We start from the raw sequence: 56,327 nt of genomic DNA, 5'->3' as shown, positions 1-56,327 counted from the left end.
ATACAACATTCCAGGCGAGATCCATGAGTTCATGGATGGCTGCCTCAACCGTTGGAGCTGTCATAGTTCCATGGTCCTCCCGGGCAGGGACAGGCTCCCGGAGCACTGCAGGTGTGTCTCCACCCTCGAGGTGTCAGTCGTCCCGCGGGTTCCATCAGCAGCCCTAAACGCAGGCCTTCAAAATGCCAATGATTGCGTCGTGTTCGGCCTGGGTCACCCAGAGACTGTACTTGTCTTTAACGGCAGTTTGACGGGTAACGTACTCGCAACGGAATGCCCTGTTTGGTGGCAGCCATGTGGCCGCATCCTTGTCGCCCTTGGCGCTGTTGGTGGGCCCGTCGGCGGCCATGAGGTTGACCGGATCGTTGGCCAGTTCCTCGCGCTGTTCCGCGCTGAGCTGCTGGGCGCCCTTCTGCCAGGCGTCACTGAGCGGGACTATGTGGTCGATTTGGACTGCGTTGCTTGTGTCCTGGCCCCGGATGAATTCAATGGTTGTTCCGGTGTACTTGTCGGCAAGGGTGCCGGTAGTGACCACGCAGTTGTTGGTCCCCGGTTTGAAAGTTTCGTCTGTCAGATCGCGTGCGAGGACGTCATTGCGGGTGTCGCAGCCGTTGTGGTCCGTGTCCGCCCATGCCGGGCCAAATTCGTCGCGGGTATAGCCCGTCTTCGGCGCCCTGCCCTTTACTGGAATACGGTCCAGCTGCTCGAGTGCGGTGGCCGCGTCAACTACGGCCCGTCCCGCGCTCGGGACGCTTGGAATAGGCTTCGCGGCTTCAAAAGCGCTGGCTGCAGCGTCACAACCGGCGAGGGAACCTGCCAGAAACAGGGCAGTTATTGCGACAAAAGTCCTGTCGGCGATTCGAGTGAGCTTCATGGTCCTTCACAGTGCTGCGCAGTCTCTACGCTAGCTTTCAGAGTCGCTTAGATCGTGCATTCCGTGGCGTGGTGCTCCTCACTCGCCTAAGCGTCCTCTAATCGGTCAAAAGAGGAATGGTTGGCTCAATTAGCTGGTGCAAGCCTGACTCTTGCCCGAGTGCCGATGAGCCGTTCCTTGACCGCAGACCCTCCGCTGACTGGAAGAGGCCTAGCCGCACTGCCGGGAAGGATCTCGCTCAGCTTCGCAATTTCGAGGATGTGTTCGGAAGTGAAAATGATCTTTCCCTTCCCCCAACAGACATGGGGGAAGCGTCCACTGGTGGCGCCATCGCGGAGCCAGGACTCGGTGCAGCGCATGAGGGCTGCTGCTTCGGCTGGCTCGAAAAATTCGATGTCCACGGAAACCTCCATCGGGAAGAGTTGGTTTCCACTTCCATGCAGGTACGAAGACCCACCGACATGACCGGTTCCTATCACCGCTGGAAAGCTGTCACCGAGCGCTCAGTTGCGTCAGCACCGACCTGCAATGCCTCCGGCATCAAGTGTCCGTATACCTGCTCGGTGGTCTTCGTCGAGGCGTGCCCCAGCCGACGCGAGATGGTGAACAAGGGCACGCCATCCTGGATAAGCCAGGAAGCGTGCGTATGGCGGAGATCGTGGATCCTTGGGTTTTTCGTCAGGCCCAAGGCCTGGGCTGTGCGAACTGCAGGGATCCAGTAATCGTCCCAGTAGAGCTTGTGAACAATTCGGCCGCCCTTGGGCGTCGTGAACACTAGGTCCTTGCCAGGCCTGCTCGCCACCAGCGGGATCAGCAGCTCAACCAGCGCCGGGTTCAGACCGATAGTCCTCTTGCCAGCCCCGGTCTTGGTTGGGCCAACGTAGAACTGGTTCTGCCCATCCCGCTTCCACGCCTTGTTGATCCGTGCAGTAGGCGGTTTGGAAAGCAGATCCACGTCCGCCACGGTCAATGCGGTGGCTTCTCCAAAGCGGGTGCCGGTCATGACCAGGAAGTCCGTAAAGGACTTGTAACGCTCCCCCATCCCCTCCATGATGAGCCTGTACTCGGCATGCGTGAGGAACATGGCCTCATCCTCAGCCTTCTCAATGTTTGGGAGCTGCACGCCACGACAGGGATTGCGGGTGATGTAGCCGAGCATCTCGGCGGTATTCATTGAAGCTGATATGAGGCCGTGGATGTTGTGGATCGTTTTGGGCGCCTTGCCCTTGGCCATCATCGACTTCACCCAGTGGGCAATGACGCGGTAGTCGAGCTTGTCCACAGGAACGTGGCCGATGACCGGCCGGATGTGGAGTTCAAGCATAGTCTGGTACGTCTTGACTGTTCCGCTCGACGGGCGGACCAACAGATCGATATGTTCCTGGATGACTTCCGCCACAGTAGGAGGGCGCTTCTCGTTTGTCAGGATGGCGTGCTGCGCGATCTCAAACGACTGGCCGTTAGCGTCCAGCAGCCTCTTCAGGGTTTCAGCCTCGACGAGGCTAGCGACTGTCAGTCCCTGCTGCTCGCGGCTCTTTGGGTCCCGCCACAGCACCATGTAGGACGAGGAACCGTCCTTCTTAGTGCGTTTACGGATGCTGGCCACACACAAAACGGTACGCCGCTGTCAACACTTTGGGCGTTTTTGTCAACACACAAAGTGGCAAGTGCCGCTCGACCTGCGGAAACACTGTGCCCGAGGTGGGACTCGAACCCACACACCTTTCGATACCGCATTTTGAGTGCGGCGCGTCTGCCAATTCCGCCACTCGGGCGCGGAATACGTGAAGCCGAAGTACGCCCACAGCTGACTGTGAGCAACGCGATCGCTTCACGTACGCGGAATTACTCTACATGCAGATAGGCTGAATTCCAGAATCGCGCCGCCGTCGCCGCAAACGAACCCTGCAAGCCAAGTACAGCAGCGGTGGCACCTAAGATAGTGATGTCCCGCCGTACCTTTTCAAGGAGATCCCGTGACTGAACAGACGGAGTCCAAGCCCACGTCCCAGCCGGCGCGCCGCGTCATTGTGGCAGAGGATGAAACCCTCATCCGCCTCGACATCATCGAGATCCTTCGCGGCGAAGGCTATGACGTGGTGGGTGAGGCGGACAACGGTGAGAAGGCCGTCCAGCTCGCCGAGGAACTCAAGCCGGACCTGGTGCTCATGGACGTCAAGATGCCCGTCATGGACGGCATCTCCGCGGCCGAGAAGATCGTCAAGGCCCGCATCGCCCCCGTGGTGCTGCTGACCGCCTTCAGCCAGAAGGAACTGGTGGAGCGCGCCCGCGACGCCGGTGCCATGGCCTACGTGGTGAAGCCGTTCACCCCCGCGGACCTCATTCCCGCACTGGAGATCGCGCTCTCCCGCCACGAGGAAATCAAGGCCCTCGAGAGCGAGGTGTCCGACCTTCAGGAACAGTTCGCCACCCGCAAGCTGGTCGAACGCGCCAAGAGCCTGCTGACCACCAAGATGGGCCTGACGGAGCCGGAAGCCTTCCGTTGGATCCAGAAGACCTCCATGGACCGCCGCCTCAGCATGCGCGAGGTCGCCGAAACCATCATCAACCAGGTCAACTAAGCCACAGCGCAATAAACAAAGGGAGGATCCCCACCAAGCGGTGGGGATCCTCCCTTTGTTGTCCTGAAGGCTAGTCCTGGGCCTTCTTCTTCTTTTCCGGCCAGGGGCCGAGCTTCTCGCGGTTGCTGCCAATCTCGCCGGCGCGGGTGGAGTCGGCGAGGTCGCCCACCTTGTGCACCTTCAGCGAGTTGGTGGATCCGGCTTTTCCGGGAGGCGAACCCGCGGCGATGACCACCAGGTCACCGTCCTGCACCAGGCCCATTTCCTCCAGGCTGCGGTCCACCTGTGCGGTCATGGCGTCGGTGTGGTCCACCATCTGCACCAGAACCGGCTGGATGCCCCAGGTCAGTGCCATCTGGTTCCAGACCTGCTCCACGGGGGTGAAGGCGAAGACCGGCTTGATGGGACGCAGGCGGGAAAGCCGGCGCGCGGAGTCACCGGACTGGGTGAACGCACAGATGTACTTGGCGTCCAGCTGGTCGGCGATTTCGACGGCGGCACGGGTGATGGCGCCGCCACGGGTCTTGGGCTTGGTGCCCAGCGGGGGGACGCGCTCCAGGCCGTGGACCTCGGTGGATTCGATGATCCGGGCCATGGTCTTGACGGTTTCGATCGGGTACTTGCCCACGCTGGTTTCGCCGGAGAGCATGACCGCGTCCGCACCGTCCAGGACGGCGTTGGCGCAGTCGGATGCCTCTGCACGGGTGGGGCGCGGGTTGTCGATCATGGACTCGAGGACCTGGGTGGCCACGATCACCGGTTTGGCCCAGCGGCGTGCCAGTTCCACAGCACGCTTCTGGACGATCGGCACTTCCTCCAGCGGCAGTTCCACACCAAGGTCGCCACGGGCCACCATGATGGCGTCGAACGCGTCGATGATCTCGGGCAGCTGTTCAACGGCCTGCGGCTTTTCGATCTTGGCGATGACCGGCACGCGGCGGCCTTCCTCGTCCATGATCTCGTGCACGCGGGTGATGTCGGAGGCATCGCGGACGAAGGACAGTGCCACCAGGTCAACACCGCGGCGCATGGCCCAGCGGAGGTCGTCCTCGTCTTTTTCGCTCAGCGCGGGAACGTTGACGGCCACGCCGGGAAGGTTGATGCCCTTGTTGTTGGACACCATGCCGCCGACGGTAACTTCGGCCACCACCTTGACGTCGTCGACCTCGATGGCGCGCAGTGCCACCTTGCCGTCGTCGATCAGCAGGGCGTCGCCCACCTTGACGTCCTCGGTGAGGCTCTTCAGGGTGGTGGAGCAGATTTCCTGGGTACCGGGAACGTCCTCGGTGGTGATGGTGAAGATGTCACCCACGGCCAGCGCGTGCGGGCCGTCCACGAAGCGGCCCAGGCGGATCTTGGGACCCTGGAGGTCGGCCATGATGGCGACGGCCTTGCCAAGGTCGGCTGCTGCCTTGCGGACGTTCTCATAGGTGTTGTCATGCACGGTGTAGTCGCCGTGGCTCATGTTCATGCGGGCGACGTCAACGCCGGCCTCCAGCACAGCCAGGGTGTTCTCGTAGCTGGCAATTGCCGGGCCAAACGTAGCCACAATTTTTGCGCGTCTCATATACCTACCCTATTGGTCTCTTGCATTGGTTAAGTTGTCGGCGAGGTGAACCCTCGATGCACCCCTAGAGGACGGCGATGGCCCGGTCCGTCGGCGCTACGGGAGCGGGAAGGATGGTGCTTCCCATCAGGTACTTGTCCACGGCGGCAGCGGCGGCGCGGCCTTCGGCGATGGCCCACACGATCAGGGACTGCCCGCGGCCGGCGTCACCGGCAACGAACACACCTTCGGTGTTGGTCATGTAGTAGCCGTCGCGGGCGACGTTCCCGCGGCCGTCGAACTCGGCGTGCACCTGCTCGGTGATCCCGGCAGGTTCAGCGCCGGTAAAGCCGAGGGACAGGAACACCAGGTCCGCGGGAATGATCCGCTCGGTGCCGGCCTTGGGGAGGCGCTTGCCGTCGACGAACTCGGTCTCGGCCACCTTGACGCCGGTGAGCTTGCCGTTCTCGCCAACGAATTCGACCGTGGAGGCGAGGTAGGTGCGTTCGCCGCCCTCCTCGTGGGCGCTGGCCATCTCAAAGAGGGTGGGGAACGTGGGCCACGGCTGGTGGCCGGCACGCTCCGACGGCGGCTGCTTGCCGATGGCCAAGGTGGTGACCGAGGCGGCGCCGTGGCGGTGCGCGGTGCCCAGGCAGTCGGCACCGGTATCGCCACCGCCCAGGATCACCACATGCTTGCCGTGGGCGTTGATCTGGTTCTCGATGGTCTCCCCCGCAACCGCGCGGTTGGCCGGCACCAGGTAGTCCATGGCGAAGTGGACGCCGTCCAGGTCGCGGCCGGGGATGGGCAGGTCACGCGGAACGGTGGCACCCGTGCAGACCACGGCGGCGTCGTAGCGCCTGCGCAGCTGCTCCCAGGTGACGTCGATGCCCACGGAGACGCCGGTCCGGAAGCGGGTGCCTTCGGCCTTCATCTGCTCGACGCGGCGGTCCACCTGCTCCTTTTCCATCTTGAAGTCGGGGATGCCGTAGCGCAGCAGGCCGCCGATCTTGTCGTCCCGTTCGTAAACGGCAACGGTGTGGCCCACGCGGGTGAGCTGCTGGGCGACGGCCAGGCCGGCAGGGCCGGAGCCGACGACGGCAACGGTCTTGCCGGTCAGGCGTGCGGGCGGCAGCGGGCTGACCCAGCCGTTGTCCCACGCCTCGTCGATGATCGAGACCTCCACCTGCTTGATGGTGACGGCGGGCTGGTTGATGCCCAGCACGCAGGACGCCTCGCAGGGTGCCGGGCAGAGCCGGCCGGTGAACTCGGGGAAGTTGTTCGTGGCGTGCAGCCGCTCGATCGCTTCCTCGCCCTTGTCCCGCCACATGAGGTCGTTCCACTCGGGAATGAGGTTGCCCAGCGGGCAGCCCTGGTGGCAGAACGGGACGCCGCAGTCCATGCAGCGTCCGGCCTGCGCCTTCAGCGTGCCCTTTTCCTGCGCCTCATAAACCTCTTTCCAGTCCATGATGCGGACGGGAACGGGGCGGCGTGGCTGGGTTTCACGCTGGCGTACTTTCAGAAATCCGCGTGGATCAGCCACCGGTTACCTCCAGGATTCGAGACCACACTTCTTCGCCGTCGGGGTCCAGGCCCTCTTCAATGGCGTCGAGGCGGGTTTGCAGCACGGCCGCGTAGTCCCGCGGCAGCACCTTGGTGATGCGGGCAGCGGTGTCATCGAAGTTCTCGAGGAGGCGCGCCGCCAGCTGGGAGTCAGTTTCTTCAACGTGCTTGACCAGCAGGCCGTGCACAATGTCGCGGTCCTCGGCGTCCAGCTCACGAAGCTGGAGTTCACCGGACTGCAGGGCGTCCTTGTTGACCTTGGCAGTGTCCAGGTCCAGGACGTAGGCGGTGCCGCCGGACATGCCGGCGCCGAAGTTGCGGCCGGTGCGCCCGATGATCAGCGTCTGGCCGCCGGTCATGTACTCGCAGCCATGGTCGCCAATGCCCTCGACGACGGCGGTGGCACCGGAGTTGCGGACCAGGAAGCGTTCGCCCACCTGGCCGCGCAGGAACAGCTCGCCGCTGGTGGCGCCGTACCCGATGACGTTGCCGGCGATGACGTTGGTCTCCGCCTTGAAGACGTTGGTCCGGTCCGGGCGGACGATGATCCGGCCGCCCGAAAGGCCCTTGCCCACGTAGTCGTTTGAGTCGCCGTAGAGCCGCAGGGTGATGCCGGCGGGCAGGAAGGCGCCCAGGGACTGCCCGGCGGTGCCGTTCAGCGTGATGTCGATCGTGTCGGTGGCCAGCACGTCCGTGCCGAAGGTCTTGGTCACCACGTGGCCCAGCATGGTGCCCACGGAACGGTCCGTGTTGATGACGTCCACCGCGATCTTCACCGGGCTGCGGTCCGTGAGCGCTTCGGTGGCCATGGTGATCAGGCGCTGGTCGAAGTGCTTGTCCAGCTCGTGGTTCTGGCCGGTCATGTTGCGCAGCGGCGCGTCGTCGTCGAACTCCAGGCCGTGCAGGATCGGGTCCAGGTCCAGGCCGTCGGCCTTCCAGTGGTTAATCGCTTCGCGGGTATCCAGGACCTCGGCGTGGCCGATGGCCTCCTCGAGGCTGCGGAAGCCAAGCTCGGCCAGGATCTCGCGGACTTCTTCGGCGAGGAACTCGAAGAAGTTGACCACGAACTCAGGCTTGCCGCTGAAGCGGGCCCGCAGTTCCGGGTTCTGGGTGGCCACGCCCACGGGGCAGGTGTCCAGGTGGCAGACGCGCATCATGATGCAGCCTTCCACCACCAGCGGTGCGGTGGCGAAGCCAAACTCTTCGCCGCCCAGCAGCGCGGCGATCACCACGTCGCGGCCGGTCTTGAGCTGCCCGTCCACCTGCACCACCACGCGGTCGCGCAGGCCGTTGAGCATCAGCGTCTGCTGGGTCTCGGCCAGGCCGAGCTCCCACGGGACACCGGCGTGCTTGAGCGAGTTCAGCGGCGAGGCGCCGGTGCCGCCGTCATGCCCGGAGACCAGTACGACGTCGGCCTTGGCCTTGGTCACGCCGGACGCCACGGTGCCGATCCCGACTTCCGAGACAAGCTTCACGTGGACCCTCGCCGAGGGGTTGGCGCGCTTGGCATCGTAGATGAGCTGCGCCAGGTCCTCGATCGAGTAGATGTCGTGGTGCGGGGGCGGGGAGATGAGTCCGACGCCGGGCGTCGAGTGCCGCGTCCGGGCCACCCACGGGTAGACCTTCTGCGCCATCAGCTGGCCGCCTTCGCCGGGCTTGGCGCCCTGGGCCATCTTGATCTGGATGTCGTCAGCGTTCGTCAGGTAGAGGCTGGTGACGCCGAACCGGCCGGATGCGATCTGCTTGACCGCGGAGCGGCGCTTGGGATCGAGGAGGCGGTCCACGTCCTCGCCGCCTTCACCGGTGTTGGACTTGCCGCCCAGCTGGTTCATGGCAATGGCCAGCGTCTCGTGCGCCTCCTGCGAGATGGAGCCGTAGCTCATCGCACCGGTGGAGAACCGCTTGACGATACTGGAGACGGGCTCCACTTCCTCAAGGGGAACAGACGGACGGTCGTTCTTGAACTTGAGCAGGCCGCGGAGGGTCATCAGGTTGGTGGACTGGTCGTCCACTCCCCTGGTGTAGGCCTTGAAGATGTCGTAGCGGCGTTCACGCGTGGCGTGCTGCAGCCGGAAGACGGTCTCCGGGTTGAACAGGTGGGGTTCGCCGTCGCGGCGCCACTGGTACTCGCCGCCGCCCAGCAGGGGGCGGTGCGGCTGCTCGATGCCGCCCTCGGGGTAGGCCATCTGGTGCCGGGCCGAAACCTCGGCCGCGATCACGTCCAGGCCCACGCCGCCCAGCTGCGAATGCGTGCCTGCGAAGAATTCGTCCACCAGGTCCTGGCCCAGGCCCAGTGCCTCGAAGGTCTGCGCGCCGGTGTAGGACGCCACGGTGGAGATGCCCATCTTGGACATGATCTTCAGGACGCCCTTGCCCAGGCCCTTGATCAGGTTGTAGACGCCGTCCTGCGGGGTGACGCCGGTGACGTCGCCGGCAGCGATCAGCTGCTCAACGGATTCCATGGCCAGGTACGGGTTGACGGCGGAGGCGCCGTAGCCGATGAGGACGGCCACGTGGTGGGTCTCGCGGACGTCGCCGGCCTCGACCACCAGGGCGGTCTTGGTGCGGTTAGCGCTGCGCAGCAGGTGGTGGTGCACGGCGCTGACCAGCAGCAGCGACGGGATGGGTGCCCACTGGGCGTTGGAGTCGCGGTCGGACAGCACGATGTACTGCACGCCACGGTTGATGGCGCCGGAAACCTGCTCGCAGATTTCGGTGAGCCGGGCACGGAGCGCGTTTTCGCCGCCTTCGGGGCGGTACAGGCCGCGGACCTTCATGGCCACGCGGTTGCCGTCGGCGTCCTCGATGTTGGCGATCTTGGCGAGCTGGTCGTTGTTGATCACCGGGAAGGGCAGCTGGACCTGGGGCTGGCGGACCTGCTTGGTGTCCAGCAGGTTGCCGTTGGGGCCGATGGCACAGGTCAGCGACGTGACCAGTTCTTCACGGATGGCGTCCAGCGGCGGGTTGGTGACCTGCGCGAAGGACTGGACGAAGTAGTCGAACAGCAGCCGGGGGCGCTTCGACAGCACGGCCACCGGCGTGTCCGAGCCCATGGCGCCCAGCGGCTCGGCGCCGGTGCGGGCCATGGGGCCCAGCAGGATCTTCAGTTCCTCCGTGGTGTAGCCGAAGGTGCGCTGGCGGATGTTCACCGACGCGGCGGTGTGGACCACGTGCTCGCGCTCCGGCAGCTCGTTGAGGTCGATCAGGTTGTCCTTGACCCATTCCGCCCACGGGTTGGCGGCGGCGACTTCGGCCTTGACCTCTTCGTCGTCGATGATGCGGCCGGCTTCGGTGTCCACCAGGAACATCTTGCCCGGGGACACGCGGCCCTTCTTGACCACCTTGGAGGGTTCGACGTCGATCACGCCCACCTCGGAGGCGAAGACGATCAGGCCGTCCTCGGTGATCCAGAAGCGGCCGGGGCGCAGGCCGTTGCGGTCCAGGGTGGCGCCCACCAGGTTGCCGTCGGTGAAGGAGACGGCGGCGGGGCCATCCCACGGTTCCATCAGCAGGGAGTGGTACTCGTAGAAGGCGCGGCGGGCCGGATCCATGGTGGCGTGGTTTTCCCAGGCCTCCGGGATCATCATCATGATCGAGTGGGTGATGGGGCGGCCGGAGAGCCACAGCAGCTCCGCTACCTCATCGAAGGACGCGGAGTCCGAGGCTCCCGGGGTGCAGATGGGGTACAGCTCTTCCGGGGAGTCGCCCAGCAGCGGGTTGGCCAGCTGGGACTGGCGGGCCCGCATCCAGTTCCGGTTGCCCTTGACGGTGTTGATTTCACCGTTGTGGGCGATGGTCCGGAACGGCTGAGCGAGCGGCCAGGACGGGAAGGTGTTGGTGGAGAAGCGCGAGTGGACGATCGCGAGCTTGGTCTTGAACCGCTTGTCCGAGAGGTCCGGGTAGAACGGCTCCAGCTGGGCAGTGGTGAGCATGCCCTTGTAGACGATGGTGCGGGAGGACAGCGAGGGGAAGTACACGCCGAACTTGTTCTGCGCGCGCTTGCGGATACGCCAGGCGCGGGAGTCGAGCTCGTTGCGGTCCAGTTCCTCGCCCGTGGCGGATGCCAGGAAGGGCTGGGAGAAGTAAGGCATGCAGGCGCGGGCCATGGCGCCCACGAGGTCGGCGACCACCGGCACCTCACGCCAGCCGAGGACCGTCAGGCCCTCATCGGCGGCCAGGCCCTCAATACCTGCCTTGGCGGCGTCGGCTTCGCGCTGCTCGGCAGGCAGGAAGGCTGTACCGGCAACGTACTGGCCGGGAGCGGGCAGCTCGAACTCGGTGACTGCACGGAAGAACTCGTCCGGGATCTGCATGAGCAGGCCCGCGCCGTCGCCCGTACCCTCGTCGGCACCCACGGCACCGCGGTGCTCCAGGTTGCGCAGGGCGGTCAGGGCGGCGTCGACAATGTCGTACCCGGGTTCGCCGCGCAGGGTTGCGATAATCGCGAGTCCGCAGGCGTCCTTCTCCTGTTCCGGGTTGTAGAGCCCGGCGGCCTCCGGCATGGCTGCGAAGCGCTTGAACGGCGACATTGCAGTCTCAGGCTGGTCCGGTTCGGACCAGCTGGGAGTGTTAAGAGTTTGGGTCATGGGAGACGTCCTTCCTCCTGATCGTGCGTATGGAAGGGACACCGTTGGCCCCACTCGTCGGGCGCCGCTGCGGTGGGCACAACAAAGTGTTGATTACTGGAAATTGTAGGTCAGCGCAGCCTGCTGAACTAACGGTTACGCAGGCCCCTGCCCGAGGCATCACCGGCCAGCAAATTGATGCTGGACGGATGGTGCCCCATGCCACGACATTGTGGTTTGCGGGCGCTTCGAGCGGTGGCTCTGCTGCCCTGACTGGCCTGCGCCCTACTTGCCGGCGCCGGCCTCCGGTGCGGATCCTGTGGCTGTGCTGCCGGAATGTCCGGCAGCCGTTGCATCCGTTCCGGGCTTTGAGCCGGCCGGTGCCGCCGCGGCTTCTTCCGTGGGGTCGGAAGCATGCCTGGAACCGCTGTGGTTATCAGGGAGATTACCACGCGAATCACTATCTGAGACAACATTGTCCGGATCACGGACTTCATGACTGTGCCCCGCATCAATCCCCGGCTCTGCAGTCTTCTCCGGTTCGCGGCCCGGGAGGTACACAGTGTCCGGGTCCGGCCGGCCCTTGAGTCCCAGGAGGATGAAGGCGGTCAGGGCCGCCAGGAACACGAAGATGCTGGTCCACACGTTGAGCCTGGTGGTGATGCCCAGGATGCCGATCTGTTCGGCATCGTCGATGCGCATTGCCTCGATCCAGACCCGGCCCAGGGTGTAGTACATGGCGTACAGCCAGAAGAGCCGGCTCCGGCGGAAGTTGAAGCGCCGGTCCAGGGCGAGCAGGATCACGACGCCGGCCAGGTTCCACAGCGATTCGTAGAGGAACGTGGGGTGGAACAGGGTCTCCGCGGGCATGCCCGCAGGAAAGTTGGGGTTTTCGGCATCGACCTGGAGGCCCCACGGCAGGGTGGTGGGACCGCCGAAGAGTTCCTGGTTGAAGTAGTTGCCCCACCGGCCGACGGCCTGGGCCAGGAGCAGGCCCGGCGCCGCGGCGTCGACGAATGCGCTCAGCTTCACGCCACTGCGGCGGCAGCCGATCCAGGCACCCACGGCACCAAGGACGACGGCGCCCCAGATGCCCAGCCCGCCGCGCTGGATCTGCGGAATCAGCGAGAGGTCCCCGGTGCCGTCGAAGCCAGGGCCGAAGTAGGCATCCGGTGACGAGACCACGTGGTACAGCCGGCCCCCGATGATGCCGAAGGGGATGGCCCAGATGACGATGTCCCAGACACTGCCTTCAGGGGCACCGCGCTTGGCCCAGCGAACGGACGTCAGCCACAGGCCCACGACGATTCCGGCGAGGATGCACAGCGCGTAGGCGTGGATCCGCAGGCTGCCCCATGGCAGGGGAATGTCGAAGCCGGACCAGTCCGGGCTGGGGATGCTGGCGGGCACCAGCGCGGCTGCCTGAAGGAGTGACTGCATGCTTTAGGCCCCGGTTTCCTGCGTCAGGCCCGGTTCCCGCGTCAGGCCCGTGCTCAGGTCTTTGGTAAGGGCGCCGACGGCGTCCACTCCCCCGTCGCGGAGGGCTGCCACCAGGGCGGTGCCCACGATGACGCCTTCGGCGTAGGCAGCGATCTCCCGGACCTGGTCGGCCGTGGAGACGCCCAATCCGACGCAGACGCGTTCGGCGCCGGCGCCGTGCGCGGCGGCGACAACATCCTTGGCTGCGGTGCTGACAGATGTCCGGGCTCCGGTGACGCCCATGATGGACACGGCGTAGACGAAGCCGCGGCTTGCATCCACGGTCCGCTGCATGCGTTCCGCGGTGGAGGACGGTGCCACGAGGAACACCCGGTCCAGGCCGTACTTGTCCGAGGCTGCCATCCATTCGGCGGCCTCGTCCGGAATCAAGTCCGGGGTGATGAGCCCGGCTCCCCCGGCTTCGGCCAGCCGGCGCGAGAACTCGTCCACGCCCATCCGGACCACAGGGTTCCAGTAGGTCATGACCAGGACAGCGGCGTCGGTCCTGCTGGTGATGCCGGCAACGACGTCGAACACCTGGCTGACGTGGAAGCCCTTGGCGAGTGCCTCGGTGGTGGCGGCCTGGATGACCTGACCGTCCATGACGGGATCCGAGTAGGGAATGCCGATCTCGATCAGGTCCGCACCGTTCTCCGCCAGGGCAATGCCTGCGGCGATGGTGTCCTCCACGCTGGGGTAGCCGGCGGGGAGGTATCCGATGAGGGCGGAGCGCCCCTGGGACCGTGCCCGGTCAATGGCTGCTGCCGACTTGCTGGTGGCCTCTGCCTGGTTGGCCATGTCTGCGCTGCTCACAGCTGTTCCCCCTCTTTGCCGATTTCGGATTCGGCGGAATTCTTGTCCAACAGGTCAAACCATTCGGCGGCGGTGGCCACGTCCTTGTCACCGCGTCCGGACAGGTTGACGATGACGATCTTTTCAGCCGCAGAGGCCGGGTCTTCGGCGGCAAGCCGCTGGCCCACCTTCATGGCCCCGGCCAGCGCGTGCGAGGACTCGATGGCGGGAATGATGCCCTCGGTGCGGCACAGGAGGCGGAAGGCTTCCATGGCTTCGCTGTCCGTGATGGGCTCGTAGCTGACCCGTCCGATATCGGACAGGTAGGAGTGCTCGGGGCCGACACCCGGGTAGTCCAGGCCCGCGGAAATGGAGTGCGACTCGATGGTCTGTCCGTCATCGTCCTGCATCAGGTAGGACCGTGCGCCGTGGAGGACGCCAGGCTTGCCAAGCGTGATGGTGGCAGCGTGCCGGCCGGTTTCGACGCCGTCGCCGCCAGCCTCGAAGCCGTAGATCTTGACGGAGGGATCGTCCAGGAACCCGTGGAAGATGCCGATGGCATTGGAGCCGCCGCCGATGCAGGCGCAGACGGCGTCCGGGAGCCGGCCTTCCTGCTCCAGGATCTGGGCGCGGGCTTCCTCGCCGATGACCTCGTGGAAGTAGCGGACCATGGCGGGGAACGGGTGTGCGCCCGCCGCGGTGCCCAGGAGGTAGTGCGTGTTGTCAACGTTGGCCACCCAGTCCCGCAGGGCGTCGTTGATGGCGTCCTTGAGGGTCTGGGATCCGCTGGTGACGGGGATGACCTTGGCGCCCAGGAGTTCCATCCGGGCCACGTTCAGCGCCTGGCGGCGGCAGTCCTCGGCGCCCATGTAGACCACGCATTCGAGCCCCATGAGGGCCGCGGCGGTGGCGCTGGCCACGCCGTGCTGGCCGGCGCCGGTCTCGGCGATGACGCGGGTCTTGCCCATCCGCTTGGCGAGCAGGGCCTGGCCAAGGACGTTGTTGATCTTGTGCGAGCCCGTGTGGTTGAGGTCTTCGCGCTTGAGGAAAATGCGGACTCCGCCGGCGTGCTGGGAGAACCGCTTGGCTTCTGTCAGCAGCGAGGGCCGGCCGGAGTAGTTCTTATTCAGGTCCGCGATCTGCGCCCGGAATTCGGGATCGTCCTTGGCTTTGTTGAAGGTCTCTTCAAGTTCGTCCAGGGCAGCGATGAGGGACTCGGGCATCCATCGCCCGCCGTAGTTGCCGAAGTACGGCCCCGGGGCGTGGCGGAGGGATCCGCCCTGCAGGAATGCTTCCGCGGTGTTGTTGTCAGCGTTTCCTGAGGGTGCGTCAGCCATCAGTCCTGTCCTGTTCGGTGGTGGTTGGTCAAAAGTCTGCGGGTCCGGTGTGCCCGGAACCGGATGTCTATCCTGCGGGGCCGGCATGCTGCAGGCCCCGCAGGAAGCCGGAGGGTGTGGTGCGTGCCTCAGCCGCGGGCGGCAATGGCGGCGGCACCCGCGGCGGTGAACTCGGCGATGCGTTCCCGGGGCGTGGCATGGCTTACCAGTGCCTCACCCACGAGTATGGCGTTGGCACCGCTGGCGGCGTAGTCCGTGACGTCGCCGGCGTCACGGACGCCGGATTCGGCAACCACGACAGCCTCCGCCGGAATCAGCCCTGCCAGTGAGGCAAAGACGGAACGGTCGACGTCGAGCGTTTTGAGGTTGCGCACGTTGACGCCGATGATGCGGGCGTTGGCCGCGACGGCACGCTCGATTTCCTCTTCCGTGTGGGTCTCGACGAGCACGTTCATTCCGAGGTCCCGGCTGAGGGCGCTGAATTCGGCGAGCTGGGCGTCGGAAAGGGCGGCCACGATGAGCAGGATGAGGTCGGCGCCATGGGCACGGGCCTCCCAGATCTGGTACTCGTCGAGCGTGAAGTCCTTGCGCAGCAGCGGAGTGTCGACGGCGGCGCGCACGGCGTCGAGGTCGGCCAGGGATCCGTTAAAGCGGCGCTGTTCGGTGAGGACGCTGATGACGGAGGCACCGCCGTCGGCGTACTGCCTGGCGAGCGACGCCGGATCCCCGATGCTGGCGAGATCTCCCTTGGAGGGGCTGCGGCGCTTGATTTCGGCAATGACTTTCAGCTGTTCCCGGGTAGGGGAGGTCCCGCCGAGGGCCGCCCAGGCGTCACGGGCTGGTGCCGCGGCCTGGGCCAGGTCCTTCAGCTCGGCCAGGGAAACCAGCCGCTTCCTGGCCTCCATATCCTCCCTGACACCGGCGTTGATGTCGTCGAGAACAGTCGCCATCAGTGGCCGGAGTTCTTCAGCTTGCTGCCTTCGACGCCGTAGCCTGCCTTGCGCATGACGTAACCGAGGATCAGGCCGATGACCATGACAACAGCGCCGCCGATGAAGATGGGCGTGCTGGCGATGACGAAGGCGATGGCGGCGATGAGCGCGCCTACCAGCATGACGATGACGCAGGTCCAGGCGGCCGGGCTGTTGCCATGGCCCAGTTCCTGGCTGTGGTCAATGGCGCCGGGGGCCACCGTGCGGGTGCCTGACTTGGAAACGGACGCAGGTGCTTTGCTCATGGAAATCTCCTCAGGATGGATACTGCTTACATTCTGCCATTTTTTGGCTGCCGCCCGTGTACCGCAGGGCTTGCCGCCACTGCCGGTCCAGGCGCCCGCCGGGGTTAGGTGGGGTCCTCGCCGCGGGAAAGCCGGTCCCAGCTGTCGATTTCGTCCACGGGCCCGGCCGGTGGCGTTGCGCCCGCAGCTGCGGTCCCCGCGGCGCCGGCGGCGTCATATTTGGTGCGCGCCTTCCAGTAGCGGGAGGCGGGCAGGATCAGCAGGGCTGCCAGGGCGAGAAGGCAGCCGGCGACGACGGCGAGTACCGGGAACGGGGTCAGCTCCACGTGCGCCTGGCTGCCGGAGACTCCGGTGGCCGCTGCAATGGACCCCTGCGCCGCCGTGAGCGGGTCGGCCAGGACGGTGGCCGCGGCGGCCACCACGCCGGCCGCGGCAAGGGCAATAATGGCAGTGATGACCCACCGGGCGATCCTGCCCGCAATGGCCGCTGCGAGCCCGCCGGCGAGGGCCACCAGGGCCAGGGCCGTCACGGTGGTGGCGGCCTTGCTGCCCTGTACCTGGATGACGCTTTGGGCAGCTCCGGACTGTCCCACCTGGTTGGGGTCCAGGGTGGCAGTCATCCAGGTCTGGGTGGTGGTGCCGAACGCGGCCAGCGCCAGGACGGCGATCAGCAGCACCAGCGTGGACTTGCGCGCCCAGGCCGGTACGGCCCGGTTCTTCGCAGGCTTGCCCGCCTTGGCCGCCGTATCCGCTGCTCCTGCCCTGGCCGCGTCGCCAGGCCGGTTTGGCGCCATGTCAGAGTCCGGCATCAGGACGCTGTCCCGCCGGGAAGGGATTCCGCGGAAATGTTGTGCAGCGATCCGGCCGTGTGCACAGCGCGCAGCGGGGCGGCGGCCTTGTTAACGGTTTCCAGCGCCTCGGTGGGGTTCACCGAGTCAGCCACGATGCCGCCGCCGGCCTGGACGTAGGCCCGTCCTTCACGGATCAAGGCGGACCGGATGGCGATGGCCATGTCCATGTCGCCGGCAAAGTCGAGGTAGCCCACCACGCCGCCGTAAATGCCCCGGCGGTGCGGTTCCAGTTCATCGAGGAGGCGAAGCGCCCTGGGCTTGGGGGCACCCGAGAGGGTGCCGGCCGGGAACGTCGCTTTCAGGACGTCGTACGCTTTGGCCTGCGGGGCCAGCCGGCCCACCACGGTGGATACCAGATGCATGATGTGGCTGAACCGCTCCACCTCCATGAATTGGGTGACATCCACCGTGCCGGCCACGCAGACCTTGGAGAGGTCGTTCCGGGAGAGGTCCACGAGCATCAGGTGCTCGGCGCGTTCCTTCTGGTCCGCCAGGAGCTCCTCGGCGAGGGCCTTGTCCGCTTCGACCGTCTTTCCGCGCGGACGCGAGCCGGCGATGGGGTGGGTGATGACTTCCTCGCCCGTGACCGTCACCAGCGCTTCCGGCGAGGACCCGACAATCGAGTACTGGCGGCCGTCGGCGTCGGCCAGGCTGAAGATGTACATGTAGGGGCTGGGGTTGGTGTTCCGGAGGACGCGGTAGACGTCCAGCGCGGAGGCTTTGCACTCCATCTCGAACCGGCGCGAGATCACCACCTGGAAGACCTCGCCGTCCACGATGGCTTCCTTGCCGCGGTCCAGCGCGGCAAGGTATTCAGCCTCGTCCCAGCGTTCCTGGACGCTGGACGCAAAGTCCAAGGCTGCCGGTGCCAGCACGGAGACCGGCTGCACCACGGGCGCGCTGATCTTGGCCAGAAGTTCCTTGACCCGGGCGACGGCGTCGTGCCAGGCCTCGTCCACGCGCTCGGAACTGTTGTCGAAGTTGATGGCGTTGGCAATCAGCAGGACCGTGCCGTCCACGTTGTCGTGCACGGCCATGTCGGTGACCAGGTTCAGGGCCATTTCCGGCAGCTGCAGGTCATCCTCGGGCGGGCTGACCAGCCGTTCCCAGTGGCGGACCGTCTCCCAGCCGAGGAAGCCCACCAGGCCGGAGGTAAACGGCGGCAACCCCTCGAAGCGGTCGGTGCGCAGCGCCTCGATGGTGTCGCGGATGGCGTCCACGGGACTGCCGCTGACCGGGACGCCTGCGGGCGGTTCGCCCAGCCAGTGTGCCTGGCCGTCCCTGGTGGTCAGGGTGGCGCGCGACCTGGCGCCGATGAAGGAGTACCGCGACCAGGCTCCGCCCACGGCTGCCGATTCCATGAGGAAGGTGCCTGGCTGCCCCTGCGCCAGCTTCCGGTACAGCCCGATGGGGGTTTCGGCGTCGGCGAGGACCTTGAGCCTGACGGGAATGACGCGGCTGTGGCCGGCAAGTTCCCGGAATTCCTCGAGGCTCGGGCTGATGGTTCCAAGGTCCTGCATGGTTATGCTTGTCCGCCTGTTCTTCATAAGGGCCGGCAGTGCCGGGCACCTTGGTGTTCTTGCTGGGGTGGCCGTGGAGGGAGGCCGGCCGGGCAGCGTATCCGCTTAACCTGCCTGGCTTGCCACCACGTCGAGGGCCCGGCCGTCGAAGCAGGTGCGGGTACCCGTGTGGCAGGCCGCGCCCACCTGGTCCACGCGCACCAGCAGTGCGTCGCCGTCGCAGTCCAGGGCCACGGACTTGACCCACTGGACGTGCCCTGAAGTATCGCCCTTGCGCCAGTACTCCTGCCGTGAGCGGGAGTAGAAGGTGACGCGGCCGGTGGTCATGGTGCGGTGCAGCGCTTCGTCGTCCATCCAGCCAAGCATCAGGACTTCGTTGGTGTCGTACTGCTGCACCACTGCGGCCACCAGGCCGGCGCCGTCGCGCTTGAGCGCAGCGGCCACTTCCCGGGGCAGTGGGCCGGCCGGCGGCACAGCTTCTTCAGGCGACGGCGGCACGGATTCCACGGGCGGTGGCACGGCGGATCCTGCGCTTGGGACGGGGGTTGGCTGCTCAGACATCGGGTCAAGTCTAGTGCCAACACGCGCCCGTACTCCTGTTGTGAACAACGGCACGCCACCGGCCGCTGAAGTGCTGCCCAACTCCGCGCCTCTCGTGCTAGTTTCACAAGTGATGCATTTCGTCGAACCGTCCCGAGAAGTCCTGGCCGAAACCCTGCTTGCGGCCGGCCCTGATGCGCCCACTCTCTGCAAGGGCTGGCGTACCAGGGACCTTGCCGCGCACCTCTACCTGCGCGAGCGGAAGGCCGCCGTCGGACTTGGTTTGATCATCAAGCGCCTGGCCAAGGCCTCAGACCAGGCGACCGCCAGGCTGGCGGCAAAACTGACCAGCAACGACGACTATGCCCGGCTGGTCAACACCTTCCGCGCCGGTCCCCCGGCGCTTTCGCCGATGAGCATCAAGGCCCTGGACGAAAGTGCCAACCTCATTGAGTACTTCGTGCACACGGAGGACGTCCGGCGGGCCGTGGACCGGTGGGCGCCCCGGGCACTTGATGAGGCATACTCGGACGCCCTGTGGGATGAACTGGTCAAGCGCGCCGCCATTTTGTACCGCGGCGTGGACCTGGGCATTGTCCTGGTCCGTCCGTCCGGTCCGCGCCACGTCGCCAAACGGGCACCCGTTTCGGTGGCGATCGTCGGTGAGCCGGGCGAACTGCTGATGCACGCGCACGGCCGCACCCGCCATGCCCTGGTCACCTTCGAAGGCCAGCCGGACGCCGTCGCCCTCCTCCAGTCAGCCGAAGTAGGTTTGTAGTCCCCACCCGCTCCCTAACCTCGCAAGCTCGGTCAGGGAACCCTGCGGGCGTGGGCCCACCCGCACGCTCGCGGGCGGGAATTACCGGACTTCGAAGCCGGCTTCCCGGATGGCTTCCTTGACCTGGGACATCATGTCGTCCGGTCCCCAGTGGAAAATCGAGGCGGCCAGGACTGCGTCCGCACCGGCTGCAACGGCCGGCGGGAAGTGCGCAGGCTCCCCCGCGCCGCCGGAGGCGATGATGGGAACCTTGACAGCGGCCCGGACCAGCTTGATGAGTTCGAGGTCGAAGCCGTCCTTGGTGCCGTCGGCGTCGATGGAGTTCAGCAGGATCTCCCCCACCCCGCGGTCCGCTGCTTCCCTGGCCCATTCGATGGCGTCGATCCCGGTGCCGGTGCGGCCGCCATGGGTGGTCACTTCGAATCCCGACGGCGTGGGCTGCGAGCCCGGGCGGGTGCGGCGGGCGTCAACGGACAGGACCAGCACCTGGGAACCGAAGTGGCGGGTGATTTCGTCTATGACATCGGGCCGGGCCACGGCCGCGGTGTTGATGGAGGCCTTGTCCGCGCCGTAGCGCAGGAGCTTGTCCACCTCGGCCACGCCGCGGACGCCGCCGCCCACCGTCAGCGGGATGAAGACTTCCTCCGCGGTGCGGCGCACCACGTCGAACGTGGTCTCGCGGTTGCCGGAGGACGCCGTCACGTCAAGGAACGTCAGTTCGTCGGCACCGGCGTTGTCGTAGCGGTGGGCGAGTTCCACGGGGTCGCCGGCATCGCGCAGGCCCTCGAAGTTGACGCCCTTGACGACGCGTCCGGCGTCGACGTCAAGGCAGGGAATGACGCGTACTGCTACTGCCATGGGAACTCCTGGATATTCGGTGGTGCTGGGGTGCCGGTTGTCAGATGCGGCAGGCGTGGATGCTGCTGACCAGGATGGCACGGGCGCCGAGGTCGTACAGTTCATCCATGATCCGGTTGGTTTCCTTCTTGGGCACCATGGACCGGACGGCCACCCAGTCGGAATCACGCAGCGGGGAAACCGTGGGCGATTCGAGGCCGGGGGTCAGGCCGGCAGCCTTTTCCACGAGCTCCTTGCGGATGTCGTAGTCCATCAGCACGTACTGGCGCGCCACCAGGACACCCTGGAGGCGGCGGATGAGGACGTCGATTTCCCTGGCGGTGCCGTTGGCTGCTCCCCCGTTGCCGGTGCGGCGGATCAGGACGGCCTCGGATTTGAGGATGGGATCACCGAAGATTTCCATGCCGGCGGCCTTGAGCGTGTTGCCGGTTTCCACGACGTCGGCGATGGCGTCCGCGACGCCGAGGCGGACAGAGGATTCGACCGCCCCGTCCAGGCGGACCACCTTGGCGTTGATGCCGCGTTCGGCCAGGTAGCTGCGCAGCAGGCCATCGTAGCTGGTGGCCAGGCGCTTGCCTTCAAGTTCGGCGGCAGAGGCGAAGTCGCCCACGGGGCCGGCAAAGCGGAAGGTGGAGGCGGCGAATCCCAGCGGGAGCAGCTCTTCGGCTTCCACCCCGGCGTCCAGCAGCAGGTCGCGTCCGGTGATGCCGACGTCGAGCGTTCCCTGGCCGACGTAGACCGCAATGTCGCGGGGGCGGAGGAAGAAGAACTCGATGTCGTTGTCGGGGTCCACCATGACCAGTTCGCGGCTGTCGCGGCGCTGGCGGTATCCGGCTTCGGAGAGCATGGCGGAGGCGGCTTCGGACAGGGAGCCCTTGTTGGGGACGGCTACTCGCAGCATTGGGGAATTCTTTCTGGGGTGGAAGGTCTGGGTTTCAGGCAGTGCAGGCCACAGCGGGCCCGGCGTCAGCGCGCCGGACCCGTGGCTACAGATGCTTGTAGACGTCTTCCAGGGTCAGGCCTTTGGCGAGCATCAGAACCTGCAGGTGGTACAGCAGCTGGGAAATTTCCTCGGCCGCGGCTTCATCGGATTCATATTCGGCAGCCATCCATACTTCGGCTGCTTCCTCAACGACTTTTTTGCCGATGCCGTGAACACCGGACTCCAATTCAGCGACGGTGCGGGAGCCTTCCGGGCGGGTGGCTGCCTTCTCGCTGAGCTCAGCGAACAGCGTCTCGAAATTCTTCACGCCCTCCAGCCTACTTGCTGCGGCCGCGCCGGCGCTTCCCGGGCCATTGCATGACGGGCGCGATGTGAGCGAATACACATCGCGCCCGCACAGCGGGCTGCCTCTTAGCCCTGGTACTGCTTGAGCACAACGGCGGTGGCCAGCGCCGCCGTGACGGCCTCGTGGCCCTTGTCTTCCTTGGAGCCGGGCAGGCCGGCGCGGTCCAGTCCCTGCTGTTCGTTGTCGCAGGTGAGCACGCCGAAGCCCACCGGCACGCCGGTGGAGACGCTGACGTCGGTCAGGCCCGACGTCGCGGCCTGGCAGACGTAGTCAAAGTGCGGGGTTCCGCCGCGGATGACGACGCCGAGGGCAACGACGGCGTCAAAGTGCGGTGCCAGGCGTGCTGCAGCAACCGGCAGCTCAAAGCTGCCGGGAACACGCAGCACGGTGGGCTCGGCAATGCCGGCATCCTTGGCGGCCCGGAGCGCGCCGTCCAGGAGCCCGTCCATGATCTGCGTGTGCCAGCTGGCTGCGACGATCGCGAGCTTCAGCTGCGAGGTCTCGGCCGGGTTAAGGGTGCTGAGGTCGATGTCGGGGGCGCCGTGTCCACTCATGGGTTCTTCTGTTCCGTTCAGTCTTGTTCGTGGTCGAAAGGGGTTTCGGGGGCCGGCACAGGCACCGGGGCCACCTGGGTATCCAGCAGCAGCCGGTGTTCCATGCGGTCCTTCTTGGTGCGCAGGTAGCGGATGTTCTGTTCGCGGGAAGGCACCTCCGTGGGCACCATCTCCACGACGTTCACGCCCGCCTTGGCAAGCCGGTTCTGCTTGTCCGGGTTGTTGCTGAGCAGCCGCACCTCGTGCAGGCCCATTTCGGCAAGGATCTGGGCTGCGGCCTTGTAGCACCGGGCATCAACGGGCAGGCCCAGTTGTTCATTGGCCTCCACCGTGTCAAAGCCGGCCTCCTGCAGGGCGTAGGCCTTGATCTTGTTGGCCAGGCCGATGCCTCGTCCTTCCTGGCCGCGCAGGTAGAGCAGGGTGCCGCCGTTGTCCCGGATCAGTTCCAGTGCGTAGGCAAGCTGTTCGCCGCAGTCGCAGCGGTAGGAGCCAAAGACATCGCCGGTGAGGCACTCGGAGTGCAGGCGCACCAGGGGCGCTTTACCATCGGTGGGGGCGTTGGGGGAACTGACGGCCAGGTGTTCCACACCGGTCACCAGGTCAGTCCATGCCTGGGCCACGAAATCGCCGAAGGCGGTGGGCAGCTGCACAACGGGCCCTCCGCTGACGGGATGGGGTGCCTCGCCGGATACTGCGTGGTGCTTCCGGTGGCCGTTCTGCTGGCTGTCGTCGCTGGCTGCCGCTGCCGTCATCGTTTCTCCTTCTGTACGCCCGGCGTTACCCGGACATCCTCACGCTGGGTTCCCCCGGCCCCGGCTTCAAGATACGCCACCAGGTCCTCGATGGAGATCAGGGGACATCCATGTTCCGCTGCGAACGAACGCAGGCCGTCCAGGCGCATCATTTCACCGTCGTCGTACACCACTTCCGCGATCACCCCGACGGGCTCCAGGCCCGCAAGGCGGCACAGGTCCACGGCGGCCTCGGTGTGGCCCTGGCGTTCCCGCACACCACCGTCAACCGCACGGAGCGGGAAAATATGCCCCGGGCGGGTCACGGAGGCCGGGGTGGCCTGCGGGTCGGCCAGGATGCGGGCGGTGAGGGCGCGGTCCGTCGCGGAGATTCCCGTGCTGACGCCGATCGCGGCGTCGCAGGACACTGTGTAGGCCGTACCTTTGGCGTCCTCGTTGACGGCCGTCATGGGAGGCAGCGCCAAGGCGTCGGCGCGTTCGCCGGTCAGCGGCACGCAAATCACGCCGGAGCTGTACCGGATGGTCCAGCCCATCAGTGCGGGCGTGGCGTGCTGGGCGGCGAAGATGATGTCGCCTTCGTTTTCGCGGTCCTCGTTGTCGACCACGAGCACGGGCCGGCCTGCGGCCATTGCGCGCACTGCCTCCTCGATGGAGTCCAATCCCCTGGCAGGGGCGGCCGTCCCGCCGCCGGAGAGAGCATCGGTGGTGACCGCATCCCCGGCAGCGGCGGATTCCAGGTGTACCGCGGCGTTCACCGTGCACCTCCCGCAACCGCGGTGCCGCCGGTACCGGCTGCAGCGCCCGCATCGCGGAAGGCAAGCAGCCGTTCGGTGTACTTGGCCAGGACATCGACCTCCAGGTTCACCCGGCTGCCGGCGGTTTTGGTGCCCAGGCCCGTTTCGGCCAGGGTGGTGGGGATCAGGCCCACTTCGAACCAGGGCTCCTGCTCCGATGCCGGGCTGACGGCCGTCACAGTGAGGGAGACCCCGTCAATGGCGATGGAGCCTTTCTCGGCAATGTAGCGGGCCAGGTTGGCGGGGACACCAAAGCGCAGCCGCTCCCAGTTGCCCAGGGGTTCGCGTTCCAGCAGGACTCCGACGCCGTCAACGTGGCCTTGTACGACGTGCCCGTCCAGGCGTCCGCCTGCAGGAACACAGCGTTCCAGGTTGACCGAATCCCCGGCAACGAGTTCGCCGATGGTGCTCCGGACCAAGGTTTCCCCCATGACATCCACGCTGAACTCCTTGCCGTCAATGGCGGTTGCCGTGAGGCAGACCCCGTTCACGGCAATGGAGCCGCCAAGTGGCAGGCCTTCGGTGGAGCCGGGGGCGTGCAGCCGCACGGTGGCGCTGGTGTTCCCGTCGCGCTCCACGGACAGCACCTGCCCCTGCTCGGCAATTATTCCGGTGAACATCAGTAGCCTCCCTGGGCTTGCTCCGCGTTGCCGCGGGTTGGTGGGTGGTCGAGTGCAACTTTCCGTTGCGGTCTGAGGTGAAGCCTGAGGTCCCGGCCGAGCGTGCGGACGGCGCCGCCGTCGGCCTCGTCCCATTCCCATTGCTGGGCGTCCGGGAGGCTGGTAATGCCCAGCCCGTTCAGGGCGGGGGTGCCGGATCCCAGCAGGGTGGGCGCCAGGTACACGATGAGTTCGTCCACCAGGCCCGCCGAGAGGAAGGCGCTGAGGATCCTTGACCCGCCTTCCACCATGACGTGCCGGATGCCGGTTTTGTACAGCATGGTCAACGCTTCGCGCGGGTCGCGGGTGGGAAGGTGGACCGCCAGGCCGTCATCACCGCGGATTGCGGCGCCGTCCGGAATCCCGCGTAGTCCCATGACAGCCCGTACCGGCTGTTTGGGTGCGGGGCCGCCGGAGGGTTCCCGGGCGGTCAGTCGCGGATTGTCCACCAGCACGGTCTGGCTGCCCACCAGGATGGCGTCGATGCGGCTGCGGATTCCGTGGTTGTCTGCCAGCGACTCCGGGCTGGAGATCCATTGGCTGGTGCCGTCTTCGGCAGCTATCCGGGCGTCCAGGGTCTGGGCGATGTGGAGGGTGACGAACGGGCGCTTGGCGGCGACGGCCTCAAACCACTGGCGGTTCATGTCCAGGGACTCGTCGGCACCGAGGCCGCTGCGGACCCGGACGCCGGCCGTCCGCAGCGTTGCGGCGCCACCGGCGGCGGGGTCATGCGGATCGTCGACGGCGTACACGACGTCGGTGATGCCGGCTTCGATGATTGCTTCCGTGCACGGCCCGGTGCGGCCCACGTGGTTGCAGGGTTCCAAGGTGACCATCATGGTGCACCCGGAAAGATCCAGGCCGACGGCGGCGGCCTGGGCAATTGCGTCCGCTTCGGCGTGCGCGGTGCCGGCGCCGCGGTGGTGGCCGGTGACAAGGTGGCGTCCGTCAGGACCGACGACGACGGCCCCCACCAGTGGGTTCGCGCCGCGCGGCCCCAGCAGGGCTGCCTGCAGGGCCAGCTCCATGGCCCGGGTTTCATCGGCGCTGAAGGCTGTGACCACCCCGGCGGCGGGTGTCAGTTCCACGGCGCGCGTCATGCGGCGGCCGGGACGGGTTGGGTGGCTGCCTTGGAGGCAGCAGTATTTTCGGCGTTTAAGAGCCATCGCTGGGGGTTCATATGCGTGTCGTTCCTTCCCTGTCGAACCGCGATGGCTCCGGGGATACGACAGCAGAACGTTGCGGGCCCAAGGGCCCACAGATACAGCTGTACGTGCTTCTCTCATCCAGACTTTAACTGTCGGTACCGGAATTCCACCGGTTCAACCGTCTGCCGGATCCTCGTCAGAGAAAACCGGCTCGCGGGTCGCGGACTGTCACCGCCGGTTCGGACTTACACCGACCCCGGAGCACGTATGTGTGTTGTTATTGTGCCACAACCGGCAGGGGCTCCCGCTTATTCCGTCGCCCCGCGTAATGTCCGGCTGCCCTTGCCCCGCAGCAGGTCGATGGCTGCCGCGGGGTCGTCGGCGCCGTAGACGGCGGAGCCGGCCACAAAGACGTTGGCCCCGGCTTCAGCCGCGCGGGCGATGGTGTCCTCCGTGATCCCGCCGTCCACCTGGATGGCCACTCCCAGTCCGGAGCCTTCCACGGCTTCACGGGCCCGCCGGATCTTGGGCAGCGTGACGTCCAGGAATGCCTGGCCGCCGAATCCCGGTTCCACCGTCATGATGAGCAGCATGTCCAGCTCGGCCAGCATGTCCAGGTACGGCTCCACCGGGGTGGCCGGGCGCAATGCCATGCCCGCTTTGGATCCCCTGCTGCGCAGTTCCCGTGCCAGCTTGATGGGGGCAATGGATGCCTCTGCGTGGAACGTGACCGAGGCCAGGCCGGCGTCGGCGAAACCCGGCGCCCACCGGTCCGCGTCGGAGATCATCAGGTGGGCGTCCAGCGGAACCGGGCTCACCGCCTGGATGCGCTGCACCACGGGCAGCCCGATGGTCAGGTTGGGGACGAAGTGGTTGTCCATGACGTCCACGTGGACGGCGTCGGCGTTGCTGATCCGTTGCAGTTCGGCCTCAAGGTTGACGAAGTCGGCGGAGAGGATACTCGGGTTGATGCAGCATTGCGTCACAGGGGTGCCTTTCGCTGAAGGTGCTTGGTGTCGTAAAAAGCCTCCGTCGCAGCCTGGAACAGCCGGACCGGGAGCCCAGGTTAACGAATCAGGGATTCTTTCCTGTCAGGTTTTCTTGTGGATCAGGGCCAGGAACATGGCGTCGGTGTGGTGGATATGGGGCCAGAGCTGGGCGGTCAGTTCATGGCCGGCGCCCAGGTTTCCGGTGAGGCTGACGGCGTCCAGCGCGGCGCCTGCGTCCAGGAGTTCCAGGTCGGTGCGTTTCCGGAGGACGTCGGCCACCACAGCCGTGGTTTCCGCCGGGTGCGGGGAACAGGTCACATAGGCCACCACTCCCCCGGGGCGGACCGCGGCCAGGGCGGAGTTCAGCAGTTCGCGCTGCAGCGGCCCCAGGTCTGCAATGTCCTTGGGAGAGCGCCGCCACCGGGACTCGGGCCTGCGCCGAAGAGCTCCCAGGCCAGTGCAGGGAACATCCACCAGGACGCGGGAATACCGTTCCGGCTGTTCCGCGCCCACCTCCCGGCCGTCGCCGGTCCGGACCTGCCAACTGCCCGGCGGTACGGCCGACAGCGCCTGGCTGACCAGTTTTGCGCGGTGCGGGGCGGGCTCATTGGCCAGGAGCGTGGCGCCCCGCTGGTGGGCCAGCGCACCAAGGAGGGCCGCCTTTCCCCCGGGGCCGGCGCAGAGATCAAGCCACGCTTCACCGGCACCGGCACCGGTACCGGCACCCGCCCCTGCATCCGCCGCACTTTCGGCGCCGGGACTGCGGCCCGCACCGTCGCCTGCCCGGCTGGGGCCCGGGTTGGGAAGGTCCACCGCGGCCAGGGCCCTGGCCACCAGCTGTGAACCAACGTCCTGGACCCTGAGGCTGCCGGCACGCACCGACGCCAGGCGTCCCAGGTCCCCGCCGCTGGACAGCGCGGAGCCTTCCACCAGTTCACCGGGCGTGGCACCGTTGTCCAGCGCTTCGTCCAGGCTGCCCAGCCCCGGCAGGGCCACGAGGTTAACCACCGGGGCGGCGTTGTCCGCCTCCAGCAGGTCGTTGATTTCGCCTGCGGGCCGGCCGTGGGCCACCAGTGACTGGCGCATGGCCCGGACAATCCACTCGGGGTGGGCGTACCTCAGCGAGGCAATCTTCGTCTCGTCGGTTTCGCCCTCCACCAGCAGGTCCAGCCATTCCTCAAGGGAGTGGGCGGAAACCTTGCGGAGGACGGCATTGATCAGTGCCGAGGGGCCGGCTCCGATGACGGCACGGGCAAGTCCTACCGTCTGGTCCAGTGCGGCGTGCGCCGGGACCCGCATGGCCAGCAGTTGGTGGGCACCGATGCGGAGGGCGTCGAGGACGGCCGGATCAAGCTTGGCCAGGGGCCGGTCCACGCACCGTGCCAGGATGGCATCGTAGGTTCCCTGGCCGCGCAGGGCGCCGTAGCTCAGTTCCGTGGCGAACCCGGCGTCCCGTTTGTCCAGGTGGTGATGCCGGATCCGCGCGGGCAGCACCAGGTTGGCGTAGGCATCCTCCTCTGCCACAGCGCGCAGCACTTCGAAGGCCACCAGGCGGGCGGGGTCGGCTCGCCTGGTCCGCTGCGACGGCGCCTGTTCGGTAAAGCCCCGCTGCGGTCCGCGGTTGCGTTCGCGGCCTTTGGCGTCCCTCCTGCTGGCGTCCCGGGGACCGCCGTTGCCCCGGCCGCTGCCGGCGGGCGCGCCGCTGCCGCCCTGCCCGCTCTTCCCGCCGCGGCCATATCCCCCGACGCTTCCCCCTCCGCCAGTGTTGGGCCGGCCGGTATTCCGTCCACCTGTATTGCCGCCGGACCCGCTCATTCGAACACCACACCCTCCAGTGAAGCCATGCCGCGCGCCCAATCAGCGGCAGCCATCATCTTTTTCCCTGCGGGCTGGACCCGGGTGAGTTCCACGGCGTGCGAGCCTGTACCCACCACCACGGTTTTCCCCTCCAAGGCCACTGCCCCGGGGGCAAGTCCTGCGATATCAGGCCGGAGCAGGACAGGCTCGAGCTTGACCCGCTGCCCGTCCAGCAGGGTCCAGGCGCCGGGCTCGGGAGTGACTCCCCGTGCCTGCCGGTTGATGGCAAGGGCAGGATGGGACCAGTTGATGCGTCCATCCTCCAGAGTCAGCTTGGGTGCCAGCGAGACGTCGCCGGCCTGCGGCTGCGGCGACGCTTTTCCGCCCTCGATGGCGGACAGTGTCTGCGCCAGCAGGACCGCACCGCTGCGGGACAGCCGCTCCAGCAGGTCTCCGGCAGTGTCCTGTGGCCTGACGGCCTCGGTCAGCGTGCCAAAAACGGGGCCGGTGTCCAGTCCTTCCTCCAGCTGGAAGGTAACGGCACCGGTGACATCGTCGCCAGCCATGACCGACCGCTGGACCGGCGCCGCGCCACGCCAGGCGGGCAGCAGCGAGAAATGCAGGTTGACCCAGCCGTGCCGCGGTATGCGCAGTGCTGCAGGGGGAACCAGTCCGCCATAGGCGACGATTGCCGCGACGTCCGGCCGCGCGGCGGAGACAGCGGCAATGGCCTCGGCGTCGACCCGCGCGGCGCGGATGACATCAATGCCCAGTTCCGCGGCGCGTTGTGCCACCGGCGAGGGTGTCAGCACGCGTTTGCGGCCTACCGGCGCATCGGGACGGGTCAGGACCGCCACCACGTTAAAGCCGGCGTTGACCAGGGCGTCCAGGGACGGCACAGCGACGGCGGGGGTCCCCGCGAAGAGGACCCTCACCCTGCTGTGCCAAAGCTGGAGCCGGGGGTGCTGGTTCCGCCAAAGCTGGCCCCGCCGAAACTCGACCCGACACTCTTGGCGCGCTTGGCTGTGGTGCGCCCGGTGACGGCGTCGTAATTGGCGTTGCGGATGGACCGCAATGCAGCCTTCCGGTCTTCGCCCTCAAGGCGGTCGGTGTAGAGAATGCCGTCCAGGTGGTCATTTTCATGCTGGAAGCACCGTGCGAGCATCCCCTCCCCATCGACAGACACCGGATTTCCGTGCATGTCCACACCGGTGACCCGGGTGGCGCGGAAACGGCGGACGGGGAAGCCGAGGCCGGGAATGGACAGGCAGCCCTCCACGTGGTCCGGCTGGTAGTCCTCACTGTTCTCCAGGACGGGGTTGATGATGTGCCCCTCCACCCCGTCGATCCGGTATGTGAAGACGCGCTTGCTGATGCCCACCTGCGGAGCGGCAAGCCCTGCGCCGTCCACGTCCTCCATGGTTTCGGTCATGTCGGCCACCAGTTTGGCAAGCTCGGGTCCGAATTCCGTCACGGGATCGGCAACTGTGCGCAGCACAGGATCACCGATGATGCGGATATTCAGAATAGCCATGCGCTGTTTGTCCTCACGGTTGGCGGCAAAGGGAACCTATCCAGTTTAGGTGCAGTCTCTCGAGGTCCTCCCGCCGCTTACGCGGTGCGGGCCTGTGCCAGCGGCGGGGGTGCGATGGGCAGCAGCGCGGTGCCGGCACTGATGGTGTCCGCGGACAATTCCCAGACCCGTCGCAGGGCGCAGAACTTCCACCAGTGGTGCTTGAGGACCTCGGGGTTGGCCCGGACAGGACGGACCTCGGTCTCGCCAATGGCAACGGCCAGCAGGACAGGGCTTTCGCCGTATTTCCAGGGCTCCCAGGTGCCGGCCTCCGCATCCACCAGGCTTTCCTCGGCCTTCATGCCGGCCACCAGCTGCATCACAACCTTGTCATCCAGTGGTTTGACCAGGCCATCCCGCGTTGTGCCCTTGGTCTTGTAGTCGATCAGGCAAATGCGTCCGTTGATCCGGGCTACAAGGTCAAGGGTGCCCGCGTAGCCCACGGTGTTGTTCCAGACAGTGATTTCGGGGGCGATGGGCTCCACTTGGAAGAGTTCCCACCATTCGTCGAAGCGGACGGCGAAGGCCTCTTCCCCATTGGCAGCCAAGGCCTCGCGGGCTTCCTTCATGCCGTGGGGACGCCCGAGCGCCCGGAGCGCCACCTGCTCGCAGTAATTGTGGACGCGGTCCCCGCGCCTGGCGGCATCGTCCCGGTAGGTTTCGGCAGCCTTGGCGGCACGGTTGATGGCCTGCTTGATTTTGGCGGGACTGCCCAGGCAGTCCGAGAGCAGCGGATCATTGGCCAGGCTGCTGGCACCCATGTAACCAAACCAGCCATCCAGCCCGTGCGGCTGCTGGCTGATCACCGTGGTGATGGAAGGTACCGAAAACTGCTCAGACGTTGACCGTGCATACATCCGGCCGTATTCGGTGGCGTGGGCGAGAAGCGGATCAGTCATACAAAAGACTCTTTCACAGGGGGCCGACAAAAGCTCCGGGAGGCAGGAGCTGCACGCAAAAGAGGCCCGTCTCCGCTGCTGATGAGCGGAAACGGGCCTCTGCGGTGGGCGATACTGGGTTCGAACCAGTGACCTCTTCGGTGTGAACGAAGCGCGCTACCACTGCGCCAATCGCCCCGATGCATTTGAATGCTAGCCCACCTCTGCCCTATTTCAAAAATCGAACGGGGCACCTCATGAACCGGCCCCAAAGGCGCACCCTCTGCCTGGCCGCCAACAACTGAAAGCAGCCCGGCGGACGGCAGCATGGCGCACCAGCGCCCGCTGCCGGCGTCGGGAATTACACGCTTGTAACTCTCAAAATCCGCGCAGTTACAGGGATCGGGAGGTCATAGTGCCGGGCCGGGTCGGGGCGATTTGGAGAATCCCCGAACCTCCTATATTGTTTTTACTCGTTGGAACGCGAGGAAATGCCGGAAACGGCAAGGAATCAACCCTCCAAAATGCGGACGTAGCTCAGCTGGTAGAGCACCACCTTGCCAAGGTGGATGTCGCGAGTTCGAATCTCGTCGTCCGCTCGCAGGACACTGTCACAGCAAACATTCTTCGGAATTGACGCTAACACGGTGGGTTGGCCGAGAGGCGAGGCAGCGGCCTGCAAAGCCGTATACACGGGTTCGAATCCCGTACCCACCTCGGTGAAAACCATGGTTTCCGGATGTTTCGGATTCAATGGGCGATTGGCGCAGCGGTAGCGCGCTTCCCTGACACGGAAGAGGTCACTGGTTCGATCCCAGTATCGCCCACTGGCAAGGCAACTTGCCCGCAGTACCACCGGTTTACCGGTTCAACCTGCACACGCGGACGTAGCTCAGCTGGTAGAGCACCACCTTGCCAAGGTGGATGTCGCGAGTTCGAATCTCGTCGTCCGCTCTCTTACATCCCATTAGCCGGTCTTCCGGTTCCGGGCGATTGGCGCAGCGGTAGCGCGCTTCCCTGACACGGAAGAGGTCACTGGTTCGATCCCAGTATCGCCCACATGAACAGCAGCTCTTACGGAGCTGCTTTTTTCGTTTCCCCCGTATCCGCTGCGGGCGAACTCCCTTGGCACACCTTTCACCCCCGGATAGGATCGAAGGCGCGAGGAGCGACCTGGCTCCGCGATCGAAGGGAGGTGCTCGTGGGTTTGATTGACGATCTAAAGGGCAAGGCTCAGGGTCTCATCCGCGGCAACGAGCAGGCCATCAAGAACGGCATCAGCAAGGCCGGCGATTTCGTCGACACCAAGACCGGCGGCAAGTACACCGGCCATGTCGACAAGATCCAGGATGGCGCTTCCAAGCTCATTGACAAGAACGGAACCCCGGGCCAGGCACCTGCCGCCGGGCAGGTTCCGCCGGCAGCTCCTGAAAATCCGGTTCCACCGGTCGACAGGGCTCCGTAAAGGATTTGGCCAGGGCTTTGCCCCAGCACGTCAACGGGGCGCGGGTCCCGCCGGGAGGCGGCGCCCGCGCCTTTGGCGTTTAAAGGCACTGATGGCACTAAGGCAGTTAGCACTTGTCACCGAGCCGGTGCCAACGGATTCCCGATTCCCGGACGCCCGCCAGTAACCTGCCTGTATGCCCAACTCCCCCGCACCCTCCGAGGCAAAGACCACCCGGGCTCGGATCGATTCCCGGCCCGTCATCGCCGGGATCGTCACCGCGTTGGTGGGCTTCACCTCCTCCTTTGCCGTGGTCCTGGCCGGACTCAAGGCGGTGGGAGCCGATTCCGCCCAGGCCGCGTCCGGCCTGCTGGCACTGACCATGAGCGTCGGCCTTGGCGTCCTGGTTCTCGCCTGGCGCTCCAGGGTTCCTGTGACACTGGCCTGGTCAACACCGGGCGCGGCGCTGCTGGCTGCATCGGGAATTCCCGACGGCGGATGGCCGGCCGCCGTCGGGGCCTTCCTCACGGCGGGCCTGCTGTTGGCCCTGACCGGCATGGTGCCGGCGCTTGGCAGGCTGATGGCGCGCATTCCGTCCTCCCTGGCACAGGCGATGCTGGCCGGGGTCCTGCTGCAGCTGTGCCTGGCCCCCTTCAAAGCCCTGGGCACGGTCCCCGTGTTTGTTGCGCCGGTCATTTTGTGCTGGCTGCTGATGATGAAGTTCGCTCCGCGCTGGTCGGTTCCTGCAGCATTGCTGGTGGCCCTGGGCGTGATCGGAACTTCCCTGGCGTACGCCGGGACGCCAGTGGATCCGGCAGGATTCATGCCCACACTGGCCTGGACCACTCCCACGTTCGGCCTGCAGGCCATCGCCAGCATTGCCGTCCCCTTGTTCGTGGTGACAATGGCATCGCAGAACATTCCCGGAGTGGCTGTGCTGCGTTCCTTCGGATACGGGACACCGTGGCGGCCGGCGATGCTGGTTACGGGAGCGGGCACCGTTCTGGGAGCGCCCTTCGGCGGCCACGCCATCAACCTTGCAGCGCTCAGCGCGGCCCTGGCCGCCGGTCCCGAAGCAGGCGGGGACCGAAGCAGGAGGTGGATCGCCGGCTTCACGTCCGGCCTGGCCTACCTGGTGCTGGCTGCCTTTTCCGCAGCCCTGGTGTCGGTCGTTGACCAGGCGCCCGCGGGGATGCTCGAAGCCGTGGCCGGACTGGCCCTTCTGGGCACCCTGGCATCGGCCATTTCGGCTGCCCTTGCTGACGCCGAAGAGCGCATTGCCCCGGCGGTCACGTTCCTGATGGCGGCATCGGGGCTGGTTTTTGCCGGAATCGGTTCCGCGTTCTGGGCGCTGATTGCCGGGCTGGCGGTTCAATGGGCGCTGAAGCCCCGGCGCAGCCCAACCTCCTCTTAGGGGTTGCCGCTAGGACGGCTCGTGGTTCTGGCCTTCACGGGCCAGGGCGGTCAGGCGGGAGACGGCGCGGAAGTATTTCTTCATGTACCCGCCGGTCATCATTTCCTCCGTGAACAGCTGGTCGAAGGGGACGCCGCTGGCCAGGATGGGAACATCCTTGTCGTAGAGCCTGTCCGCCAGGACCACGAACCGCAGCGCCACCGCCTGCTCCTTGATGGTTTCCACGTTGCGCCACACCACGCCGTCAATGCCGTCGATCAACTGGCGGTAGCGGCTGGGGTGCACGCCGGCCAGATGGTGGATGAGGGTGGAAAATTCGTCCTGGGCAACCGTCTTGCCGTCGAACTCCGCTTTCATGTGGGCATTGAGTTCGCTGTTCCTCAGCGGGGCCGGCGCGGCGGGCAGGCCGCGGTGCCGGAAGTCCTCGCCGTCGATCCGGATGACCTCGAACTGGTCGGCCAGGACCTGGATTTCGCGCTGGAAGTCCACGGCGGCAAAGCGGCCGTCCCCCAGCGAGCCCGGCAGGGTGTTGGAGGTGGCTGCAAGCTTGACCCCGGCGTCTGCCAGTTCCCGCATGAGCCGGGACATCAGGACGGTATCGCCCGGATCGTCAAGCTCGAATTCGTCGATGCAAACGAGCTTGTAGCCGCTCAGGGCATCGACCGTCTTACGGAAGGACAGGGCGCCCACGAGGTTGGTGTACTCCACGAAGGTACCGAAGGCTTTGGGGCCCGGCGACGCGTGCCACAGGGACGCGAGCAGGTGGGTCTTGCCCACGCCGAACCCGCCGTCAAGGTAGATGCCGGCGCGTGATTCGTCCTTCTTGCCGAACAGCTTTTTGAAGAGCCCTCCCCCGTTACCCGACCCCACGCCGTCGGCAAACCCCTGCAGTTCCCGCACGGCCGTGGCCTGGCTGGGCTGCTTGGGGTCCGGGCGGTAGCTCGCAAAGGAGACCTCCCCGAACCGCGGCGATGGGTAGAAGCCCTTGAGGAGTTCGTCCACCGAAACTGCCGGAGTGCGGGCGGCAAGCTGTTCGATCTGTACCAAGGTGGTCCGTTCTGCTGGTGGTTGGTCCCCAGAAAGGATACCGGCAAGGCAGGCTGAATCCGGGCCGGCTGCCTTCCTCCAGGCGCATCGAGTGACGAAGGCAACATTTCGCCCTATTAACGGAATACGGACAACGTCAGGGGCGCTGGCTAGTGTGGGAACAGGTTCCAATGCATGTTCCATGGATTCCCGTGCTCTTACTGAAAGGCCAAGCAATGCCCTACCCGGTTGACCAGAATGAGAAGTTTGCTGCCTATGCCCACCCGGAACGTCTCGTTTCCACGGAGTGGCTGGCGGCTGCCATCAAGGACGGCGCGGTGGCGGACGGCGGCATCGTGGTGGTGGAATCCGACGAGGATGTGCTCCTGTACGAAACAGGCCACATCCCCGGCGCGGTGAAGATTGACTGGCACACGGACCTGAATGACGAAGTTGCCCGTGACTACATCGACGGCGCAGCCTTCGCGGAGCTCGCGGCCTCCAAGGGAATCTCGCGGGACAGCACCGTGGTCATCTACGGCGACAAGTCCAACTGGTGGGCCGCGTACGCACTTTGGGTCTTCACGCTGTTTGGCCACCAGGATGTCCGGCTGCTCGACGGCGGCCGGGACAAGTGGATTGCCGAAGGCCGCGAACTGACCAAGGACCGGCCGGCCCCCGCCGCGGGGAGCTACCCCGTGGTTGAGCGCGACGATGCCCCCATCCGCGCCTTCAAGGACGACGTCCTGGCCCACCTCGGCACCCGCCCGCTCATCGACGTCCGCTCGCCCGAGGAATACACCGGCCAGCGCACCCACATGCCGGCCTACCCCGAGGAAGGCGCCCTCCGCGGCGGCCACATCCCCACCGCCGCATCCATTCCATGGGCCCGCGCCGCTGCCGCCGACGGCACCTTCAAGAGCCGCGGGGAACTGGAGGCGATCTACCTTGGCGAGGCCGGCCTGTCCGAGGGTGACGACGTGGTGGCGTACTGCCGGATTGGGGAGCGTTCCAGCCACACCTGGTTCGCCCTGAAGTACCTCCTGGGCTTTGATTCGGTCCGCAACTACGACGGATCCTGGACCGAGTGGGGCAATGCGGTCCGCGTACCGATCGTCAAGGGCGCCGAGCGGGGTTCCGTTCCGGCCACCGTCGGAGCCTGACGCAGCACCCGCCCGCGTAGACTTGACACGATGACTACTCAAGCTTTGCCATCCGCCCTTGCGGCGATCGTGGACGACTTCCAGGCCCTGTCCGAACCCGAGAGGCTGCAGCTGCTGCTGGAGTTCTCCGAAGGACTGCCCGAGCTCCCCGACCGGCTCAAGGACCACCCCGAACTTCTGGAGCAGGTGGTGGAGTGCCAGTCGCCGCTGTTCCTCACCGTTGAGACGGGGAACAACGACGACGGCGCGGTCCACCTGTTCTTCAAGGCACCTGCCGAGGCACCCACCACGCGGGGGTTCGCCGGCGTGCTGCACGAGGGCCTGGACGGCCTGTCCGCAGACGAGATCCTGTCCGTGTCGGACGACATGCCGGAGCTGCTGGGGCTCACCCGGGCCATTACGCCGCTGCGCATGCGGGGCATGACCGCCATGCTGGGAAGGATCAAGCGCAAGGTGGCGGCAGAGTCCCGCGCCCAGGCCTGACCCCGTACCCATGGCACGGAAGACCAGTTCCCAGGGAACCCCGGCAACAGCGGCCCTGACCGCTGCCGGGGTTCCATTTGTGCTGCACCCGTACACCCACGATCCATCCGCGCAGAGCTATGGTGCTGAAGCTGCCGAAGCCCTTGGCATCGATCCGTCCCGTGTCTTCAAAACCCTGATGGTGGACGTGGAGGGCCGGCTCGCAGTGGGGATCGTACCGGTCAGCGGAAGCCTTGACCTGAAGGCAATGGCTGCCGCGCTCGGAGCCAAGAAGGCCGCCATGGCCGATCCCGCCGCAGCCCAGCGCCGCACCGGCTATGTCCTGGGCGGCATCTCCCCCATCGGGCAGCGCCAGCCCTCCCCCACCGTGCTGGATTCCACCGCCCTGGGGCTGGATTCGATCCTGGTGTCCGGAGGCCGCCGCGGCCTGGACATTGAGCTCGCCCCGGCAGACCTGGTCCGGCTGACGGACGCCATCGCCGCACCCATCGGCTCGCCGGCCGCGGGCGGCTCCCGACCATAGCAGCGCGAAGTCCAGGAGCGCAGGTTACTCGATCACATAGTGCTGCATCATGTCGTTGTCCTCGTGCTCCAGGATGTGGCAGTGCCACACGTATTCGCCTTTGAAGGACGAGCCGATGGCGAGCGGGTCTCCGCCGGCTGCGGCTGCACCAAAGGGAACCCGGATCCTGGTGACCTCGCCCGGCATCGCCACCACGGTGTCCTTCCAGCCCTGTTCATTGGCAGGTGCTGCCTTGGGCCGGCCGATCAGGTGCGGCCCGACGTCGACCGCTTTGCCCCGCCCCGGCGTGACCAGGCCGGTGGCCGGATCGATGAAATCCGTTTCCTCCAGATAGGCATCGACGTCGAACTTCTGCCGGTTGAGCACCTGGAACTGGGTGAAATGCAGGTGAATCGGATGCGCGTCCACGGTGGTGTTGATGAGCTCCCACTGTTCCAGGGTGTCGCTCTTCACCACCGTGATGTCCGGGCTGTCGAACATCCTGTTGTTCAGCAATGCCATCACCGGAACGTCGTCCGCGTTGGCTACTTCCACCAGCGCCATGGACCTCGTTGCCTTGACCGGCCGTTCCCCTAGCCTGGTTACGGCTTGGGACCGGAGTTGGGCCGGCAGGGGCACCGTGTAGCCGGGCTCGGAGAGGACGGTGAACTGCATGATCTGCGGAAGCGGGAGTCCGCCCTGCCGGACGGACTCGGGCCCGTCCGGGTAGGGCACCCGGGCGCTGTTGGCCAGGACTACCCTCGAGCCGGCCTTGAGCCCGGCGAAGTCCACCACGATGTCTGCCCGTTCCCCCGGTCCCATCACCAGCCTGTTGAGCCGGACCGGAGCGTCGAGCAGGCCGCCGTCGGACCCTATCTGGTCGAAAGGGACCGCCGTGCCGCCGGCGAGCAACCTCAAGTCGTAAAACCGGGCGTTGGAGCCGTTGAACATCCGGAAACGGTACTTCCCGCGGGCCACGTCCAGGTTGGGCCAGGTCTTTCCGTTGACGGTGGCCACATCGCCGAAGAACTCCGGGGCCCAAGGCCGTGCCTTGCCGTCCGCCGCCACCAAATCAGGGTTCGGCGGGTAGGCGAACGAGCCGTCAGGGTTGAACATGCGGTCCTGGATAATCATCGGGACCTCGTACGGCGGCGGGGGCAGGTGCGTGCCATCCCCCGTGTCTATCCCGGTTCCTCCCGGCCCCGGGGTATCCCGGAGCAAGTACCCTCCGGCCAGTCCTGCGTAGACATTCAGGCGGGTCATGCCCAACGCATGGTCGTGGTACCAAAGGCCGGCGGCATCCTGGTTGTTGCCGTAGTGGTACGTATAGGAGGCGCCGGGACCGAATGCCTGGTCCGGGCCGCCGTCGGACCGCACGCTGGTATTGCCGCCGTGAAGATGGACGGACGTCCGCGGCCGCACGGCATCGTTGCTGCCCGCCGGAACCAGTTCGGGGTCGATGGCAAAGGCCAGGGGATGCCGTCCGGCCCGGTTGTGGACCGTCAGCTCGAAGGGCGTTCCTTTCCGGGCAATGATCACGGGGCCAAGGTACGTCCGGCTTGAACCGGCCTCCTGGTAGGCCAGGGTGTCCGTCAGGCCCATGTGTTCCTGGAACCGGTGGCGGGCGTTGCGGACCCAGAGCGACTTGCTGCCGCCAGCGCGCATGTCCAACACTCCGAGCTCATCCAGGGTGGGGAGCTGCTCGGTAAACATACCGGCTGCGGTACCAGGAGCTGCGAGCGCCCGGCCCGCACCCGGCCCGTAACCCTGGGTCAGAACACCTGCGCCGGCTACGGCGCCCGCCTGCAGAAGTTGCCGCCTCGTCAAGTGCATTTTGGGCCCCGTTTCGCTTGCTGCCAGGTCCCCCCTAGCAGCTGACGCTAAGGCAGCCTCCCGGCGGACGGTAGGGCCAACAGTCCCTGTCAGGCGCCGGGACCAACGGTTTTCTCTTCGGCCCGTGTGGCATCCCGGCCCGTGAAGTGGTCCATGGTCCGGTTGACTCCCAGCACGTCCATGAGCCCGTCAAAGACGGTGACCGGAAGAATCCGGAGGGCGGGCAACAGGTTCACAATAGGCGGCAGGACAAGCTTTCGGCGCCCGGCTTCGATGGCGTCAAGGATCCTGGTTGCCACCTGCTCTTCCTGCAGGATGGGGAGGAGCAGGGGCCAGCGGGTCTGGACGCCGTCGAACATCCCGGTGTCGATGTAGTACGGGCAGACCACCAGCGTGTTGACACCGGTTCTTCCGGCGCGGAGCTCGGCACGGAGTGATTCGTTGAAGCCGAAAGCGGCAAACTTGCTGGCGGAATAGTCGGTCTGGCGGGCCACACCCACCAGGCCGGCAGCACTGGCAATGGTGACCACGGTTCCCCGACGGCGGTTTGCCATTCCACCGAGGAAGGCGCGGGTGACCCAGTACAGGGCCATGACATTGACGTTCATGGTCCGTTCGATGGCTTCATCCGTGGCTTCCAGGAGTGGCCGGCCGCTGACCACTCCGGCGTTGTTGACCAGGACATCCACCGGTCCGGCAACACCCGCGGCAGCCTTCACCGCCTCACGGTCCGTGACGTCAACAATGTGGGCTTCGGCAAAGCCGCCGGCGGCGCGGATCTCATCGCGCACTGCTGCGCCCCGTGCAGCATCCAGGTCCCAGATGACCACCCGGCTGCCGCGCCGGGCGGCTCCGAGCGCCAGGCGGCGGCCCAGCCCGCTGCCACCTCCGGTGATCAACAGTGTTGCGCCGGAAAGCGGGGTTCCTGTGGGCATATGGTTCTCCTGGGTTTTGACGGCGTGGAGCCCGGCGGCGCGGGCGGTGCCGGTTAGCGGCTTCGGGGGAAGCGGCCCATCACCGTGATGGCGCCTTTCATAATCCGTGCGTAGGCCCGGTTGGACATGCCGGGCGCGGGCGCAACACGGAGCAGCCGCTGCACGGCAATGGTCTGCGGCTCGGTGTATTTGAGGATGCCTTCCCGGCCGTGGCGGCGGCCCGCGCCGGACTCCTTCATGCCCCCGATCGGTGCATCGTGGGACGCCCAGGTGGCTGCATAGCCTTCATTCACGTTGACTGTGCCCGTCAGGAGCCTGCGCGCCACGGTCTCACCCCGGCGGCCGGACCAGACGCTGGCGTTCAGCCCGAAGTCGGAATCGTTGGCCAGGGCTACGGCTTCGTCGTCGTCCGCTGTCCGGTAGACGGCCACGACGGGCCCGAAGGTCTCCTCCCGGGCCACGAGCATCTCCTCGGTGACTCCGGTGAGGACCGTTGGCTCGTAGAACAAGGGCCCCAGGTCCGGCCGCCGCCGGCCGCCGGTAACCAGTTGCGCGCCTTTGGCCAGCGCATCCTGGACATGGCGCTCCACCCGTTCGAGTTGTGCCGCGCTGATGAGGGACCCCATGCCGATGTCCCACTCCGGCCCTGGAGCCAAGCGGATGCCCTTTGCCCCGGCTGCGAAGGCGGCCAGGAAACTGTCGTGGACGTCCGTGTGCACGTAAATCCGTTCGATGCTGACGCACAGCTGTCCGGAGTTGGAAAAACAGGCGTGCACCGCGCCGGCGGCGGCCTTGCCAATATCCGCGTCAGCCAGGACCAGCATGGGGTTCTGCCGCCGAGTTCGGCGGAAAAGCCGATCAGCCGCTCACCGCACTGCCGGGCCACCGTCTTGCCGGTCTTAGACGATCCGGTGAACATCAGGAAATCGACCCGCTCGATCAAAGCGGGCCCGATCGCAGTGCCCGGCCCCGTGACCACCTGGAACAGGTCTGCGGGAAGGCCCGCCTGCCGGAGCAGCCTGAGCATCAGCAGGGCGGTGAAGGGTGTCTGTGAATCCGGCTTCAGGACGATGCCGTTTCCGGCCAGCAGGGCAGGGATGGCATCCGAGACCGCAAGGGTCAGCGGGTAGTTCCAGGGACTGATGACGCCCACCACGCCCTTGGGAATGCGGTGCTCGGTGGTGCGGGTCAGGACCGGAGCGGCTCCTCTCCGGCGGCGCGGCCCAAGGAACCGTTCAGCGTTCCGCACATAGTAGTCCGCGGTCAGGACAACGTCCGCGAACTCCTCGAAGGCGCTCAGCCGGGACTTGCCGCTTTCTGCCTGCACCAGGTCCAGGATGTCCTGCTCCCGGTCCAGCACCAGCCCGCGGAAGCGCCGGACCACGGCACAGCGTTCAGCCACCGGAACATCAGCCCAGTGCCGCTGCGCCAGGCGGGCCGTACCGACGGCGGCATCAACGTCATGCGTGGTGCAGACAGGCACTTCACCAATCACTGTGCCGTCAAAGGGTGCGTGCGATGCCTGGGTCTGTCCGCCCGGGGCAGCTGTGACAAGTCCTTGAAGTCCCGCGGCAAGGTCCCGCCCACGTGCGCCCAACGTCCCTGTTGTTCCCCGGTGCAGTTGTTGCGCCATGTCACGCCCCCGCAGACGTTTGTCCGGCCAGTGTCCCCGGCCTGAGCCCCGATCCTGGGTTGAGGCGGGGTGCGAGCTGCTGCCGAAGCCAGGCCTTGACCAGCCGCTCCCAACGCTCTGGGTCCACGTTCCATTCCTTGGTGTGACGTGCGTGCCTGAACGTTTCGAACGTGACCATTTCCGGGTTCCGCTCGGCCAGGAGGGCGGAGGGCCCGTAGGGGACGTACTCGTCGTCAACGCTGTGGATGATCAGCGTGGGTGTCCGCAGTTCGACGGCCCTGGACACCCAGTCCATGACCTTCAGGTCCACCGGCGCCGAAAGGCCGGTCAGACGGCGGCCCAGCGGGTGACCCAGCATGAGCTGCCCGTAGCGGCCCACCAGCGACGGAATCCGGTTCAGCTGCGCATGGTGCGCCAGCACGGTGACCCAGTCGATCACCGGGGCGTCGAGCACCATGGCCCGTATCCGGTGCCGGTGGCGGGACAGGTCCGCGGTCTGCAGGCAAATGGCCCCGCCCATGGACCAGCCGAACAGGACGATTTCCTCGGCACCATTGGCCAGCGCATACTCAATGGCAGCTTCAATGTCCTGCCATTCCGTGGAGCCCAGGCCGTAGCGTCCGTCATCGGCCGAAGGCGCCAGTCCGTCATTGCGGTAGGACACCAGCAGGCTGGTCAGGCCCAGCTCCAGTGCCGGTCCCACCGCGCGCAGAGCCTCCTGCCGGCTGGCCCCGCGTCCGTGCACCATAATCGCCCAGGTGCGGGCCGTCCCCTTCGCCCGGACCAGCCAGGCCGGCGCTTCCCCGCGCTCCACCGGAATCGGCACGTCCTCGGCAGGAATTCCGACGGCGGCCGGGTCCGGGTAGATGGCACCGCTCCACCATCCCCAGCGGGCCGTGGACAAGTCACCGCTGTAGACGGCTTCCACCTCGCGCAGGACCGTCCGTTCGGCGGGCGAGTAGGAAATTATGCGGCCAATGCGCACGTGCCCCTTGCCGCCGTCGAAAAAGAACCCGTAGACCCCGTCCACCGTGGTGTCGTCGTCGGCAGCGAGGATCACCTGCTGCTTGTGCCCGTCCCGGATCACGGCCAGCAGTTCCTTGTCGGCAGTCCGTTGCCTTGCCGGCGTGATGACGCGGCGGGCAAAGTACAGCGCGAGCGCGGAAGAGCCTGCTCCCAGCAGGCTGGCTACGGATCCGCCGGCAATGGCGCCGCCGATGGCCCACTTTGCTCCGGGAGACATCCCGCCGGAATCCCGGATGGTTGCAGTCATTGCAGGGCGCGCTCGCCGGAAAGGTGCCATGGAACTATTCTTACCGGCGTTGCCGCCGATACCCGCATTCCCGGGCAGCACCGGCACGGCGCCACGCAGCCCACCGGGCCTGTTCCGGCACTTTCTTTTGCTGCCGTGCGGGCATCCGCGGGCGGCGCTAGGCTAAGGCCATGAGTGATCCCATCATCATCCTGACCGAAGAACCCCTGGGCGCGGACGACCGCGTGAACATTGAACGGCTGGTGGATGGGGCGGACAACCGGCTGCTGGTCCTGGTGCCGGCGAACACCGAGCGGCACCTGCTCGTGGACTTCCTGGAAAACCTCTCCATGCTTGACGTTGCCAAGGCGTTCCGGGAACTCGGAGCGCGCAACCCGGACCCCGCCACAGAGCGGGCGCACGCAGATGAAATCCTCAGCGCGTCGCTCGCAGCACTGGAGGGCCTGGGCTCGGGTGTGAGCGGCCAGGTGGTGGAGGGCAAGGCAGTGGAGGCCCTGGTGGCAAAGGTCCGGGAAACCGGAGCCTCCCAGGCCGTGGTGATCACCAGGCCGCATGCCGTGTCCGATACCTTCCACACGGACTGGGCCAACAAGGCGCAGGACCAACTCGGTGTCCCCGTGCTCCACCTGTACGCGGGCTCGGGATTTATCGGCGACTCCTGAGCGTTGGGAATGCTATGAGCATCTTTGGAAACAGCATTTTCGGAAACAAGGCGGCAGGCGTTGTTGGTGGGGCTCCGGCCCCCGGTACTCCGGAGACCGGCAAGCAGGACACCGGCAAGCAGGAAAACACCGTCACGAAAAGTGATGCCCAGTGGCGGGAAGAACTGACGCCGGAGGAGTACCACGTGCTGCGGCAGGCCGGGACCGAGCGCCCGTACACCGGCGAATACTGGGACACCCATACCGAAGGCGTGTACCAGTGCCGGGCCTGTGGCGCCGAACTCTTCACCAGCAACGAGAAGTTTGACTCGCACTGCGGGTGGCCTTCCTTCTGGGCTCCTTTGGCTGAGGGCAACGTGCGCTACATCCATGACAGGACCCTGGGCATGGACAGGATCGAGGTGCGCTGCGGTTCCTGCGACTCGCACCTTGGCCACGTCTTCGAGGGCGAGGGCTATGGAACGCCCACCGACCAGCGCTACTGCATCAACTCCGTGTCCCTCCGCCTGGTGGCAAAGGACGCTGGACCGGAAGGGACCCTGCAAAGCTAGGGCACCGGGAAGGGCGTCCCGGGGCCTATCCCACAGGGAAGGACCTGTCTCGATCCTGCCGGGAAAGCAGCAAGGCTAAGCTTTTCTTACGAAAGGGACGTTTTGGCATAAGTCCTGCTGGTTGCTTGTTACGCTCGCCAGAGAAGCAAGCAACCAGAAAGGCAGCCGACGATGACAGAGACCCTGACCACCGCCGTTACCGGGATTTCCGCACAGAACCAGGACTGGCTCCGGCTCAAGGCCGCCGCCACCGCACTGCAGGGGCTCCAGGTCCAGGACGGGTCTGTCCCCAATCCGGCGGACCACCCGGAGGCAGCCCGGCACGTGGAGGTCATCGTGGCCGCAGTCCAGGCCCTGGCCCCTGCTTTGCCGCACGACGCCGACTACCTGGGCGCCTGCTGCGCAGACTTTGAGGCGTGGGCTGCCGGCGGCTTCGGAGTCCCCGACTTCCTCTCCTCGCTCCTGGAGTTCCAGCCGCAGGAGCAGCGCCGCGACGGTCTGCAGCACCTGGTGGTGTTCCCCATGTACACCCAGAACGGCAGCAGCAACCGGCTGGTGGAGGCCGTGCTGGTCGAGGTCATCTGGCCCGAATTCATTGCCGGACTGGAAGCCGGGGACTACTCGAACAAGCTGTTCGTCCCCATCCGCTTCGTCGACTTCACCCCCGGCTACGACACCAACTCGGCCGTCCTCTTCCCCGAAACGGTGGCCGTCGGCCGCACGCCCACCTTCACCTGGGGCGCCATCTTTGCCGACCGGGAAGCCGCCCGGTTCCGCCGCGTCCTGAAGGCTGCCGCGGAGATCACGTCCCTGGAGTTGCCGGAGGGCGCCGCGGAACTGCTCGCGGACCAGGACCTCACCGAGGCCACGTTCGTGATGTGGGACCTGATCCACGACCGGACGCACATGCGCGGGGACCTGCCGTTCGATCCGTTCATGATCAAGCAGCGGATGCCCTACTTCCTGTACTCGCTCGAAGAGCTGCGCTGCGACCTCACCGCGTTCCGCGAATCGGTCCGGATCGAACAGGACGACGACGCCGACCCTGAAGCACGGCGGCACGCGAAGCTCGTGCAGTACGCCATCATTTTCGACCGGATCTTCCGCTTCGCCATCACCGGCAGCCGGGTCCGCAATTACGATGGCCTGGGCGGCCAGCTCCTCTTTGCCTGGCTGCACCAGCAGCACGTGCTGCACTGGACGGATACCCGGCTTACCATCGACTGGGATGAGGTGGCGGACGCTGTGATCGCCCTGGGAGCCAGCATCGACGAACTGTACTGGCGCTCCATCGACCGCCCCAAGACCGCGCACTGGCTGGCGGCCTACCGGCTGGTCTCGGCCACTGTCACCCCCAACCCGGCCTCCGTGTGGGCCAAGGGCCCGGACGCGCTGCCGTTGGCGGGAACGCCCCGCGGCCTCACGGACCAGGTGCTGGACGACGAATTCCCGCTGTCCATGTTCTACGAGGCATTGGAGAAGAAGATGCGCCCCGTCATCGAGTCCACCGCCGGGATCACCGGCCGCTCGGCACTGTGAGCAGCCCCGGCGCAACAGAAGCCACCCAGGGCGGCCAAAGCCTCCAGGCCCAGCCGCTCACCGTCCTGGTGGCCGGCGGCAGCGGTGCCTCCGGAATCGCCGTGGCGCGGGCACTGGCTGCCGCAGGCCACCGGGTAGCCACGGCGGGGTCCGACCAGGCCAGAATCCGCGCAGCAGCGCAGAAGGCGGGCGACGGCGTCACGCCCTTTAAGTGCGACCTCGCGGTTTTGGCGGACGTCCGGCAGTTGCGCGACGACGTCGCCGGCGCCTTGGGGGCGGTGGACGGCGTGATCCACCTGGTGGGCGGCTGGCGCGGGGCCAAGGGCATAGCGGACCAGTCCGACGACGACTGGGACTTCCTGGAGCGCGGTGCCATCACCACGCTGCGCAATGTCTCACGCGTCTTCTTTGACGACCTCGCCGCATCCGCCTCGGGGCGGTTTGCGATGGTCTCTTCCACCGCCCTGGACAACCCCACCGCAGCCGTGGCCAGCTACGCGGCAGCGAAGGCAGCCGCCGAAACCTGGACCGTGGCCATGGCCGATGGTTTCCGCCGGGCCTCCGGCGCCGGCGGAAACCCGGCCGCCGCCACCATCCTCGTGGTCAAGGCACTGGTGGACGATGAACTCCGCCTGGCCCACCCCGAACGGAAGTTCCCTGGGGCGACCGACGTGGCTGACCTTGCTGCCGCCGTCGTACGGCTTTTCGGCACTCCGTCCACCGAACTCAACGGTGCCCGCCTCAGGCTGGCCGACTGACGGCCCCGGCTGTCCCTAAACTGAAAGCGTGAGCAACCCTATGACGACAACAGCAGAAACCCGCACGGGGCTGCGGCTGCACGATCCCAACGTGCGCGGCTTTGCCTCCGACAACTACTCAGGCGTCCACCCCGAAGTCCTCGCGGCACTTGCCGCCGCCAATGACGGGCACCAGGTCTCGTACGGCGAAGACGACTACACGGCGCGGTTGCACGAACTGATGGTTGACCACTTCGGGCCCGGCATCGAATGCTTCCCGGTCTTCAACGGCACCGGCGCCAACGTCCTGTCACTGCAGTCCCTGCTTCCCCGCTGGGGTGCCGTGGTGTGCGCCTCCACCGCCCACATCAACATGGACGAGAACGGCGCCCCCGAACGCATCGGCGGACTCAAGCTCCTGCACGTCCCCACGCCGGACGGCAAGCTGACCCCCGACCTGATCGACCGGGAGGCCTGGGGCTGGGGCGACGAACACCGCGCCCAGCCGCTCGCCGTCTCCATCACCCAGACCACCGAACTGGGCACCTGCTACACCCCCGAAGAAGTGCGTGCCATTGCCGACCATGCGCACGCCAAAGGCATGAAGCTGCACATGGACGGGGCGCGGCTGGCCAACGCCGCCGCACACCTGGGCGTGCCCCTGCGGGCCTTCACCCGTGACGCCGGCGTGGACATCCTCTCCTTTGGCGGCACCAAGAACGGGCTGCTCTTCGGCGAAGTGGTGGTGGCCCTGAACCCCGAGGCAGCCCACGGCCTGGTCTACCTGCGCAAGATGGACATGCAGCTTGCCTCCAAGATGCGGTTCATGTCCGCCCAGTTCATCGCGCTGCTCGAAGGCGACCTGTGGCTGCGCTCCGCCGCGCATGCCAATGCCATGGCCGCCCGCCTCCGTGCCGCCGTCGACACCATTGACGGTGTCCGGCCCACCCAGAAGACTGAATCCAACGGCGTCTTCGCCGTCCTTCCCCCCGGCACAGCGGACAGGCTGCGACAGTCCTTCCGGTTCTACGACTGGGATGAGGCGGCAGGGGAAGTCCGGTGGATGTGTTCCTTTGACACCACAGAGGAGGACGTCGATACCTTTGCTGCCGCGATCCGCCATGAACTTCGGGAGTACCGGGCCGGCCAGGCCGGGTGAATGTCCGCTGGCGGCGAGCCTTCCCGCCCCGGCCCGTCCCGCCCCGTAATCTGCCAAGGTGAACGCACTTGACCAGGTTCCCCCGGATTTTCTCCACGCCTTGGGAACCCTCAGGAAAGCCCGGTGCCGGAAGGAACTGCGCCTCGCGGAGATCCCTGCCCCCGCGCGGCTGGCACCCTTCGCCGTGGCACTGGGCGCAGAAGTGATGGCGCCCGGCGCCGGCTCCCCCGCCACGCCCGTCCACGGACCCGCGGCCATGGCCCTTGCCGCCGCTTCCGCTTCGGAGCCGGCGGACGAGGACGAAACGGAGCTCGCCACCGGACGCTTCATCCTGCTGCATGATCCGGACGGCTCGGCAGTCTGGGACGGCGAGTTCCGGATCGTCACCTACATCCGTGCCGAACTGGAACCGGAAATGGGCAACGACCAGATGCTGGGAACCGTGGCGTGGACCTGGCTGGTGGAGGCACTGGAGAACCACAATGCGGCATACCGGGCCGCGGGCGGCACCGCCACCCGCGTCCTGTCCGAAAGCTTCGGGACCCTGGCCGGGCGGCCCGGGTCCATAGACATCGAACTCCGGGCCTCCTGGACCCCCGCTTCCGCCGACGTCCAGGCCCACCTCGAGGCCTGGTCCGACATGGTGTGCACGTTCGCCGGGCTCCCGCCACTGCCCGACGGCGTCACCGCACTCCCGCCCCGGCGGCGAAGCCAGCAGAACGGTTATGGGGCAGCCCGGTAAACTGGGGGCATCATGACCCCAAACATTCCGGAAAACACCACAGCCGGCGTCCCGGTTGCTGCTGCCGCACCCCACATCACAGTGGAGGGCTTTGACAGCCCCATCCCCGAAATCATCGACCTCGACTCGCCCCGGGAGGGCGTTCCGCTGGTCATCGAGACGCAGTCCGGCCTGGAGCGCTGTGCCGCTGCCATTGCCGCCGGCACCGGGCCCGCCGGCGTGGACGCCGAGCGTGCCTCCGGCTTCCGTTACGGGCAGCGCGCCTTCCTGGTCCAGATCCGCCGCGAGGGCGCCGGGACCTGGTTGATCGATCCCGAGCCGTTCGGGAACCTGGACATCATCAACGACGCCCTCCGCGGCGTCGAATGGATCCTCCACGCCGCCACCCAGGACCTGCCCTGCCTCTCCGAACTCGGAATGTGGCCGGACAAGCTGTTCGACACAGAACTCGCCGCGCGCCTGGCCGGGCTGCCCCGCGTGGGCCTGGCCGCCGTCATCGAGCAGCTGCTGGGATTCGGCCTTGCCAAGGAACACTCCGCGGCCGACTGGTCCACCCGCCCCCTGCCGGAGCCCTGGCTGCGCTACGCCGCACTGGACGTCGAAGTCCTCACGGAGCTGCGCGAGGAACTCATCGAACTGCTCCAAGCGGACGGAAAACTGGAATACGCCCAGCAGGAGTTCGCGGCCATCCTCCAAGCGGGCATCGCTCCCCCGCGCGTTGACCCATGGCGGAAGACCTCCGGCCTGCACCAGATCCGGGACCGCCGCCAGCTTGCCGCGGTCCGCGAGCTGTGGCTGGAACGCGACTCCCTGGCGCAGAAACGCGACGTGGCACCCGGGCGGCTCCTCCCGGACTCAGCCCTCGTAGCCGCGGCAAAGGCCATGCCCGCCACCGTCCCCCAGCTGCTCAGCACCAAGGGCTTCCACGGCCGGGCCGCGCAGCGCGAAGCTCCCCGCTGGCTGCGCTGCATTGCCGCGGCCAGGGACCTGGCGGAACTGCCGCCCCTGCACCTGGCCACCAATGCCCCGCCGCCGCCGCGGGTCTGGGCAGACCGCGATCCCGAAGCCGCCGCCCGCCTGGCCACGGCCCGCCCCCTGCTCCAGGAGAAGGCCGGGGAGTTGAACCTCCCGCTGGAAAACCTCCTGACGCCCGACTACCTACGGCGTGTGGCGTGGCGGCCGCCGGCTGACGTCACTGAAGACTCGATTTCCGCCGAACTGCGGGCGCTCGGTGCCCGCCCATGGCAGGTGGAACTCACGGCCCCACTGATCACCGCCGCTTTCCTGAACCCGCAGCCGCTTCCGCCCAAGGAACCCAAACAGGTTGCTGCCGCTGGCGGCCAGTAACCCTTTCACGTCAGCCCTTGCAGGCTAAGTTACTCACGAGTAACATCGGTGTGACCGACGCCAGTTAGTGCCGCACTCCGGCATGCACCCGGCGCGCTACGTCTCGATGAGGAGTTACACGTGAGCCAGCACGGAAGCGGCGCATCACCGCGCACTGTCCGCGACGTCGTCTTTGTGGACGGCATCCGCACACCCTTCGGCAGGGCCGGCGAGAAAGGAATCTACGCCGGGACCCGGGCCGACGACCTGATCGTGAAATGCATCCGCGGCCTGCTTCGCCGCAATCCGTCCCTGCCGTCGGAGCGGATCGACGAGGTAGCCATCGCCGCCACCACCCAGACCGGCGACCAGGGCCTTACCCTCGGCCGGACCGCGGCCCTGCTGGCCGGCCTCCCCCGGACGGTCCCCGGCTTCGCCATCGACCGCATGTGCGCCGGTGCCATGACCGCCGTCACGACGACGGCGGGCGGCATCGGCTTTGGCGCCTACGACGTGGTGGTTGCCGGCGGCGTGGAGCACATGGGCCACCACCCCATGGGATCCGGCGCTGACCCGAACCCGCGCTTCATGTCCGAACGCCTGGTGGACCCGGCAGCTTTGAATATGGGAAACACGGCCGAGAACCTGCACGACCGCTTCCCCGCCATCACGAAAGAGCGCACCGACGCCTACGCGGTCGCCTCGCAGGACAAGCTGGCCGCCGCCTACCGGGACGGAAAGATCCAGCCCGACATGGTTCCCGTAGCCGCCCGCAAGCCCGGTGAGGGCTGGACGGTCCACAGCAAGGACGAACCACCGCGCCCGGGGACCAGCATGGCTGACCTCGCCGGCCTGCGCACGCCGTTCCGGGCCCATGGCCGGGTCACTGCCGGAAACGCCGCCGGCCTGAACGATGGCGCAACCGCCGCAGTCCTTGCGTCCTCCGACGCCGCGGCGGAGCTCGGTCTTCCCGTGAAGATGCGGCTGGTCAGCTACGCGTACGCCGGGGTGGAGCCGGAGGTCATGGGCATCGGCCCCGTCCCCGCGACCGAAAAAGCGCTGAAGAACGCCGGGCTCACCATCGACGACATCGGCCTGTTCGAAATCAATGAAGCGTTCGCCGTGCAGGTCCTGAGCTTCCTTGACCACTACGGCATCGCCGACGACGACCCCCGGGTCAACCGGTACGGCGGCGCCATCGCGGTGGGACACCCCCTTGCCTCCTCCGGCGTCCGGCTGATGATCCAGCTCGCCCGCCAGTTCGAAGAGGACCCCTCGGTGCGGTACGGAATCACCACCATGTGCGTAGGCCTTGGCATGGGCGGCACCGTTATCTGGGAGAATCCGCACCACCCCGACTACAGTGGAACCCCTTCCGGGGAGTCCGCCGCTACCGTTTCCGAAGGAGCCATGGCATGAGCGCCGCAGATTTCCGCAAGTTGGCGGACCTTTTCCCCAACGAAACCGTGACCCACTCCTACGTGCAGGACATCGCCCTGCCGGGCACGGTGGGCCGGCCAGGTCCGGGTACCTTCGCCCTGGTCACCCTGGACAACGACCTCGACCACACCAAGCCGACCACCCTGGGCCCCAACACCCTGGTGGAACTCGGCACGGTCCTGGAAGGCCTGCGCGAGCGGGCCGCCCGGGGCGAGATCGTGGGCGTGGGCGTGACCGGCAAGCCGCACTACCTGGTGGCGGGCGCCGATCTTTCCGCCGTGAAGTCACTGGAACAGCGTGAGCACGGGCTGTGGATGGCGCAGCTGGGCCACGACGTCTACGCAACGCTGGCAAACCTTGGCGTCCCCAGCTTCGCCTTCATCAACGGCGCAGCCCTGGGCGGCGGGCTGGAAATCGCCCTGCAGTCCACGTACCGCACCGTATCCACGGGCGCCGGGGCCCTGGCACTGCCGGAAGCGTTCCTCGGTTTGGTGCCCGGCTGGGGCGGCGTCTACATCCTCCCCCGCCTGGTGGGCCCGGAGAATGCCGTCAAGGTCATGATCGAGAACCCGCTGAGCAACAACCGGACACTGTCCGGTGCGGAGGCTTTCAAGCTGGGCATCGCCGACGCCCTCTTCGAGCCTGCCGACTTCCTGGAGCAGTCGCTTGCCTGGGCCGCCGGTGTCATCTCCGGTGACGTGGTCCCGGAGCGGGCCAACGCCGTCGACCCCTCCTCCCCTGAGGCGGCAACCCGGTGGGCCGCTGCGGTGGAGGCTGGACGGGCGTTCGTAGAGGCCAAGACCTCCAACGCCTCCCCCGCACCCGCCAAGGTCCTGGATATCCTCGAAGTGAACCGCACCATGACGGCAGCGGAATCCGCCGCGCTGGAATGCGAAACTCTGGCTGAGCTGATGCAGACCGACGAGTTCCGCTCCACCGTCTACGCCTTCCTGGACCTGGTGCAGAAGCGTGCCAAGCGCCCGGCGGGTGCCCCTGACCGCAAGCTGGCCCGCCCCGTCACCAAAGTGGGCGTGGTGGGCGCCGGACTGATGGCCGGCCAGCTGGCCCTGCTCTTCGCCCGCCAGCTGAAGGTGCCCGTGGTCCTGACCGACATCGACCAGGCCCGTGTGGACAAGGGCGTGGCCTACGTCCACGCCGAGGTGGACAAGCTGCTGGCGAAAAAGCGCCTCAGCCAGGACGCGGCCAACCGTACCAAGGCCCTCGTGACGGGTTCGGTGTCCAAGGATGTCTTCGCCGACGCCGACTTCGTGATTGAGGCGGTCTTTGAGGAACTGCACATCAAGAAGCAGGTCTTCGCCGAACTGGAAGGCATTGTGGGTACGGAGTGCATCCTGGCCACCAACACGTCCTCGCTCTCCGTGACGGAAATGGCCGCCGACCTGCAGCACCCCGAACGCTTGGTGGGTTTCCACTTCTTCAACCCCGTGGCCGTGATGCCGCTGCTGGAGATCGTCCGGGCCCCGCGGACCGACGACGCCGTGCTGGCCACCGCGTTCGAACTGGCCAAGTCCCTGAAGAAAACCGGGGTGCTGGTCAAGGATGCCGCCGCGTTCGTGGTCAACCGCATCCTGCTCCGGCTCATGGGGGAAGTCACGGCCGCCTTTGATGAGGGCACGCCGGCAGAGGTAGCGGACAATGCGCTCCGGCCCATGGGGCTCCCCATGACGCCGTTCACGCTGCTGGCCATGGTGGGCCTGCCCGTGGCACAGCATGTCCAGGAATCGCTGCACGCCGCGTTCGGCGACCGTTTCCCGGTCTCCACCAACCTCAAAAAGCTCATCGACAACAACGTCAAGGCACTGTGGGAGACTTCCCCGGATGGTACCCGGGCCATCCCCGCCTCCACGCTGGAAATGCTCTCCTTTGGCTCCAGCCCGTCCACCGGCGAGCAGGTGCTGCGCCGCGTCCAGGATGCCTTGGCTGAGGAAATCGGCCACATGCTGGACGAGGACGTCGTGGCCAGTCCGGCGGACATCGACCTCTGCATGATCCTTGGCGCCGGCTGGCCGATGTTCCTGGGCGGCATCACCCCCTACCTGGACCGGGTGGGGGCCTCCGAGCGGGTGAACGGCAAGCGCTTCCTGGCGCCGGGCGTCGCGTCCCCCGCCGCAGGCTAGGCGGATTTGCGCGCCGCCCGCCCACTGGCGGGCGGCGCACTGCCGGCCGCCGTCATGCCGGCGGTCAGGCCGTTGCCAACCGGCCGCCGTCGAGCGTCAGGATGCGGTGCGCCACCGTGCGTGCGTAGCCCAGGTCATGGGTGACCAGCACGACGGCGGCGCCCTCCGCTGCGGCCGAGCCGACGGCGGCGTCCAGCAGGGCCAGTCCGTCGCCGTCCAGTGCCACGGTGGGCTCGTCCAGTGCCAGGACGGCGGGCCTGCGCGCCAGGACGGTGGCCAGCGCCAGGAGGCGCTGGGCTGAGGCCGGCAGCTCGGCGGGGTGCCCGTGGGCGGCCTTCGCCAGGCCGACTGCCTGAAGGGCTGCAACGGCCCGTTCTGCCGCCATGTCCGGACCCACCAGGCGGTCCAGCCCGAAGCTGACCTCCCGCAGTACGGTGCGTTCGAACAACTGGTCGCGCGGCTGCTGGAACAAGAGGCCCACGGCGGCCGCGGTGCGTCCAACGGGCGCGCCGGAAATGTCATTGCCGCTGACCAGGACAGTTCCCGCGGTGGGTTTCAGCAGGCCGTTGAAGTGGCGCAGGAGCGTGGATTTTCCGGCGCCGTTGGGCCCGGTGACCGCCACGATTTCCCCGGATTGGACCGTTAGGTGGACGTCCTGCAGCACGGGTGTACCGGGGGTCGAGTCCCCGGTCCGTACCGCCTTGACCCATCGTTTGCGGCGTCTTTCACCGTGGTTTTGTAGGGCCGGGTACGCAAAGGACACACCGCGGAGCTGCAGTGCCGCCGGTCCGGCCTGCGGCCCTGGAGGCGGCTTTGGCGGCGCCGCAGCGTTCCGTTCGGCTGGACGCCGGATTGCCCTGGGCAGCATGCCTGCGCCATTGCTGCCTTCGGCATGTCCGGCCCCCATGCCGGCAGGAGGCCCGCACGCGGTGACTGTGCCACCCGACAGCACCACCCAGGTGTCGGCGTCCAGCAGCAGCGGGTCCACCATCTGGCTGAGGATCACGACGGCGATGCCCCGCTTCAGAAGGGACCGGACCAGGGCGGCAAGATCGTCCGCGCCTGCCGTGTCCAGGGAGGCGAAGGGCTCGTCCATGACCAGCACGGGCGGTCCGGCGATGATGGTGCAGCCGATGGCGAGGCGGCGCAGCTGCCCACCGGAGAGCCGGGCGGGGTCCTGGTCCAGCTGGTTCCGAAGTCCCAGCAGCCCGGCTGTGCGCTCCACAGCCACCTGCATGTCAGCGCGCTCCGTGCCGGCGTTTTCCAGCCCGAACGCGAGTTCCTCGGCCACTGTGGCCCGCACGGTGGACAGGACGGAACCCGGGTCCTGCGGGACAAACCCCACGTGCCGGCCCCACTGGGCGGCATCGATCCGCGGGTCCCCCGGGCCGCCGTCGAACTCCAGCCGCGTGCCGGACAACTCAAGGAACCCTGCCAGTAGGCCGTGGCCGCCCGGAGGCAGCCAGCCGGCCAGCAGCCGGCCCAGGGTGGACTTGCCGCTGCCGGAGGCACCAAGAATGGCCGCGAAGGAGCCGGGCGCAAAAGACACGGTCACATCCTGCAGGGCCGGGGCCTGGCCGTCGTGGAACGTGAACTGCCGGATCCCGGCTGCCAGGACCGGTTTGCCTGGCACGCCGGCATTGCTGTCTTTGCCGGCATTACTTGCTTTGCCGGCATTGCCTGGGCTGCTGGTCACCACGGGCTCAGCCACCTGCGCCCGCCTGGGCCACCCGGAGAACCACTGCCGCCAGGGCCGCCAGCACCAGGACTGTCCGGGCCGCCCGCTGCAGGCCCGAATCAGCCACCTCGCGGTAGCTGGTCCGCGGCCCGGTATTGCTGAGTCCCCTGGCCTCGAGAGCGGCGGCGCGGGTACCGGCATCCTCGATCAGGGAGAGGACCAGCGGAACGGCCTGCAGCCGGAAGGCGCGCGCCCTGGACACCAGGCTGCCGGAGACCACCAGGCCCCGTGATTCCTGGGCCTGTCTAATCCGCCGCACCCGGGCCGCGATGGCAGGCAGCAGGGTCAGGGTGGAGGCCAGGACGAAGGCGAACCGGCCCTGTACCCCGCGGGCAGACAAGGCCGCCACGAGGTCGGGGACGCGGACGCCGAAGGAAAACAGGAGCAGCACCAGGACCACGGCGGCCAGCTGCAGGATCCGCTGCCCGGCGAACTCCAGGCCTTCCTGGGTGATCCGGGCAGGTCCCCACGCTGCCAGGACAGTCCGTCCCTCGGGGAAGAACAGCCCGTGCAGCCACAACAGTGACAGGCCAAGCGGAACCAGGACTGCAGCACCAGCCGGGAGCACCCGGCGGGCGGTGCCGCCCGCCACGGACAGGCCAAGGCACGCGGCAACCACGGCGAGGGACAGCGGCCAGCTGCCGGCCGCCGTCGTAATGACCGCCGTGGCCGCCGCAGCGGTCAGCGACGTCAGCGGGTTAAGCCGTTCCCGCCTGGCCGGCGCTGCCGTCCTGCCTGCCGATGATGCCGTCACAGGGGTAGGGTCATCCCTTCCGTGTGGAATCCTGGGCGGGTCCCTCTGCCGGCCCCTGGACCGGATCCTGGGCGGGTCCCTGCGCGCGGGCGTCAGCCGCAGGCGTAGTGCCGGCCAGCACGCGGTGGCGCCTGATGAAGGGGAACTGCTGGCGGGCCCGGCGGGGCAGGGCATAGACCAGGATGGCCACGATGGTGAACACGATGGCCTTGTCCATGGGGTCGGAGATCAGCGCCTGCTTGGTGATGGCGGCCAGGAGGGTATCGCCCATGGCCCGGAAAGCACTCACGATCGCCCCTGTGGCCACGCCCGAGGTTCCGCCGAAGACGAACGCGGCCACCGGGGCGGAGACCACACCGGCGATGATCCCCGTGGCGAAGCCGGCCACGGGAGCCAGGTAGAAGCGGCGGAAGAGGCCGTAGCGTGCTGCCAGCCCGGCCAGGCACCCGATGAGCGCGGCGCCTGCGGCGAACGGAAGCACGGTGGGGTTGAAGAAGGACCAGACGATGCTGCTGAGTGCGCCCGTGGCGGCGCCGGCAGCCGGGCCGGCCAGGACGGCAATCAGCACCGTGCCGATGGCGTCGAGGTAGAAGGGAACCAGGGTGCTGCCAACGAACTGGCCGAGGACGATGTTCAGGACCAGGGCCACCGGGATCAGCACCAAGGTGGATGCCGGCAGCGTGGGCAGGACGGCGACGATCAGCAGGACCGCGCCTGCCAGGAAGCCGGTGAGGGCGATCAGGGCCGATGCGCTGCCCGGACCTCCGGTGATGTCTGCGGGCTGGTTGAGCACCAGGTAGACATAGGTGGCCGCGATGGCCAGGGCGCCGAGGATCTCCAGGAGCCGGCGGCGGGCCGCGGGGCGTTCCTGGGACGGGAG

51 protein-coding genes, 7 tRNA genes, 1 pseudogene and 1 riboswitch (2 of these 60 cut by a window edge) are annotated in these 56,327 nt (G+C 66.9%); of the genes and pseudogenes, 21 read left to right on the top strand and 38 right to left on the bottom strand.

The genetic code is table 11. From position 1 onward, the window contains the following. The 5 genes from ACR65K_RS09275 to ACR65K_RS09255 all read right to left on the bottom strand — a co-directional run. A protein-coding gene (locus ACR65K_RS09275) for a hypothetical protein (protein WP_440152391.1) crosses the window boundary here: on the bottom strand, positions 1-64 show its beginning. 221 nt of this gene lie to the left of the window's left edge; the window shows 64 of its 285 coding nt (coding positions 1-64); its start codon is at positions 62-64; the stop codon falls past the left edge of the window. Positions 65-163: 99 nt separating this feature from the next. Further along, positions 164-874 (bottom strand): HNH endonuclease family protein, encoded by a 711-nt coding sequence (locus ACR65K_RS09270; RefSeq protein WP_440152390.1) that lies wholly within the window; start codon positions 872-874, stop codon positions 164-166. Between the two features lie 125 nt (positions 875-999). Continuing rightward, positions 1,000-1,275, bottom strand: a complete 276-nt coding sequence (locus ACR65K_RS09265; RefSeq protein WP_440152389.1) for a hypothetical protein — start codon at positions 1,273-1,275, stop codon at positions 1,000-1,002. A gap of 74 nt (positions 1,276-1,349) precedes the next feature. Beyond that, positions 1,350-2,480: a tyrosine-type recombinase/integrase gene (locus ACR65K_RS09260; RefSeq protein ID WP_440152388.1), complete on the bottom strand. Its 1,131-nt coding sequence runs from the start codon at positions 2,478-2,480 to the stop codon at positions 1,350-1,352. Between the two features lie 87 nt (positions 2,481-2,567). Further along, positions 2,568-2,649 (bottom strand) — tRNA-Leu (locus tag ACR65K_RS09255). A gap of 201 nt (positions 2,650-2,850) precedes the next feature. Here ACR65K_RS09255 and ACR65K_RS09250 point away from each other — a divergent pair. Beyond that, positions 2,851-3,456, top strand: coding sequence for an ANTAR domain-containing response regulator (locus ACR65K_RS09250; protein WP_009358190.1), 606 nt, complete (start codon positions 2,851-2,853; stop codon positions 3,454-3,456). 70 nt (positions 3,457-3,526) lie between these two features. On the opposite strand, the gene pyk is transcribed toward ACR65K_RS09250, so the two are convergent. From pyk to hisI, 11 genes are all read right to left on the bottom strand, one after another. Then, positions 3,527-5,023 carry a pyruvate kinase gene (pyk, locus tag ACR65K_RS09245; RefSeq protein WP_440152387.1) on the bottom strand — a complete coding sequence of 499 codons (1,497 nt, stop codon included), beginning with the start codon at positions 5,021-5,023 and terminating at the stop codon, positions 3,527-3,529. 64 nt (positions 5,024-5,087) lie between these two features. Beyond that, positions 5,088-6,545: a glutamate synthase subunit beta gene (locus ACR65K_RS09240; RefSeq protein ID WP_440152386.1), complete on the bottom strand. Its 1,458-nt coding sequence runs from the start codon at positions 6,543-6,545 to the stop codon at positions 5,088-5,090. Further along, on the bottom strand, positions 6,538-11,151 hold the full coding sequence (gltB, locus tag ACR65K_RS09235; protein WP_056333426.1) for a glutamate synthase large subunit: 4,614 nt from the start codon (positions 11,149-11,151) through the stop codon (positions 6,538-6,540). The genes ACR65K_RS09240 and gltB overlap by 8 nt, the downstream gene beginning before the upstream one ends. 264 nt (positions 11,152-11,415) lie before the next feature. Beyond that, positions 11,416-12,570, bottom strand: coding sequence for a prolipoprotein diacylglyceryl transferase (gene lgt, locus ACR65K_RS09230; RefSeq protein ID WP_440152385.1), 1,155 nt, complete (start codon positions 12,568-12,570; stop codon positions 11,416-11,418). Between the two features lie 3 nt (positions 12,571-12,573). Continuing rightward, complete coding sequence (trpA, locus tag ACR65K_RS09225; protein ID WP_440152625.1) at positions 12,574-13,407, bottom strand: tryptophan synthase subunit alpha; 834 nt, start codon at positions 13,405-13,407, stop codon at positions 12,574-12,576. 11 nt (positions 13,408-13,418) lie between these two features. Beyond that, positions 13,419-14,738, bottom strand: a complete 1,320-nt coding sequence (gene trpB, locus ACR65K_RS09220) for a tryptophan synthase subunit beta (RefSeq protein WP_056333417.1) — start codon at positions 14,736-14,738, stop codon at positions 13,419-13,421. A gap of 128 nt (positions 14,739-14,866) precedes the next feature. Continuing rightward, positions 14,867-15,688, bottom strand: coding sequence for an indole-3-glycerol phosphate synthase TrpC (gene trpC / locus ACR65K_RS09215; protein WP_440152384.1), 822 nt, complete (start codon positions 15,686-15,688; stop codon positions 14,867-14,869). Next, on the bottom strand, positions 15,688-15,975 hold the full coding sequence (locus ACR65K_RS09210) for an HGxxPAAW family protein (RefSeq protein ID WP_056333411.1): 288 nt from the start codon (positions 15,973-15,975) through the stop codon (positions 15,688-15,690). Before ACR65K_RS09210 ends, trpC begins: the two co-directional genes overlap by 1 nt. 104 nt (positions 15,976-16,079) lie before the next feature. After that, a complete protein-coding gene (locus tag ACR65K_RS09205; RefSeq protein WP_440152623.1) occupies positions 16,080-16,769 on the bottom strand; it encodes a Trp biosynthesis-associated membrane protein in 690 nt (229 codons plus the stop codon). Between the two features lie 14 nt (positions 16,770-16,783). Next, positions 16,784-18,346 carry an anthranilate synthase component I gene (locus ACR65K_RS09200; RefSeq protein WP_440152383.1) on the bottom strand — a complete coding sequence of 521 codons (1,563 nt, stop codon included), beginning with the start codon at positions 18,344-18,346 and terminating at the stop codon, positions 16,784-16,786. A 105-nt stretch (positions 18,347-18,451) separates the two neighbouring features. After that, a complete protein-coding gene (hisI, locus tag ACR65K_RS09195; RefSeq protein ID WP_440152381.1) occupies positions 18,452-18,907 on the bottom strand; it encodes a phosphoribosyl-AMP cyclohydrolase in 456 nt (151 codons plus the stop codon). 112 nt (positions 18,908-19,019) lie between these two features. Between hisI and ACR65K_RS09190 the strand changes: the two genes are divergently transcribed. Next, positions 19,020-19,664 carry a TIGR03085 family metal-binding protein gene (locus tag ACR65K_RS09190; protein ID WP_056333402.1) on the top strand — a complete coding sequence of 215 codons (645 nt, stop codon included), beginning with the start codon at positions 19,020-19,022 and terminating at the stop codon, positions 19,662-19,664. An 81-nt stretch (positions 19,665-19,745) separates the two neighbouring features. Here ACR65K_RS09190 and hisF read toward each other — a convergent pair whose 3' ends face one another. The 14 genes from hisF to ACR65K_RS09120 all read right to left on the bottom strand — a co-directional run bounded on the left by hisF (position 19,746) and on the right by ACR65K_RS09120 (position 31,153). Then, positions 19,746-20,522 carry an imidazole glycerol phosphate synthase subunit HisF gene (gene hisF, locus ACR65K_RS09185; RefSeq protein ID WP_056333399.1) on the bottom strand — a complete coding sequence of 259 codons (777 nt, stop codon included), beginning with the start codon at positions 20,520-20,522 and terminating at the stop codon, positions 19,746-19,748. Positions 20,523-20,562: 40 nt separating this feature from the next. After that, positions 20,563-21,423, bottom strand: coding sequence for an ATP phosphoribosyltransferase (hisG, locus tag ACR65K_RS09180; protein WP_142121470.1), 861 nt, complete (start codon positions 21,421-21,423; stop codon positions 20,563-20,565). Positions 21,424-21,508: 85 nt separating this feature from the next. After that, positions 21,509-21,772, bottom strand: coding sequence for a phosphoribosyl-ATP diphosphatase (locus tag ACR65K_RS09175; protein ID WP_009358176.1), 264 nt, complete (start codon positions 21,770-21,772; stop codon positions 21,509-21,511). Positions 21,773-21,876: 104 nt separating this feature from the next. Next, positions 21,877-22,365 (bottom strand): 6,7-dimethyl-8-ribityllumazine synthase, encoded by a 489-nt coding sequence (gene ribH / locus ACR65K_RS09170; RefSeq protein WP_440152380.1) that lies wholly within the window; start codon positions 22,363-22,365, stop codon positions 21,877-21,879. Positions 22,366-22,382: 17 nt separating this feature from the next. Then, on the bottom strand, positions 22,383-23,117 hold the full coding sequence (gene ribA, locus ACR65K_RS09165) for a GTP cyclohydrolase II (RefSeq protein WP_440152379.1): 735 nt from the start codon (positions 23,115-23,117) through the stop codon (positions 22,383-22,385). Beyond that, entirely contained in the window at positions 23,114-23,872 is a 759-nt protein-coding gene (ribB, locus tag ACR65K_RS09160) for a 3,4-dihydroxy-2-butanone-4-phosphate synthase (protein ID WP_440152378.1), read from the bottom strand. Before ribB ends, ribA begins: the two co-directional genes overlap by 4 nt. Next, the gene (locus tag ACR65K_RS09155; protein WP_440152377.1) at positions 23,869-24,531 is read right to left on the bottom strand and encodes a riboflavin synthase; all 663 of its coding nucleotides are present in this window, start codon (positions 24,529-24,531) and stop codon (positions 23,869-23,871) included. The genes ribB and ACR65K_RS09155 overlap by 4 nt, the downstream gene beginning before the upstream one ends. Beyond that, positions 24,531-25,670 carry a bifunctional diaminohydroxyphosphoribosylaminopyrimidine deaminase/5-amino-6-(5-phosphoribosylamino)uracil reductase RibD gene (gene ribD / locus ACR65K_RS09150; protein WP_440152376.1) on the bottom strand — a complete coding sequence of 380 codons (1,140 nt, stop codon included), beginning with the start codon at positions 25,668-25,670 and terminating at the stop codon, positions 24,531-24,533. Before ribD ends, ACR65K_RS09155 begins: the two co-directional genes overlap by 1 nt. 169 nt (positions 25,671-25,839) lie before the next feature. After that, positions 25,840-25,987: riboswitch (FMN riboswitch) on the bottom strand. Positions 25,988-26,026: 39 nt separating this feature from the next. Next, complete coding sequence (gene rpe / locus ACR65K_RS09145) at positions 26,027-26,704, bottom strand: ribulose-phosphate 3-epimerase (protein WP_056333386.1); 678 nt, start codon at positions 26,702-26,704, stop codon at positions 26,027-26,029. A gap of 105 nt (positions 26,705-26,809) precedes the next feature. Then, on the bottom strand, positions 26,810-28,522 hold the full coding sequence (locus ACR65K_RS09140; RefSeq protein ID WP_056333383.1) for an RsmB/NOP family class I SAM-dependent RNA methyltransferase: 1,713 nt from the start codon (positions 28,520-28,522) through the stop codon (positions 26,810-26,812). Continuing rightward, positions 28,519-29,439, bottom strand: coding sequence for a methionyl-tRNA formyltransferase (fmt, locus tag ACR65K_RS09135; protein ID WP_056333381.1), 921 nt, complete (start codon positions 29,437-29,439; stop codon positions 28,519-28,521). The genes ACR65K_RS09140 and fmt overlap by 4 nt, the downstream gene beginning before the upstream one ends. Beyond that, positions 29,436-30,038 (bottom strand): peptide deformylase, encoded by a 603-nt coding sequence (gene def, locus ACR65K_RS09130; protein WP_056333379.1) that lies wholly within the window; start codon positions 30,036-30,038, stop codon positions 29,436-29,438. Before def ends, fmt begins: the two co-directional genes overlap by 4 nt. Before the next feature lie 77 nt (positions 30,039-30,115). Then, complete coding sequence (locus tag ACR65K_RS09125) at positions 30,116-30,976, bottom strand: cytochrome (protein WP_056333377.1); 861 nt, start codon at positions 30,974-30,976, stop codon at positions 30,116-30,118. Between the two features lie 105 nt (positions 30,977-31,081). Beyond that, positions 31,082-31,153: transfer RNA gene (locus tag ACR65K_RS09120), tRNA-Val, on the bottom strand. A gap of 328 nt (positions 31,154-31,481) precedes the next feature. Here ACR65K_RS09120 and ACR65K_RS09115 point away from each other — a divergent pair. From ACR65K_RS09115 to ACR65K_RS09085, 7 genes are all read left to right on the top strand, one after another. Continuing rightward, a tRNA-Gly gene (locus ACR65K_RS09115) sits at positions 31,482-31,554 on the top strand. A gap of 47 nt (positions 31,555-31,601) precedes the next feature. Then, a tRNA-Cys gene (locus tag ACR65K_RS09110) sits at positions 31,602-31,672 on the top strand. A gap of 38 nt (positions 31,673-31,710) precedes the next feature. After that, positions 31,711-31,782, top strand: a tRNA-Val gene (locus ACR65K_RS09105). A 54-nt stretch (positions 31,783-31,836) separates the two neighbouring features. Beyond that, positions 31,837-31,909: transfer RNA gene (locus ACR65K_RS09100), tRNA-Gly, on the top strand. Between the two features lie 33 nt (positions 31,910-31,942). Then, positions 31,943-32,014 (top strand) — tRNA-Val (locus tag ACR65K_RS09095). Between the two features lie 142 nt (positions 32,015-32,156). Continuing rightward, a complete protein-coding gene (locus ACR65K_RS09090) occupies positions 32,157-32,420 on the top strand; it encodes an antitoxin (RefSeq protein WP_056333980.1) in 264 nt (87 codons plus the stop codon). Positions 32,421-32,595: 175 nt separating this feature from the next. Beyond that, complete coding sequence (locus ACR65K_RS09085; protein ID WP_056333373.1) at positions 32,596-33,813, top strand: benzoate/H(+) symporter BenE family transporter; 1,218 nt, start codon at positions 32,596-32,598, stop codon at positions 33,811-33,813. Between the two features lie 9 nt (positions 33,814-33,822). Here the strand turns inward: ACR65K_RS09085 and zapE are convergent, their stop codons facing one another. Continuing rightward, a complete protein-coding gene (zapE, locus tag ACR65K_RS09080) occupies positions 33,823-34,860 on the bottom strand; it encodes a cell division protein ZapE (RefSeq protein WP_440152374.1) in 1,038 nt (345 codons plus the stop codon). 215 nt (positions 34,861-35,075) lie between these two features. On the opposite strand from zapE, the gene ACR65K_RS09075 reads away from it, so the two are divergent. The 3 genes from ACR65K_RS09075 to ybaK are packed head-to-tail and all read left to right on the top strand — an operon-like array spanning position 35,076 to position 37,008. After that, positions 35,076-36,002 carry a sulfurtransferase gene (locus tag ACR65K_RS09075; RefSeq protein WP_056333367.1) on the top strand — a complete coding sequence of 309 codons (927 nt, stop codon included), beginning with the start codon at positions 35,076-35,078 and terminating at the stop codon, positions 36,000-36,002. Between the two features lie 30 nt (positions 36,003-36,032). Continuing rightward, the gene (locus ACR65K_RS09070) at positions 36,033-36,485 is read left to right on the top strand and encodes a SufE family protein (RefSeq protein ID WP_440152373.1); all 453 of its coding nucleotides are present in this window, start codon (positions 36,033-36,035) and stop codon (positions 36,483-36,485) included. Positions 36,486-36,495: 10 nt separating this feature from the next. After that, positions 36,496-37,008: a Cys-tRNA(Pro) deacylase gene (gene ybaK, locus ACR65K_RS09065; protein ID WP_440152372.1), complete on the top strand. Its 513-nt coding sequence runs from the start codon at positions 36,496-36,498 to the stop codon at positions 37,006-37,008. A 24-nt stretch (positions 37,009-37,032) separates the two neighbouring features. Here ybaK and ACR65K_RS09060 read toward each other — a convergent pair whose 3' ends face one another. The 4 genes and pseudogenes from ACR65K_RS09060 to ACR65K_RS09045 all read right to left on the bottom strand — a co-directional run bounded on the left by ACR65K_RS09060 (position 37,033) and on the right by ACR65K_RS09045 (position 42,661). Next, the gene (locus ACR65K_RS09060) at positions 37,033-38,700 is read right to left on the bottom strand and encodes a multicopper oxidase family protein (protein ID WP_440152371.1); all 1,668 of its coding nucleotides are present in this window, start codon (positions 38,698-38,700) and stop codon (positions 37,033-37,035) included. 209 nt (positions 38,701-38,909) lie between these two features. After that, the gene (locus ACR65K_RS09055) at positions 38,910-39,755 is read right to left on the bottom strand and encodes an SDR family oxidoreductase (protein ID WP_440152370.1); all 846 of its coding nucleotides are present in this window, start codon (positions 39,753-39,755) and stop codon (positions 38,910-38,912) included. Positions 39,756-39,808: 53 nt separating this feature from the next. Beyond that, positions 39,809-41,388, bottom strand: a pseudogene (locus tag ACR65K_RS09050) (succinic semialdehyde dehydrogenase). 1 nt (position 41,389) lies between these two features. Next, complete coding sequence (locus tag ACR65K_RS09045; protein ID WP_440152369.1) at positions 41,390-42,661, bottom strand: alpha/beta hydrolase family protein; 1,272 nt, start codon at positions 42,659-42,661, stop codon at positions 41,390-41,392. 170 nt (positions 42,662-42,831) lie between these two features. Between ACR65K_RS09045 and ACR65K_RS09040 the strand changes: the two genes are divergently transcribed. The 9 genes from ACR65K_RS09040 to ACR65K_RS09000 all read left to right on the top strand — a co-directional run bounded on the left by ACR65K_RS09040 (position 42,832) and on the right by ACR65K_RS09000 (position 52,955). Continuing rightward, positions 42,832-43,323: a hypothetical protein gene (locus ACR65K_RS09040; RefSeq protein WP_056333347.1), complete on the top strand. Its 492-nt coding sequence runs from the start codon at positions 42,832-42,834 to the stop codon at positions 43,321-43,323. Positions 43,324-43,337: 14 nt separating this feature from the next. Continuing rightward, on the top strand, positions 43,338-43,874 hold the full coding sequence (msrB, locus tag ACR65K_RS09035) for a peptide-methionine (R)-S-oxide reductase MsrB (RefSeq protein ID WP_056333343.1): 537 nt from the start codon (positions 43,338-43,340) through the stop codon (positions 43,872-43,874). A 171-nt stretch (positions 43,875-44,045) separates the two neighbouring features. Next, positions 44,046-45,413, top strand: a complete 1,368-nt coding sequence (locus tag ACR65K_RS09030) for a DUF6421 family protein (protein ID WP_440152367.1) — start codon at positions 44,046-44,048, stop codon at positions 45,411-45,413. Continuing rightward, the gene (locus ACR65K_RS09025) at positions 45,410-46,171 is read left to right on the top strand and encodes an SDR family NAD(P)-dependent oxidoreductase (RefSeq protein WP_440152365.1); all 762 of its coding nucleotides are present in this window, start codon (positions 45,410-45,412) and stop codon (positions 46,169-46,171) included. Before ACR65K_RS09030 ends, ACR65K_RS09025 begins: the two co-directional genes overlap by 4 nt. Before the next feature lie 40 nt (positions 46,172-46,211). Beyond that, positions 46,212-47,309, top strand: a complete 1,098-nt coding sequence (locus ACR65K_RS09020) for a threonine aldolase family protein (RefSeq protein ID WP_056333334.1) — start codon at positions 46,212-46,214, stop codon at positions 47,307-47,309. A gap of 58 nt (positions 47,310-47,367) precedes the next feature. After that, a complete protein-coding gene (locus tag ACR65K_RS09015) occupies positions 47,368-48,051 on the top strand; it encodes a DUF3000 domain-containing protein (RefSeq protein WP_056333331.1) in 684 nt (227 codons plus the stop codon). Positions 48,052-48,063: 12 nt separating this feature from the next. Continuing rightward, a complete protein-coding gene (locus tag ACR65K_RS09010; protein WP_440152364.1) occupies positions 48,064-49,398 on the top strand; it encodes an HRDC domain-containing protein in 1,335 nt (444 codons plus the stop codon). A 120-nt stretch (positions 49,399-49,518) separates the two neighbouring features. Next, entirely contained in the window at positions 49,519-50,796 is a 1,278-nt protein-coding gene (locus tag ACR65K_RS09005; RefSeq protein WP_056333325.1) for a thiolase family protein, read from the top strand. Beyond that, positions 50,793-52,955, top strand: a complete 2,163-nt coding sequence (locus ACR65K_RS09000; RefSeq protein WP_440152363.1) for a 3-hydroxyacyl-CoA dehydrogenase NAD-binding domain-containing protein — start codon at positions 50,793-50,795, stop codon at positions 52,953-52,955. Before ACR65K_RS09005 ends, ACR65K_RS09000 begins: the two co-directional genes overlap by 4 nt. A gap of 64 nt (positions 52,956-53,019) precedes the next feature. Here the strand turns inward: ACR65K_RS09000 and ACR65K_RS08995 are convergent, their stop codons facing one another. From ACR65K_RS08995 to ACR65K_RS08985, 3 genes are all read right to left on the bottom strand, one after another. After that, on the bottom strand, positions 53,020-54,588 hold the full coding sequence (locus ACR65K_RS08995) for an ABC transporter ATP-binding protein (protein ID WP_440152362.1): 1,569 nt from the start codon (positions 54,586-54,588) through the stop codon (positions 53,020-53,022). Positions 54,589-54,658: 70 nt separating this feature from the next. Next, positions 54,659-55,447, bottom strand: a complete 789-nt coding sequence (locus ACR65K_RS08990; protein ID WP_440152361.1) for an energy-coupling factor transporter transmembrane component T family protein — start codon at positions 55,445-55,447, stop codon at positions 54,659-54,661. A 10-nt stretch (positions 55,448-55,457) separates the two neighbouring features. After that, a protein-coding gene (locus ACR65K_RS08985; RefSeq protein ID WP_056333315.1) for a hypothetical protein crosses the window boundary here: on the bottom strand, positions 55,458-56,327 show its 3' portion. It continues 21 nt past the right edge of the window; 870 of the gene's 891 nt are visible here — the last part of the coding sequence; its start codon lies beyond the right edge, outside the window — the gene reads right to left on this strand; its stop codon occupies positions 55,458-55,460.

Source organism: Arthrobacter sp. SAFR-179 (assembly GCF_059414945.1).
The sequence above is the reverse complement of the archived record's forward strand: the minus strand, read 5'-3'. Positions and strand labels throughout refer to the sequence as shown.

Coding starts and splice junctions, on each gene's coding strand:
- ACR65K_RS09270 (WP_440152390.1), bottom strand. CDS start 874: ATGAAGCTCACTCGAATCGCCGACAGGACTTTTGTCGCAATAACTGCC.
- pyk (WP_440152387.1), bottom strand. CDS start 5,023: ATGAGACGCGCAAAAATTGTGGCTACGTTTGGCCCGGCAATTGCCAGC.
- gltB (WP_056333426.1), bottom strand. CDS start 11,151: ATGACCCAAACTCTTAACACTCCCAGCTGGTCCGAACCGGACCAGCCT.
- lgt (WP_440152385.1), bottom strand. CDS start 12,570: ATGCAGTCACTCCTTCAGGCAGCCGCGCTGGTGCCCGCCAGCATCCCC.
- trpA (WP_440152625.1), bottom strand. CDS start 13,407: ATGGCCAACCAGGCAGAGGCCACCAGCAAGTCGGCAGCAGCCATTGAC.
- trpB (WP_056333417.1), bottom strand. CDS start 14,738: ATGGCTGACGCACCCTCAGGAAACGCTGACAACAACACCGCGGAAGCA.
- trpC (WP_440152384.1), bottom strand. CDS start 15,688: ATGGCGACTGTTCTCGACGACATCAACGCCGGTGTCAGGGAGGATATG.
- ACR65K_RS09210 (WP_056333411.1), bottom strand. CDS start 15,975: ATGAGCAAAGCACCTGCGTCCGTTTCCAAGTCAGGCACCCGCACGGTG.
- ACR65K_RS09205 (WP_440152623.1), bottom strand. CDS start 16,769: ATGGCGCCAAACCGGCCTGGCGACGCGGCCAGGGCAGGAGCAGCGGAT.
- ACR65K_RS09200 (WP_440152383.1), bottom strand. CDS start 18,346: ATGCAGGACCTTGGAACCATCAGCCCGAGCCTCGAGGAATTCCGGGAA.
- hisI (WP_440152381.1), bottom strand. CDS start 18,907: ATGTCTGAGCAGCCAACCCCCGTCCCAAGCGCAGGATCCGCCGTGCCA.
- ACR65K_RS09190 (WP_056333402.1), top strand. CDS start 19,020: ATGCATTTCGTCGAACCGTCCCGAGAAGTCCTGGCCGAAACCCTGCTT.
- hisF (WP_056333399.1), bottom strand. CDS start 20,522: ATGGCAGTAGCAGTACGCGTCATTCCCTGCCTTGACGTCGACGCCGGA.
- hisG (WP_142121470.1), bottom strand. CDS start 21,423: ATGCTGCGAGTAGCCGTCCCCAACAAGGGCTCCCTGTCCGAAGCCGCC.
- ribH (WP_440152380.1), bottom strand. CDS start 22,365: ATGAGTGGACACGGCGCCCCCGACATCGACCTCAGCACCCTTAACCCG.
- ribA (WP_440152379.1), bottom strand. CDS start 23,117: ATGACGGCAGCGGCAGCCAGCGACGACAGCCAGCAGAACGGCCACCGG.
- ACR65K_RS09155 (WP_440152377.1), bottom strand. CDS start 24,531: ATGTTCACCGGAATAATTGCCGAGCAGGGGCAGGTGCTGTCCGTGGAG.
- ribD (WP_440152376.1), bottom strand. CDS start 25,670: ATGACGCGCGCCGTGGAACTGACACCCGCCGCCGGGGTGGTCACAGCC.
- ACR65K_RS09140 (WP_056333383.1), bottom strand. CDS start 28,522: ATGAGCGGGTCCGGCGGCAATACAGGTGGACGGAATACCGGCCGGCCC.
- def (WP_056333379.1), bottom strand. CDS start 30,038: ATGGCTATTCTGAATATCCGCATCATCGGTGATCCTGTGCTGCGCACA.
- ACR65K_RS09125 (WP_056333377.1), bottom strand. CDS start 30,976: ATGACTGATCCGCTTCTCGCCCACGCCACCGAATACGGCCGGATGTAT.
- ACR65K_RS09085 (WP_056333373.1), top strand. CDS start 32,596: ATGCCCAACTCCCCCGCACCCTCCGAGGCAAAGACCACCCGGGCTCGG.
- ACR65K_RS09075 (WP_056333367.1), top strand. CDS start 35,076: ATGCCCTACCCGGTTGACCAGAATGAGAAGTTTGCTGCCTATGCCCAC.
- ACR65K_RS09070 (WP_440152373.1), top strand. CDS start 36,033: ATGACTACTCAAGCTTTGCCATCCGCCCTTGCGGCGATCGTGGACGAC.
- ybaK (WP_440152372.1), top strand. CDS start 36,496: ATGGCACGGAAGACCAGTTCCCAGGGAACCCCGGCAACAGCGGCCCTG.
- ACR65K_RS09060 (WP_440152371.1), bottom strand. CDS start 38,700: ATGTTTACCGAGCAGCTCCCCACCCTGGATGAGCTCGGAGTGTTGGAC.
- ACR65K_RS09055 (WP_440152370.1), bottom strand. CDS start 39,755: ATGCCCACAGGAACCCCGCTTTCCGGCGCAACACTGTTGATCACCGGA.
- ACR65K_RS09045 (WP_440152369.1), bottom strand. CDS start 42,661: ATGACTGCAACCATCCGGGATTCCGGCGGGATGTCTCCCGGAGCAAAG.
- ACR65K_RS09040 (WP_056333347.1), top strand. CDS start 42,832: ATGAGTGATCCCATCATCATCCTGACCGAAGAACCCCTGGGCGCGGAC.
- msrB (WP_056333343.1), top strand. CDS start 43,338: ATGAGCATCTTTGGAAACAGCATTTTCGGAAACAAGGCGGCAGGCGTT.
- ACR65K_RS09030 (WP_440152367.1), top strand. CDS start 44,046: ATGACAGAGACCCTGACCACCGCCGTTACCGGGATTTCCGCACAGAAC.
- ACR65K_RS09020 (WP_056333334.1), top strand. CDS start 46,212: ATGACGACAACAGCAGAAACCCGCACGGGGCTGCGGCTGCACGATCCC.
- ACR65K_RS09010 (WP_440152364.1), top strand. CDS start 48,064: ATGACCCCAAACATTCCGGAAAACACCACAGCCGGCGTCCCGGTTGCT.
- ACR65K_RS09000 (WP_440152363.1), top strand. CDS start 50,793: ATGAGCGCCGCAGATTTCCGCAAGTTGGCGGACCTTTTCCCCAACGAA.